Genomic DNA, 57671 nt, shown 5'->3' with positions numbered 1-57671 from the left:
TCGGACTGGAGCCGGTGCGGCAGGTAGAGGAACGCCGGCGCGCCGGGACCACCGCCGAGGTACTTGTACCCGCAGCCGATGGCCAGGTCGACCCCGTTGGCGTCGAGGTCGGTGGGCAGCACCCCGGCGGCGTGGCTGAGGTCCCACACCGAGACCGCCCCGGCGTCGTGGCACCGCCCGGTCAGCGAGCCGATGTCGCGGCGTTCCCCGGTGCGGAAGTCCACCGGTGCGGCGACCGCGGCCGCCACCGAAGCCGGGTGCCCGGCCAGGTGCGCGTCGAACTCCCGGCCCGATTCGACCACCAGCCGCCGGTCCAGCAGCCGGGCCACCGAGGCGGCGATGTAGAGGTCGGTGGGGAACGCGCCGCCCTCGATCAGCAGCACCGGGCGGTCCGGGCGCAGCCGGCACGCGGCGACCAGTGCGTTGAACAGCGTGGTCGAAGTGGTTTCCCCGGCGACCACGACCTGACCCGGTGCGGCGCCGAGCAGCCCGCCGATCTTGTCGCCGACCGTGCGGGGCAGGTCCAGCCAGCCGTGCTGGAACCAGCCCCGCACCTGGCGGCGTGCCCACTGCCCGGCCACCAGGCGCGCCAGCGCCCCGGTGAGCCCTTCCCGCGGCGGGCCGAGTGAGTTGCCGTTGAGGTGGATGAGCCCGCCGGTGGCGAAACCGGGCCGGGCCCGCTGCTCCACGGTCATGCCGCACTCCCTTCGCCGACCCACACCGGCGCGGTGACCCGCACGCTGGCCTGGTCACCGACCGCACCGGTGCAGTGGAAGACGGATTCGGTGCCGCGCCGGGTCACCTGGCGCACGGTCACCGGCGCGGCCCCGCCGGCCATGGCGAGCCCGGTCATGCCGAGCGCGGCGGCGGCGGGCAGGCAGCCGGCGTCCTCCGGCAGCCCGAACCCGGGGGCGAACACCCGCGCCAGCACCTCCCGCCGCCCGGCGTCCCACCGGAACAGCGTCAGATCGGTCAGGCCCAGCGCGCCCAGGCGGTCGAGGTCCGGTGCGGGCAGCGACCGCGGGTCCTCGGTGACGCGGACGAAGTTGAACGCGCGGCCGATGCCACCGGCGTGCGCGGTGCCCCGGTACCGCTGGAAGATCTCCGGGGCGTCCGGGGCCTCCTGGTGCACGGCGGGCCCGTCGAACGGCACCCGGACCGTGCGGCCGTCGGTCCACAGCCACTGGCAACCCGAATCGGCAGTGCGGCCGACCTCGCCGGTGGGCAGTGCGTGCGCGCGGACCAGGCAGGCGGCCACCCCGGCCAGCGAATGCGTGGCGAACGGCGTTTCCCCCGCCGCGTTGAAGATCCGCGAGGAGAACGTCCGCTGCGCCCGGGAAACGCCGTCGACCAGCGCGTGCTCGTCGGCGCCGCCGCGGCACGCGTGCTTGGCCGTTTCCTCGATCGCGCCGTCGTCGCACGGGCCGTCGGGCACCAGCACGCCCAGCGTGCTGCCCCGGCCCGGCGCCGCGCCGAACATGTCCACCGTGGTCACTCGCATGACTTGCCTGCCAGGTGCTTTTCCGCGAATTCGGCAACTACCCGTTCATCGCCCCGGAAGGGCTCGTCGGGACGCGGCCAGTGCACGACGAGGTCGGTGAAACCCGCCTGCGCCAGGTCCGCGGTCGCGTCCTCGTAGGCCGACGGCGACGCGGTGATCCCGCGCACCGCCCCGTCGGCGACAAAAAGCTTGCGCAGGGCACCGGGATCGCGCCCGGCCCGTGCACACGCCGCGTCCATGCGCCGCACCTGCTCGCGCAGCGCGGGCAGCACTTCGGCCAGCGGACGGCCGCTGAAGTCGTTGGGCGGTCCCGAAGTCACCCAGTACTCGGCGAACCGCGCGGCCAGCGCCATGCCCCTGGGCCCGGTCGCCGCCACCGCGAACGGCAGCCGCCGCTCGGCCCGCGGGTGGAAGGTCACGCCGTTCGCGGTGTACCACGGCGAAACCCGGTCCACGTCCCCGGCCACGAGCACGGCGTCGAGCAGTTCGACGAAGTCCTCGAACCGGGCGGCGCGTTCCCGCGGGCTGAGCTGCGCCCCGCCGAGGATGCTCGCGTCGTGCCCGGGAGCACCGGCGCCCAGCCCGCAGATCAGGCGGCCGCGAGCGACGTCGTCGACGGTGACCAGGTCCTTGGCCAGCGCCACCGGGTGGCGGAAGTTCGGCGTGGCCACCAGCACCCCGAGGCCGATGGAACCGGTCGCGGTGGCCGCCGCGGTCAGCGTCGGCACCGAGCCGTACCAGCGGCGTCCGGCGAACCACCGCCACATCAGGTGGTCGTAGGTCCAGGCGTGGTGGTAGCCGAGCTGTTCGGCGGCCCGCCAGCGTTCGGCGGCGGCCTTCCACTCGTGCTCGGGCAGCACCACGATGCCGTGCCTCATGAGCGCACTTCCTCCAGCCGCAGCTCCGAAACCAGGCGGATGGCCCGGTCGAGCACCCCGAGCGCGTCGGTGACCAGCGGCTTCATCGAGTCGTCTGCGTTGTCTGCACCGTCGGCCAGCACCGGGTGGTGGCTGCCTTCGACGTTGGGGTAGTACCCGTGGTGGGTCAGGTCGGTGGCCAGTTCGTCCAGCCGCGATTCCAGCTGCGCCACCAGTTCCACGTGGCTGACCGGCCGCCGGATGGTCAGGAAGAAGTTGTCGTAGAGGTCTTCCTTCTCCCTGGACACCGTCACCCCCGGCGCGCCGGCGGACTGCTGCAGCAGCGAACGCCCGTCGGGCACCAGGTGGTCGGCGATGTGGTCGTGGGTCACCGCGTTGCGGGCCACCGCCTCGCCGAGCACCGCGCACGCCGGGTCGTCCTGCCAGGGCAGCTTGCCCCGGAACAGCTTGCGGACCGGGCGGTAGTCCGGCGCCCAGGTGCCGCTGAACGAGGGGTGCTGCAGCACCATGCGCACCCGGGTGTGGGCGTGGTAGTGCTCCCGCGGCACGGTCGAGGAGTAGAGCAGCATCGCGCTGTAGCCGTCGACGCAGGCCGCCAGCACGTCGATCTCCCGCTCGCCGGGCACCTCGTCGGGGTGCTGCCACACCACGTCGCACATCGCCCGCCACAGCACGAACGAGACCTGGTGGCCGACGATCCAGCGGAACCAGAACAGCCGCTGGGCGTCCACCTCGGACCGGCCGAACAGGTCGTAGCCCGGCAGCTCGCGCCCGGCCTCCCCGCTGTGGTGCGTGGCGTCGGGCCAGGTCTCCAGCGCGTGGCTGGTCGGCGGCATGAACAGCAGCCGGGGCACCAGCACCGGCGGGCAGTGCCCGTTCGCCCGGCTCACGACCGGGCTCCGGCGAAGCAGACGAACTCCAGTTCGAGGCCGTTGGGGTCGAGCACGTACAGGCTCTGCATGCCGTCGTCGTCGACGACGATGTCCGAGGGCGGCACGTCCCTGGTCCACCCCGAGTCCACCCGGTCGCGGGCCCGCAGCCACTGCTCGCGCAGCTGCACCAGCTGCTGCGGGTCGTCCACGGTGATCCCGATGTGCTGGTACTGGTACCCCAGCGGGTCCGGCCCGGACTGGCTGTGCGCGGCCCGGTCGAACACGTGGAACCGCAGGTCGCCCTTGCGCAGCTCGACCAGCTTCCTGATCCCGGGAAGCCGTGCGCAGGTCAGCGGCGAGAAGCTGTCCATGGACCATTCCACCGTGGTACCGAGGAATTCGCGGTACCAGTCGATCGTGGTGTCCACGTCGTCGGTCTGAATGGCGAGGTGGTGCACTCTCGGCGCGATCTCAAGCCCGTTCATCGGATGCCCTTCCGTCGCGAATGCGCTTGGCGTAATCGCTTCCCACGGGGGCGGAAAGCGCTCGGCCTGGCAACTCCCATGCTCGCCGCACCGCCGCACCCACGGCAATCAAATCGACCTCAGGGAACTCTTAAATCGGTGTCAGGCGGTGCCACCGCGATTTGGCGACCCGGGGTGACCAGTGCTTGCGCGAGGCGTCACCGCCACCGGCTCCGGTTCCACCCAGGGCACACCCAGCGCCAACTTCGGCCGTGTTATCGGTTCGTGATTGGGCCGATCGAATTACTCCGGTGACCCCGGGTGAGCTTTACCCGATCTGACAATGACTTCAAAGTTCGTTGAGTGTGCCCGCCGGGGAGCCGGGGTTACGGTCGAGTCAATGGCAGCGACACCACCTTGACGGGAGTTGAGCATTCATGAGCCGCGCGGATTCCCCCGCCACCACGGTCGTGGGGTTCGATCCGATCGACCGCCAGTGGCTGCGGGAACCGGAGGCGACCGGCCCCTCCTTCGCCACCGCCCCCGCGCTGGACGGCGAACTCCTGGTCGACCCCGCCGCCCGGCAGGCCGCGGGCACCGACCTGGGCAACATCGCCGACCGGCCGCCGTGCGCGGTGCTGCGCCCGCGCTCGGCGCACGACGTCGCCAAGATGGTCCGCTTCTGCCGCGCCTACGACATCACGGTCTCCACCAGGGGACAGGCGCACACCACCTACGGCCAGGCGCTCTCGGGCGGACTGGTGATCGAGAACCGCTGCCTGGACCGGATCCACTCGCTCGGGCCGAACGTGGCCGAGGTCGACGCGGGCATCCTGTGGAAGGACCTGGTCACCGCCGCCTACGCCCGGTCGCCGCGGCTCACCCCGCCCGCGGTGACCGGCTACACCTCGCTGACCGTGGGCGGCACGCTGTCCATGGGCGGGCTCGGCGGTCTCGTCGGCGGCCTGCGCACCGGGCTGCAGGTCGACCACGTGCGCGAACTGGAGGTCGTCACCGGCGCCGGCCGGCTCGAACGCTGCTCGCCCAGCCACCACGCCGACCTGTTCGAAGCGGTGCTCGGCGGGCTCGGGCAGTGCGGGGTGATCACCAAGGCGACCATCGAACTGGTCCCGGCCCGCGAACGCGCCCGCACCTACGTGCTCGGCTACACCGACAACGCGGTGTTCTTCCGCGACCTGCGCACGCTGACCGAGCGCACCGGCATCGACCACGTCTACGCCGAACTGCACCCGCCGGGCACCGAGCCCACGCACAAGCTGTATGCGACGGTGCTCTACGACCCGGCCACCCCGCCCGACGACGAGGTCGCCACCCGCGGGCTCGGCGCCGAACCGGCCGTCGACGACACCACCTACCTCGACTACGTCTTCTCCATCGACCGCTTCGTCGACCAGATGCGGGAAACGGTGCAGTGGGACCAGCTGCTCAAACCGTGGTACGACGTGTGGCTGCCCGGCAACGCCATCGAGGACTACGTCGCCGAGCTGCAGCCCTCGCTGAGCCCGCGCGACCTCGGCCCGTACGGCATCAGCCTGATCTACCCGCAGCGCCGCAGCCACCTCACCCGGCCCTACCCGCCGGTGCCCGAACCGGACGGCTCGCCGTGGGTGTACGTGCTCGACCTCAACACCACCTCCGCCACCCCGGCGGCCGACCCGGTCTACGTCGAGGAAATGCTCGACCGCAACGCCCGGCTGTTCACCCGCGCCCGTGACCGCTACGGCGCGAAGCTGTACCCGATCGGCTCGGTGCGGTTCACCGCGCAGGACTGGCGCGCCCACTACGGCGACCGCTGGCCCGCCTTCCGAGACGCGAAGCTGCGCTACGACCCGGCCACCATCCTCGCGCCCGGTCCCGGCATCTTCGGCAACGGGTGAACCCCGTCGTTTCCCGACCACTCCGCGACTTTCCCAGGGGGTAGCGCATGCTTCCGTCCAAACCCGAACTGCAGGGCACCCACGGCGCCGTGGCCAGCACGCACTGGCTGGCCACGGCCACCGGGATGCGGATGCTGGCCGGTGGTGGCAACGCCTTCGACGCCGCCATCGCCGCCGGTTTCGTGCTCCAGGTGGTCGAACCGCACTTCAACGGCCCCGGCGGTGACGTCTCCATCGTGGCGCACCGCGCCGGGCGCGACGACGTGCAGGCCATCTGCGGTCAGGGCCCGATGCCGCGGGCCGCCGGCATCGGCGCGTTCACCGACCTCGGCCTCGACCACATCCCCGGCTCGGGCCTGCTGCCCGCCTGCGTGCCCGGTGCCTTCGGCGGCTGGATGCGGCTGCTCGCCGAATTCGGCACCATGCGCGTGGCCGAGGTGCTCGAACCGGCCATCGGGTACGCCGAGCACGGTTTTCCCCTGCTGCCCGAGACCGCGCGGGCCATCACCGCGCTCGCCCCGCTGTTCCAGCAGGAGTGGCACGGCTCGGCGCGGACGTACCTGACCGGCGGCCCGGCACCCGCCGAGGGCAGCCGCTTCCGCAACCCGGCTCTGGCCCACACCTACCGGCAGCTGAGCAAGACCGCCGAATCCGCCTCCACCGACCGCGAAGCGCAGATCCAGGCCGCGCACGACGCCTTCTACCGCGGCTTCGTCGCCGAGGAGATCGCCGAGTTCCTGGCTTCCGGGCCGATGCTCGACGCCACCGGCAGGCGGCACCGGGCCCTGCTCAGCGGTGACGACCTCGCCGGCTGGGAACCCACCGTGGAGAACGCACCCAGCCACGCCTACGGGCCGTACCGGGCGTTCAAGCCGGGACCGTGGTCGCAGGGACCGGTGTTCCTGCAGCAGCTCGCGCTGCTCGACGGGTTCGACGTGGCCGGGATGGGCCAGGGCAGCGCCGACTACCTGCACACCGTGGCCGAGAGCACCAAGCTCGCCATGGCCGACCGCGAGGCGTGGTACGGCGACCCCGCCTTCAGCGACGTGCCGCTGACCGGCCTGCTCGACCCGGACTACACCCGGGCGCGGCGTGAACTGGTCGGCGCCCGCGCGGTGCCGGAACTGCGGCCCGGCGCACCGGGTGGCCGCACCTCCTTCATCCCCGCACCGGCCACGCCGGGCGATCCGGCGGCGGAACCGGAGTGGCGCTTCCAGCTGCACAGCGGGCTGCCGACGATCCTGCAGCACACCACGGCCAAGGCCGACACCTGCACGGTCACCGCCGCCGACCGGCACGGCAACCTGGTCGCCGCCACCCCCAGCGGCGGCTGGCTGAAGAGCTCCCCGGCCATCGGCGCGCTCGGCTTCCCGCTGGGCACCCGCGGCCAGTCCATGCACCTGGTCGACGGCCACCCCAACTCGCTGGCGCCGGGCAAGCGGCCGCGGACCACGCTCAGCCCGACCGTGGTGCTGCGCGAAGGCCGCCCGGTGGTGGCGTTCGGCACCCCCGGCGGGGACCGCCAGGACCAGTGGACGCTGCAGTTCTTCCTCAACGTCGCCGACTTCGGCCTCGACCTGCAGCGCGCCACCGAGACCACCACCTTCCACACCGACCAGGTGCCCGCCTCGTTCACCCCGCACGCCTGCCGCCCCGGGGTGCTGGTGGCCGAGGAGACCTGCGCGCCGGAGGTGGTCGCCGAACTCGAGCGGCGCGGCCACGAGGTCGAACTCGTGCCGGCGTACTCACTGGGCCGGGTCTGCACGACCGGGTTCACCGAAGGCGAGGGGTTCGTGCGGGCCGCGGCCAGCCCCCGCGGCAGGCACGCCTACGCGGTCTGCGAATAGGAACGAACCGGCGAAGGGAACGAGGATCCATGACACTGACCGACCACGCCACCGAACTCGTCGAGTTGCAGGACACCGAGCAGCGCCGGGAGTGGCAGGCGTTCGTGCTCTCCGAGCTGCCCGAGATGATCAGCGCGATGCACGTGTGCCACGCGGTGCGGGCCATCGCCGGCACCCCGCTGCTCGAACGGCTGCGCGAGGGGCCGCGGCGCACCAGCGAAGCGCTGCTGGCCGGGCTCGACACCTCCATCGGCGAGGGCTTCCTGCGTTACCTGGTCCACCGCGGCATCCTGGAACCGCAGGGCGACGAGTTCTTCCTGACCCAGCGGGGCCAGTTCCTCACCACCGACGTCTCCCTGGCCCGGCTCGGCGTCTACGCCGGGGCCTACGGCGAGGTCACCAGCCGCATCGGTGACCTGCTCAACGGCGACGCCGCCTACGGCGTCGACGTCACCCGCGACGGCGGCGCGCTCGGCGCGCACTGCGCCACCCTGTTCTCCGCCTTCCACACCCCGGTCGTGCTGCGGGCCATGCGCGGGCGCGACGTCTCCTGCGTGCTCGACGTCGGCTGCGGTGGCGGGCAGCTGATCGTGGACGCCTGCCTGCGCGACCCGTCGCTGACCGGCATCGGGCTGGACATCGATCCCGACGCCGTGGACGTGGCCAGGGACCTGGCCGAGCGCGCCGGGGTGGCCGACCGCACCGAGTTCGTCGTCGGCGACGCCTTCGCCCCGCGCACCTGGCCCGACATCTGCGCCGAGGCCGACGGGCTGTGCATCATGAGCGCGCTGCACGAGCACTTCCGCAACGGCGAGCAGGCCGTGGTCGACCTGCTCGACGAGATCTCCGAGATGTACCCGCAGCAGAAGATCCTGCTGGTCGGCGAGCCCGAGATCCGCTTCGACCACCGGGAGAACGACGACGACTTCTTCCTCATCCACGTGCTCACCGGGCAGGGCCTGCCCCGCGACCGCTCGGCCTGGCTCGACGTGTTCGCCCGGTCCACCCTGGACTGCCGCCGGATCTACACCCGGCCGGGCGCCGGGCCCCGCATGTGCTTCTACGACCTGGTGGCCCGCCCGCGCTGAAAACCCCCGACTACCGGAGAGGACCGATCGTGACCACAACAGAGACATCGGCCTCCGTGACCGACCTGGCCCTGTTCTCGGCCGAGGTGCTGCACGACCCGTTCCCGCACTACCGGCGGCTGCGCGACCACGGACCGGTGGTCTACCTGAGCGAGTACGACCTCTACGGCGTGTTCCGCTACGAGCAGGTGCGCCAGGCGCTGCTGGACTGGGAGAGCTTCAGCTCCGCTCGCGGCATCGCGATGAACCCCACCGCCAACGAGATGTCGGTCGATCTGATCCTGGCGATGGACCCGCCGCGCCACCGCGCCCTGCGCAAGGTGCTCGACGCCGCGCTGCGCCCGAAGTACGTGCGCCAGGTGATCGACGACGTGGAGCGCCTGGCCGACGAACTCGTCGAGCGGCTGCTGCGGCGCGGGGAGTTCGACGGGGTCGCCGACTTCGCCCGCAAACTGCCGGTGGACGTGGTCATGGACCTCATCGGCTTCCCCCGCAACGAAAACCGCGAGCACATCCTGGACTGGGCGGTCGGCGGGTTCGACTTCATGGGCCCGGCCGGGGACCGCCAGCGGGCGGCCTACCCGGCCGTGGAAGCGCTCATGCGGTACCTGGCCACCGAGACCACCGCGGACAAGCTGCTGCCCGACAGCTTCGGCCAGATCGTCTGGGCGGCGGCCGACCGCGGGGAGATCACCACCGACGAGGCGCTGATGACGATGAGCGCCTACGCCTGCGCCGGACTGGACACCACGATCTCCGGGGTGTCGAGCACGCTGTGGCTCCTCGCGCGCAACCCCGGCCAGTGGGCGGCGCTGCGCGAAGACCCGGACCTGGTGCCCAGCGCCTTCCTCGAAGGCGTGCGCCTGGAATCGCCGCTGCAGTTCTTCTCCCGGGTCACCACCCGCGACGTCGAACTCGGCGGGATCCGGATTCCCGAGGGCGCGCGGGTGGTGCACTCCTACGGCTCGGCCAACCGCGACGAACGCCACTACCCCGAACCGGACAGCTTCCGGGTGCGCCGCAACCCCGCCGACAGCGTCGGTTTCGGCTACGGCGTGCACAACTGCCCCGGCCGGTCGCTGTCCTCGATCGAGGCGCACGCCCTGTTCGGCGCGCTCGCCCGGCGGGTCACCACGATCGAGCTGACCGGGGAACCCACGCGGACGCCGAACAACATCACCCGGGGCCTGGACACCCTGCCCGTCCGCATCCGCTGACCCGAAGAGGTGATCGACATGCAAGCGGCTCAACTCGTCCGGTACGGCGAACCGCTGGACCTGCGCGAGGTCCCCGACCCGTCCCCGGAACCCGGCGGCGTGGTGCTCGCCGTGCTCGCCTCGGGCATCTGCCGCAGCGACTGGCACGCCTGGATGGGCGACTGGGGCTGGCTGTTCGGGCAGATCCCGCTGCCGCGGACGCTCGGGCACGAGGTCGTCGGCGAGGTGGTCGCCACCGGCCCGCGGGTGCGCGGGATCCGGGTCGGTGAACGGGTCACCGTGCCGTTCCACCTGGCCTGCGGCACCTGCGCGTACTGCCGGTCGGGGCGGGCCAACCTGTGCGACGGCATGCAGGCGCTCGGGATGTCGCGCGACGGCGGGTACGCCGAATTCGTGTCGATCCCGAACGCGGACTTCAACTGCGTGCCGGTGCCCGAGGCGGTGTCCGCCCTGGCCGCCAGCGCGATCGGCTGCCGGTTCATGACCGCCTTCCACGCCGTCGGCGCCCGCGGCGGGGTGCGCCCCGGTGAGTGGGTGGCGGTGCACGGCGCCGGCGGGGTCGGCCTGTCGGCGGTGCAGCTGGCCACCGCGGCCGGGGCCGCCGTGGTGGCCGTCGACATCGACCCGGCGAAGCTGGCGCTGGCGGAGAAGCAGGGTGCGGTGTCCACAGTGGACGCCAGTGCCGAGCCGGACGTGCCCTCCGCGGTGCGGGAGCGCACCGGCGGCGGGGCGCACGTCTCCCTCGACGCCGTCGGCGCCCGCGCCACCGCGGTGAACTCGGTGCTGTCGCTGCGCAAGGGCGGGCGCCACGTGCAGGTCGGGCTGACCAGCGCCGCCGACGCCGGGCAGATCGCGCTGCCGATGGACGTGATCACCACACGCGAGCTGACCGTGGCCGGGTCGCACGGCAATCCGCACAGCAGCTACCCGCGGCTGCTTTCGCTGATCGAGTCCGGTGTGCTGGCACCGCAGGACCTGGTGCAGCGCACGGTGCCGCTGCGGCAGGCCGGGCCGGTGCTGGCCGAGATGAGCGGGTTCGGCACCACCGGTATCACCGTGATCGACCGGTTCCGGGAGGCGGCGTGAACCAGGTGCTGACCCGGCCGCGGCTGCTGCACATCGGCGGCGAGTTCACCCCCGCCGCCGACGGCCGCACCTTCGACACCATCGACCCGTCCACCGGCGAGCGCATCGCCGAAGTCGCCCACGCCGGCCCCGAGGACGTCGACGCGGCCGTGGGTGCCGCGCGCACGGCCTTCGACGGCTGGTGGAGCGCCCTGCCCGCGATCGAACGCGGACGGCTGCTCGGCAGGCTCGCCGACCTCGTCGAGCAGCACGCGCGGGAACTCGCCGAACTCGAATCGCTGGATTCGGGCAAGCCGATCACCAGCACGCTGGCGACGGACCTGCCCGGTGCGGTGGCCCAGTTCCGCTACTTCAGCGGCTGGCCGACGAAGATCGAGGGCCAGACGCTCCCGGTCGCCGTGCCGGACACCCTGTGCTACACGCGGATGGAACCGGTGGGGGTCTGCGCGCAGATCCTGCCGTGGAACTTCCCGATGCTGATGACGGCGTGGAAGCTCGGCACGGCGCTGGCCGCCGGGTGCACCGTGGTGCTCAAACCGGCGGAGCAGACCCCGCTGACCGCGTTGCGCCTGGCCGAACTGGTCGCCGAAGCCGGCTTCCCGCCCGGCGTGGTCAACGTGCTCACCGGCGACGGGAGCACCGGCGCCGCACTGGTCGACCACCCCGGCGTGGACAAGATCGCCTTCACCGGTTCCACCGCGGTGGGCCGCGAAATCGGCGCGAAGGCCGGGGCGCGGCTGCAGCGGGTGACGCTCGAACTGGGCGGCAAGAGCCCGAACATCATCCTCGCCGACGCCGACCTCGACGCCGCGATCCCCGGTTCGTTCCAGGGCGTCTACGGCAACACCGGGCAGGCGTGCAATGCCGCGTCGCGGTTGTTCGTGCACCGCAGCCGCTACGACGAGGTGATCGACGGGCTGGCGGCGCTGGCGGCGAAGGCGCGGGTCGGCCCGGCCCTGGACCCGGCCACCGAACTCGGGCCGCTGGTGTCGGCCGAGCAGTACCGGCGGGTGCGCGAGCACATCACCGGCGCCGTTGCCGACGGCGCGACCCTGCGCGCGGGCGAGGTCCCCGGCACCACCCCGGCGGGCGGCTACTTCCTCCGCCCCACCCTGTTCACCGACGCCGGACCGGACCTGCGGATCTGCCGCGAGGAGGTGTTCGGCCCGGTGCTGGTGGCCACCCCGTTCGACGAGGTCACCGAGGTGGTGCGGCAGGCCAACGACACCGAGTACGGCCTGGCCGCCGGGGTGTGGACCCAGCACCTGGGCAGCGCCCACAGCCTCGCCGCCCGGCTGCGGTCGGGAGTGGTCTACCTCAACTCGTGGGCCTCCGGGGACCCGGCCGCCCCCTTCGGCGGACGCCAGTCCTCCGGCGTGGGCCGGGAAATGGGCCGCCCCGGCATCGACGCCTACCTCGAACCGAAAACCGTGTGGACGGCCCTCACCTGATCTCTTCGACCCCTTGATGCGGTGCGGCGACTTCGCTGCACCGCATCAAGGGTTTGGTGATGGGGGAAGCCAGTGAACCCGAGCAGACCGCGAAGCCGACCACACCGGCCAACTGCAGAACCGGCCCGAACCGCCGAATCATCGCGCCGGGCCGAACCGCCGAGCCGGGCCGTGGAGCCGGAGCAAACCGCAGGACTGGCCCGAACGGCGGAGCCGAACCGCCCAACGCCGAGCCGGGCCGAACTGCCGACTGCCGACCGAACCCGCCGAGCCGTCCCGCACCGAGGGCTGGCTCAGCCGGCGGGCACGCGTTCCCGCGAACGCTGCACCAGATCCGGGATCAGCGTGAGGATCCCGCAGCACGCCATCGCCGCGCCGATCCACAGTGGGGCCGACAGGCCGAGGCCGGCGCTGATGCCGAGCCCGCCGAGCCACGGCCCGATCACCACCCCGACGTTGATCGCCGAGCCGTTGACGGTGTTGACCAGGGCGCCTTCGTTGGACACCGACATCACCCTGGCGGCCATGGCCGGGTTCAGCGGCAGCCCGATCAGGCCCAGCAGCACGGTGGCTGCGATCGTCGGCAGCTGGTGGGACACGACCAGCGCGAAACCGGCCAGCACCACCGTCAGCGCGACCAGCCCGCCGAACAGGATCGGCCGCAGGTGGCGGTCGGCGTACCGGCCGACCACGACGTTGCCCACCACGGTGGCGACACCGTAGACGGCGAAGAGCACCGGCACGGTCGCCGGGCTGAATCCGGTGGCACCGGTGAAGATCGGGGACAGGTAGCTGAAACCGGCCACCACCGAGCCGATGACCAGCGCGTTGGTGGTGTAGGCACCCCACAGCCGGGCGTTGCGGAAGACCCGCAGTTCCGCCCGCAGGTCGAGTTCCTGGGTGCCACCGGAGGCGGGCACCTTGGCCACGACCGCCGCGATGCAGACCACCGCCAGCGCGTCGACCACCCAGAAGCTGGCCCGCCAGCCGAAGTGCTGCTCGATGAAGGTGGCCGCGGGCAGGCCGACCACCTGCGCCACGGTGATGCCGCCCAGCACCACCGCCATCGCCCGCCCCCGCCGTTCGGGGCCGACGAGCCGCACGCACACCGCGGCGCTCACCCCGAAGAAGGCCGAGGCGGCCAGCGCGGTCAGCACCCGCGACACCACGAGCACCCAGTACTGGCAGGCCACCGCGCCGATGGTCTGCCCGATGACGAAGACCACCAGCAGCCAGACCAGCGCGCGTTTCGGCGGTACCCGCATCAGCCCGACGGTCAGCAGCGGACCGCCGATCACCATGCCGACGGCGTAGATGGAGACCAGGTAACCCACGGCGGCGATGGACACGCCGAGGTCGCCCGAGATGCCGGGGATCAGCCCGGCGACCATGATTTCGGTGGTGTTGAGGCAGAAGACGCCTGCGCCCAACACGTATACGGCAAAGGGCACAACTCTCCCCACCGGAGCCGCTTCAGCCGCCGGCGGGCAGCGCGAAGGAACTCCACCGGTTGCCGGACGGGTCGGTGAACTGCCCGATGGTCAGGCCGTTCGCGTCGGCCACCGGCCCCAGCACCGGCTGCCCGCCGCCCTTTTCCACGCGTTCGAGCAGATCCGCCACGTCGGCCACGCGGAGCCCGGGAATGGCGTAGTCGGTGGCACCGGGCATCGACGACAGATCGAACACCCCGCCGATGGGCTCGCTCGCCCCACCGGAGAAAATGCTGTAGTAGACGACGCCTTCGGCGGCCTCGTCGCGTTCACACGTCCAGCCGAAGGCGGCTTCGTAGAATTCACGGGTGGCCGTGAACTCGGTGGTGCCGATTTCGAACCACGCGGTGGCGCCGACCACCGGTTCGACCGCCTCCCGCGGCTCGATCAGGCCGAGCCGGTTGCCCAGCACGTCGGCGACCACCGCCCGCTGAGCACCGGCCGGTGACCGGGACGGCGGCTCGTCCACCTCGGCACCCAGCGGTTCCAGGCGCTGGACCGCCGCCGCCACGTCCGGCTGGGTGACGTGGATGACCAGCCCGTCCCGCGCACCGCGGCGCAGGGCGCCCATGCTCGCGCCCGCTCCGGCGGCGGTGATCGTCTGGTAGGCGTCGCCGGACGGAGTGAATTCCCAGTCGAAGATCCCACGGTAGAATTCCCGGCTGGCGTCCGGATCGACGGCGGTGATTTCGAACCATCCCACGGTCGCGGGATGCGAACGGGTGTTCATCAGAACTCCCTTCCCTGCGGGGGTCCGCCCATACTAAACTGATTTCTGAGTGGAAATCAAGTTGCCGGAGAGAAAGAGGCGGGCCCGATGCCACGGGAAAACGATGTCGATCCGGCGGCCGATCCCCGCGAGACGGTGGAGAACGCGCTTTCCCTGCTGACCTGCGTGCTGGTCGCCCGCCGCACCCGGGCCACCCCCGAACGCGTCACCTGGCAGCAGTACGACGTGCTCGAGGTGCTGCGCCTGCGCGGGCCGATGACCCCGTCCGCGCTGAGCGGGGCGCTGGGTGTCTCGCGCCCGACGATGTCCAAGGCGCTGCGCATCCTCAAGGACCAGCACCTGGTGGCGCAGGCGGCGCTGGGCATCGACCGGCGCGAGCAGACGACCTCGCTCACCCCGGCGGGCCGCGAGTTCCTCCAGCGCGCCGCCCGCAGCCGGCGGGAGAACGCGAAGGCGGTCGAGGCCGCGCTCACCCCGCGCGAGCAGGCGATGTTCGCCAAGCTGTGCGGCAAGGTGACCACCGCGCTGCAGGAGGCACCGCAGCCGTTCCCGCTTCGCGAGGTCTGAGCGCACGACCGATCAGCGCCCGGCTCGTTCCAGATTCGCCCGCAGGTACGCGGCGGTGACCGAATCGGGGTGCGCCCTCAACTGCTCGGGGGTGCCTTCGAACAGCACCTGACCGCCGTGGCGGCCGGCGTCCGGGCCGAGGTCGATCACCCAGTCGGCGTGCTTGACCACCTCCAGGTCGTGTTCGACCACGATGACGGTGTTGCCGTCGTCGACGATGCGGTCGAACAACGCGAGCAGGGTGTCCACGTCGGCCAGGTGCAGCCCGGTCGTCGGCTCGTCGAAGACGAACACGCTGCCGGTGTCACGCAGGCGGTGGGCGAGCTTGAGCCGCTGCCGCTCACCGCCGGACAGGGTGGACAGCGGCTGCCCCAGGGTCAGGTAGGACAGCCCGACCTCGCTCAGCAGTTCCAGCTTGCGCACCACGGTGTCCTCGGTGAAGAACGACAGCGCCTCTTCGACGGTGAGCGCGAGCACCTCGACGATGTTCTTGCCGCCCAGGGGTTTTTCGAGCACTTCGTCGCGGTACCGGCGGCCTTCGCACACCTCGCAGGTGACGGTGACCGGGTCCAGGTACGCCAGGTCGGTCTGGATCACCCCGCGGCCCTGGCAGGCGGGGCAGCCACCGGTGGAGTTGAAGCTGAACAGGCCGGGGTCGGCGTCGTTGGCCTTGGCGAACAGCTTGCGGACGGTGTCCATGATCTCGACGTAGGTGGCCGGGGTGGACCGCGAGGAGATGCCGATGCTGGACTGGTCCACCATCACCGCGTCCGGGTACTGGGCGGCGAAAACCCCGGAGATCAGCGAACTCTTGCCCGAACCGGCCACCCCGGTGATCGCGGTGAGCACCCCGGCCGGGATCTTCACCGTCAGGTTGCGCAGGTTGTTCAGCTTGGCGTTCCTGATGGTCAGCGCGCCGCTGGGCTCGCGCACCTGCGGCTTCAGGCCGGTGTGGTGGCGCAGCCGCTTGCCGGTGAGCGTGTTCGACCGGCACAGCTGCCGGTAGGTGCCCTCGAAGACGATTTCGCCGCCGTGCGTGCCCGCACCGGGGCCCATGTCCACGAGGTGGTCGGCGACCGCCATCACGTCCGGGTTGTGCTCGACCACCAGCACGGTGTTGCCCTTGTCCCGCAGTTCGCCGAGCAGTTCGTTGAGCCGGTGCACGTCGCGCGGGTGCAGGGCCACGCTGGGCTCGTCGAAGATGAAGGTCAGGTCGCTCAGGCTGCTGCCGAGGTGGCGCACCGTCTTGAGCCGCTGGCCCTCGCCCCCGGACAGCGTGGAGGTTTCGCGGTCGAGGCTGAGGTAACCGAGGCCGATCGCCTCCACCCGTTCCAGTGCGGTGATGGCGGCCTGCACCACCGGTTTGGCGACCGGGTCGTCGATGCGCCGCAGTTCGGGGATCAGTTCGCTGATCTCCATCGCCGCGTGGTCGGCGATGTTCTTGCCGTGGATCTTCGACGCCAGCGCGGCCTGGTTCAGCCGCCCGCCGCGGCAGACCGCGCACACCCCGGCCCTGACCACCTGCTCGACCTCGGCGCGCTCCTTGTCCTTGAGCGCGTCGAGGCCGTTCTTCAGGTAGCGGCGGTTGAACCGCACCACCAGTCCCTCGTACTCGTTGGAATGGGTCGATTCCTTGCCCGCGCGTTTGACCTTGAAACCCTCACCGTGCAGCAGGAGATCTTTTTCCTCGGCGGTGAACTCCTCAATCGGTTTGTCCGGGTCGAACAGTCCTGATCGGGCGTAGAGCTGCCACTGGAAACCGCCCACCGCGAACAGCGGTGAAGTGATCGCGCCGTCGTTGAGCGATTTCTTCTCGTCCAGCAGCGCAGCGAGGTCCAGGCGCACGGTGCGCCCGAGGCCCTGGCATTCGCCGCACATGCCCTGCGGATCGTTGAACGAGTACATTGTGGACGGACCAGCCCCCGGTTTCCCGTGCCGGGAGAACAGCACCCGCAGCATCGGGCTGATCTCGGTCATGGTGCCCACGGTGGAGCGCGAATTGCCGCCGATCGGTTTCTGGTCCACCACGACAGCGGTGGAGAGGTGGGCCATCACCTCGGCCCGCGGGCGTTCGTACTTCGAGAGCCGGTTGCGGATGAACCAGGGAAAGGTTTCGTTGAGCTGCCGCTGGGACTCGACCGCGATGGTGCCGAAGACCAGCGAGGACTTCCCCGAGCCGGAGACGCCGGTGAACACGGTCAGCTGCCCCTTCGGAATGCGCAGCGACACGTTCTTCAGGTTGTGCTGCCGCACCCCCTCCAGCACGATGGTGTCATTCGCGCGCCGTGCTCCACGGCTCGACATGACCACTCCCTCAGCCCGGCGAACTGGTTTCCAACTGGAAACCATAACAGTGGTCACCCCGGGCGGCAATCGCGTCCGGTTTCCGGCCTGCGTGAAATCGTGCTTGCCCACATGCCCGCTTGCTAGCATGTGGGCATGGCTCCAGCCGCGAAACGGCAGTTCAGCGTGTACCTGCCACCCGACCTGGTGCGCCGGGTGAAGCACGCCTCGGTCGAGGCCGACGAGTCGCTCTCGGCGTTCGTCGAGCGGGTGCTCGAAAACCACCTGCGGCGGAGCGAGGCCACCGGTGGGGGGACGAGCCGATGCGAGTGATGCCGATCCGCTACAGCTCGGACGTCGAGGCGCTGACCCGCTTCTACACCGCACTCGGCCTGCGGGTCGGATCGGTGTCGCGGCCCGGCGGGTGGATCGAACTGCCCGCCGAAGGGGGCCTGCTGGGCCTCCACCGCAGCGCCGCCGCCGGGGACACCGGCCGCTGCGAACTGGCTTTCGAAGCCGACGAGCCGCTGGAGGAGGTCGCGGCGCGCCTGCGGGCAGCCGGGTTCGACCCCGGGCCGGTGCTGGACGAGGCGTTCGGGCATTCGCTGCGGGTGACCGATCCCGACGGCGTGCCGGTGCAGATCAACCGCTACGACCGAGAGCTCTACACATGAGCGATCGCCCACTGGCGGGCGGAACGGGTTCCCTGTTCCTCGCCGTGGGGATCGTCGCGCTGGAGTTCGCGGCGGCCGTCACCGGTTTTGTCGCTTCCACGCTGCTGCCCGTGGTCGCCGGCGAACTGCAGGCGCAGGACGAACTCGGGCTGCTGATCGCCGGTTCGACGCTGGGCCTGTTCGTCGCCCTGCCCCTGGCCGGGCGGGTGCTCGACCGGGTGGGCCCGCGCGGCACGCTGGCCGCCGGGATGCTCGCCTATCTCACCGGGCTCGCCGTGGCCGCGACCGCCCGGACGGCGTGGGTGTTCGCCGCGGGGCAGTTCGCCGGTGGGCTCGCCGGCGGCCTGCTGGCGGTGTTCGGCATCAGCTCGGCGATCCAGCACCTCGGCGAACGGCTGCGGTTGCGGGTGGTGGCGGCGTCCTCGGCGATGTGGATCCTGCCCGCGCTGGTGGGCCCGGCCGCGACCCTGGGCCTGGCGCACCTGGTGGGCTGGCGCTGGACCCTGTTGCTGCCGGTGCCGTTCGTGGTGTTCGGCAGGCTGCTGGTGGTGCGGGCGGTGCGGGGGGCGCCGCCCGCCCGTGGTGCGCCACGGCCGCTGGGCCGGACGCTGCTGGTGCCGCTGGGCGCGGCCGGGGTGGTGCTGAGCGGCGCGTGGTGGCCGCTGGCGGTTCTCGGGGCGGGGATCACCGTGGCGGGCACGGTGTCGATCCTGCCGGCGGGTACCGCGCGGCTGCGGCCGGGCACCCCGGCCGCGCTCGGGGCGATGCTGCTGTTCGCGATCGGGTACTTCGGCGCGGACAGCCTGATCACCGTGTTGCTGACCAGCGGGTTCGGCCTGGGCCTCGGGCAGGCGGCGCTGGTGCTCAGCGCCGCTCCGCTGGGCTGGGCGGTGACCGGCCTGGTGGCCACCCGGTTCACCCCGGCGCGTGCCCAGCGGCGCTTCCCGGCGGCGGGGTTGACCTTGACGGCCGTGGGTGCGGCGGTGCTGGCGGGCGCACTGGCCACCGGCGGTTCGTTCGCGGTGGTGCTCGTCGCGTGGGCGGCGGGCGGGGTCGGGGTGGGGCTGGCGTACCCCGTGCTGTACCTGCGGGCGACCACGGCGGGGTCGAGCGGGTTCACCGCCGCGGAACTGGCCACCGCGGTCATCACCGCCGAATGCGTCGGCCAGCTGCTGGGCCGCGCGGTCGGCGGGGCCCTGAGTTCGGCGGGCGGGCTGCTCGCCTCCTACGTGTTGTTCGCGCTGGCGTTGCTCGCCGCAGCCGGTGCGGCGGCGCGGACCGGGCCGGCCGCTTAGCCCGGTCCGCGCCGCTCCGGTGTCAGGCCCGGGCCGCCGCGGGCTCGGGGGTGCCGTCTTCGGCCGCGGCCCGTTCCAGCCCGGTCTGGGTCTGCAGCGGGGTTTCCTTGATGGCCAGGATGGCCACCAGCGTGATCAGCGAGAGCGCACCGGCGATCACGAAGATCACCGCGGTGCCGTCGCCGTAGGCGGCGCGGACGATGTCGCCGATCAGCGCGGGCAGTTCGTTCAGGCTGCCGATGCCTACCTCACCGGAGCCCGGCGGCACGGTCACGCCCGCCGCGCCGAGGCCGTCGGTGGTGCGCTGGGAGACCTGGGCGGCCAGCACCGCGCCCAGCACCGACACCCCGACCGTGCCGCCGAGCGAGCGGAAGAAGGCCACGGTGGAGCTGGCCGCGCCCAGGTCGGTGGCCGCGACGGTGTTCTGCACCGCCAGCACCAGGTTCTGCATGGTCATGCCCATGCCGGTGCCCAGCACGAACAGGAACACCCCGAGCACCACCATGTTCGTGGTGTGGTCGATGGTGCCGAGCAGGCCGAACCCGCCCGCCATGGCGATCGCGCCCGCCACCAGGAAGCCCTTCCACCGGCCGTACTTGGTGATCAGCAGCCCGGACAGGGTCGAGGACAGCATCGAGCCGACGATCATCGGCAGGGTCAGCAGCCCGGCCGCGGTGGGTGAGTAACCGCGGGCGATCTGGAAGTACTGGCCGAGGAACACCGCGCCGCCGAACAGCGCCGTGCCGACCGCGATGCTGGCCACGGTGGCCAGCGTGGTGGTGCGGTCGCGGAACAGGCGCAGCGGGATGATCGGCTCGGCCGCGCGGCTTTCCACCAGCACCGCCAGCCCCAGCAGCACCACGCCCAGCGCGATCAGCAGCAGCGAGGTGCCCGAGCCCCAGCCGAAGCTGTCACCCGCCAGCGTCACCCAGATCAGCAGGGTGGACACCCCACCGGCGATCAGCCCGGCACCGAGGTAGTCGACCTTGATCGGCCGCTTGACCACCGGCAGGTTCAGCGTGCGCTGCACCACCACCAGCGCGATCACCGCCAGCGGCACGCAGACGTAGAAGCACCAGCGCCAGCCCAGCCACGAGGTGTCCACGATCAGCCCGCCGAGCAGCGGGCCCGCCACCGTGGCCACCGACATCACGATGGAGATCGGGCCGGTGTAGCGGCCGCGTTCACGCGGGCTGATCATCGCCGCGATGGCGATCACCACCAGCGACTGCAGACCGCCCAGGCCCAGGCCCTGCAGGGCGCGCCAGGCGATCAGGGTGCCCGCCGACTGCGCCAGCCCGGCCAGCACCGAACCGAGGGTGAACACCACGATCGACAGCTGCACCAGCAGCTTCTTGCTGACCAGGTCGGCCAGCTTGCCCCAGATCGGGGTGCTCGCGGTGGAGGCGAGCAGGGTCGCGGTGATCACCCAGGTGTACTGGCTCTGCGAGCCGTGCAGGTCCCGGATGATGGTGGGCAGCGCGTTCGAGACGATGGTGGAGGACAGGAACGCGGTGAACATCGCCAGCAGGAGCCCGGTGAGGGCTTCGACCACCTGGCGGTGGGCCATGCGCCCGCTCTCCTCGGCGGCGGGTGCCGGTGGTGCCGGCGGGTTCACGGGGGACGTGGGCGAAGCCACTGGGTGTTTCTCCTTGCTCAGGGTGCCGCGGTGGTGCGGACGTTGCGGATGTCGGAGTTGAGCCGGCGCAATCCGGCGATGAGGACCTCGGCGTCCTCTTCGGCCCAGTCGGCCAGCGCGGCGGCGACCAGTTCGGCGTAGCGCGTGCGGTGGGCCTCGAGGCAGCGTTCGCCGTCGCCGGTGACGGCCAGCAGCCCGGCCCGCCCGTCACCCGGGTCGGGCCGTCGCCGGAGCAGGCCCGCGCGTTCGAGCTGGGCGACCTGCCTGCTGATCACCGACGGGTCGACGGCGAGCCGCTCGGCCACCCGCCCGAGCCGCTGCTCCCCCTCGCGGTGCAGCAGCGACAGCAGCGCGAGCGCCGGTGGGCCCAGCTGTTCGTGCTGGTGGGCGTGGTGCTGGACGGCGCGGCCGGAACGCGTGAGCGCACGCAGCGCGTCGAGCAGTTCGGCCGCGGTCGCCGAGGAGAGCACGTGAACCTCCGTAGTTGTTTGCCAACTACAACTATAAGATACTTGCTTAGGTTATACAACTTTCCCGCCGAGTAAGTTGGTGCCACTGACCTCGCGGGGGGACCGACCATGGCCCAGGGCACGCGGATCCGGCCGATCGCCGGAGCGCTGCGGGACAACGCCGACCGGCTCGCGGGCAAGCTCGCCTATCGCGACGCCCGCCGGTCGATCAGCCACGCCCAGCTGGCCGCGCGCACCGAGCGGCTGGCCGGGCACCTCGCCGGTTACGGCGCCGGGCCCGGCACCCGCGTCGCACTGCTGCTGGGCAACACCATCGAGGCGGTCGAGGCACTGCTGGCGGTCACCAGGGCGGCCGCGGTCGGCGTGCCGCTCAACCCGCGCGGCTCCGACGCCGAGATCGAGTTCCAGCTGCGCGACTGCGCGCCGGTGCTGGTGATCACCGACCCCGCCCACGAACCCCGGGTCCGCCGGATCACCGACCGGCCGGTGCTGGTCACCGGCCCCGGCTACGAGGACCTGGCCACCACCGCTCCCCCGGCGCCGCCGCCGGACGACCTGCCGCTGGACGACCCGGCGTGGATCCTCTACACCTCGGGCACCACCGGCCACCCGCGTGGCGTGGTCTCCAGCCAGCGGTCGGTGCTGTGGAACGTCGAAGCCTGCTACGAATCGGTGCTCGGGTTCGGCGAGCACGACACCGTGCTGTGGCCGTTGCCGCTGCACCACGCCTTCGCGCACACCTTCTGCGTCATCGGGGTCGCCGTGGTCGGCGCGAGCGCGCGCCTGCTGCCCGGGTTCACCGCCGAGGAAACCCTCGACGCGCTGCGCGAAGGCGGGTACACCGCGCTCGGCGGGGTGCCCGCCACCTACCGCCAATTGGTGGCCGCCACCGACGGCACCGTGCGCGGGCCGCGCATCTGCATCACCGCGGGCGCACCGAGCAGCCTGGAACTGCGTGACGCCTTCGAGCGCGCGTTCGGCACCCCGCTGCTGGACGGGTACGGCTGCACCGAGGCCTGCGGCAAGATCACCATGGCCGCGCCGGGTGATCCGCGGTCGGCGGGCAGCGCGCTGGTGCCCGGGCAACAGGCCCGCATCGTCGACCCGGACACCGGGGCCGGCCTGCCCGGCGGGGACGAGGGCGAGGTGTGGGTGCGTGGCCCGAGCCTGATGCTCGGCTACCACGGCAGACCCCCGCTGGCCCCCGGTGAGTGGTACCGCACCGGTGATCTGGGCCGGTTCACCGAGCACGGGCACCTGGAGATCACCGGCCGGGTCAGCGAACTGATCATCCGCGGCGGCGAGAAGATCCACCCGGCCGAGGTCGAACGGGTGCTGGCCGCGCTGCCCGAGGTCACCGACGTGGCGGTGGCCGGGCGGGCGCACGAGGTGCTCGGCGAGGTGCCGGTGGCCTACGTGGTCGCCGCGCCGTTCGAGCCGGACCGGCTGCGCGCGGCCTGCCGCCGCGAACTGGCCGCGATCAAGGTGCCCGCCGAGTTCCACCGCGTGGACCACGTGCCGCGCACCGGGTCCGGCAAGATCCTGCGCCACCAGCTCACCGCCGTGGCCCCGGACCTGCTCGACCTGGTGCTGCGGGAGACCGCGGCGGCCGCCGGGCTGACCGAGCACGACGTGCTCGCGCCCGACCGGCCGTTCAGCGAACTCGGCATCACCTCGCTCAGCGCGGTCGACCTGCGCACCCGGCTCAGCGAGCGCACCGGCCTGGCCCTGCCGGCCACCCTGGTCTTCGAGTTCCCGACCCCGGCGCAGGTGGCCAGGCACCTGAGCGAAGCCGAACCACCCGAGCGCGCGCCGGTCACCGCCACCGCCGCCGAGCCGATCGCGATCATCGGCATGGCCTGCCGCTACCCCGGCGGGGTGCGCAGCCCGGAGGACCTGTGGCGGCTGCTGGTCGAGGAGGTCGACGCCACCTCGGAGTTCCCGGCCGACCGCGGCTGGGACCTGGCCGGGTTGTTCGACGACGACCCCGACCGGGCCGGGCACTCCTACACCCGCCGGGGCGGTTTCCTGCACGACGCCGCCGAATTCGATCCCGCGCCGTTCGGCATCTCCCCGCGTGAGGCGCTGGCGATGGACCCGCAGCAGCGGCTGCTGCTGGAAACCGCGCTGGAGGCGTTCGAGCGAGCCGGGATCGATCCCGGTTCGCTGCGCGAGAGCGACACCGGGGTGTTCACCGGCCTGATGTACGACGACTACGCCGCCCGCATCCGGCACGTGCCCGGTGAGCTGGAGGCGCAGCTGGGCCTCGGCTCGGCGGGCAGCGTGGCTTCGGGGCGCATCGCCTACACCTTCGGCCTGCGCGGCCCGGCGATCACCGTGGACACCGCGTGCTCCTCGTCGCTGGTGGCCCTGCACTGGGCGGCCGCCGCGCTGCGGGCCGGGGACTGCTCGCTGGCGCTGGCCGGCGGAACCGCGGTGATGTGCACGCCGAACTCGTTCATCGGGTTCAGCCGCAGCCGCGGGCTGGCCCCGGACGGCCGGTGCAAACCGTTCTCCGCCGACGCCGACGGCACCGCCTGGGGTGAGGGCGTCGGCCTGCTGGCGCTGGAACGGCTCTCCGACGCCCGCCGCCACGGGCACCCGGTGCTGGCCGTGCTGCGCGGATCGGCGGTCAACTCCGACGGCGCGTCGAACGGGCTCACCGCGCCCAGCGGCGCCGCGCAGCAGCGGGTGATCCAGCGCGCGCTGGCCTCGGCCGGACTGCACCCGGCCGAGGTGGACGCGGTGGAGGCACACGGCACCGGCACCACGCTCGGCGACCCGATCGAGGCCAGGGCGCTGATCGCGGCCTACACCGCGGGCCGCCCGGCGGACCGGCCGCTGCAGCTCGGCTCGATCAAGGCCAATCTCGGGCACACCCAGGCCGCGGCCGGGGTGGCCGGGGTGATCAAGGTGGTCGAGGCGATGCGCCACGGGCTGCTGCCGAAGACCCTGCACGTGGGCACGCCCACGCCGCACGTGGACTGGTCGGCCGGGGTGGAGCTCACCGACCGCACCCGGCCGTGGCCGGCCACCGGGCGGCCGCGGCGGGCGGCGGTGTCCTCGTTCGGCATCAGCGGCACCAACGCCCACGTCATCCTCGAACAGGTGCCCGCACCCGAGCGGGAAGCGACCGGGGCACCGGCCGGGCTGCCGTGGCTGCTCTCCAGCGCCACCGACGTGCGGGCCCAGGCCGCGAAACTGGCCGGGGTGGTGACGGGCCTGCCCGCCGCCGAGGTCGGCCACGCCCTGGCGCGGCGGCCGGCGTTCAGCCACCGCGCCGCGGTGCTCTCGGCCGCCGCGCTGCCCGCGCTGGCCGCGGGCGAACCCGATTCGCGGGTGATCACCGGGACCGCCGCCACCCGGGGGCAGCTGGCCTACCTGTTCGCCGGGCAGGGCGCGCAGTGCCTCGGCATGGGCGAGGACCTGCGGGAGTTCCCGGTCTTCGCCACCGCCTTCGACCACGTCTGCCGCTTCCTCGACCCGCTGCTGGAACACCCGCTGCGCTCGGTGATCACCGGCACCGACCGGGCCCTGCTGGACCGCACCGACTTCGCCCAGGCGGCGCTGTTCGCCTTCGAGGTGGCGGTGTTCCGGCTGCTGGAGTCGTGGGGGCTGCGGCCGGACCAGCTGGCCGGGCATTCGATCGGGGAACTGGCCGCGGCGCACGTGGCCGGGGTGCTCTCCATCCGCGACGCCGCCGAACTGGTCGCCGCGCGGGGGTCGCTGATGCGGGACCTGCCACCGGGCGGGGCCATGGTGGCGATCGAGGCCGGTGAGCGGGAGGTGCTGGCGAGCATCACCGGGCTGGAGGACCGGCTGGCCGTGGCGGCGGTGAACGCACCGCGGTCGGTGGTGGTCTCCGGCGCCGAAGCCGAGGTGCTCGCACTGGCGGGGGTGTTCGCCGCGCAGGGACGCCGCACGAAACGGCTGGAGGTCAGCCACGCCTTCCACTCCCCCCTGCTCGAACCGATGCTGGGCAAGTTCCGCGCGGTCGCCGAAGGACTGTCCTACCGCGACCCGGTGCTGCCGGTGGTGTCCGGGCTGACCGGGCGGATCGCCGAACCGGGCACGCTGAGCACCGCCGACTACTGGGTGCGCCACGCCCGCCGCGCGGTGCGGTTCGCCGATGCGGTGCGCACGCTCGCCGGTGCCGGGGTCACCCTGTTCGCCGAGATCGGGCCGTCGTCGGTGCTCACCGCGCCCGCGCAGGAGTCCGCCGACGGGGTGTTCGCCCCGGTGTCGCCGTCGGTGCCCGCCGCGGTGGCCCGGTTGTGGGTGCACGGCGCCGAGGTGGACCGGGCGGCGATGTTCGGCGGCACCCCGGTCGCCGAACTGCCCACCTACGCCTTCCAGCGCTCGCGGTTCTGGCTGGACGACACCGGCGAGGACCCCATGCTCTCGGCCGGACGGCCGATCGCCGGCACCGGGAAGACGTTGTTCACCGGGGTGCTCTCGGTGCGCACGCACCCGTGGCTGGCCGACCACCGGATCTCCGGCACGCTGGTGGTGCCCGCCGCGGCGCTGGTGGAGATGGCGCTGCAGGCCGCCGACGCCACCCTGGCCGAGTTCCTGCTGCGCACGCCGATGGTGCTGCCGGAGACCGGGGAACTGGCCGTGCAGGTGCTCATCGACGACACCGGCGGGCTGACCCTGCACGCCCGCCACGGCGACACCGCGCCGTGGGTGCTGCACGCCACCGGCCGGGTGGCGCCCCAGGACGAGCCACCCGCCGGGGACGACTGGCCTGCCTTCGAATCCGACCTGGCCGGGGTGGACATCGCCGCGGCCTACGCCTCGCTGGCCACCCGCGGTTACGACTACGGCCCGGCCTTCCAGGGGGTGCGCTCGATCCACCGCGAGGGTGACACCGTCTACGCCGAGGTGCGGGTGCCCGATCCGGGCCGGTTCGCCCTGCACCCGGCCCTGCTGGACGCGGTGGTGCACGCCAAACTGCTCGCCGACGGCGCGAACGGGCCGATCCTGCTGCCGTTCGCCTGGACCGGGGTGCGCCTCTACGCCACCGGCGCCACCGCCGTGCGGGCCCGGCTCACCCCGGCCGGGCGCGACGCGTTCGCCGTGGCCGTCGACGACCACCACGGCAATCCGGTGGCCCGCATCGATTCGCTGGTGACCCGGCCGCTGCCGCCGGACGCGCTGCCCTCCGCCGAAGCCGACAGCGCGCTGCTGCGCCCGGTGTGGCGGCCGGTCCCGCGGGGCACCGCGCACCGCGAGTTCGACGTGCGGCCGCTGACCGATCCCGCCCCGGACGTGGTGGCGCGCACGCACGCACTGGCCACCCGCACGCTGGGGTGGCTGCACGAATCCCTCGACGCGGACCGGCCGCTGGTGCTGGTGGCCCCCGGCGGTGACCCGGCGACCGCCGCGGCCTGCGGGCTGGTCCGGGTGGCCCAGAGCGAGCACCCCGGCCGGTTCGTGCTGGTCGACGGGGACCCGGCCGACCACGAACTGCTCGCCGCGGCGGTGGCCACCGGCGAACCGGAGGTGTCCACACGCGACGGTCAGCTGCGGGTGCCGCGGCTGAAGGTGGCGCCACCACCGCAGGGCAGGCGCACCTTCGACCCGGACGGCACGGTGCTCATCACCGGTGGCACCGGCGCGCTCGGCGGGCTGCTGGCGCGGCACCTGCTCACCCGGCACGGGGTGCGGCGGGTGGTGCTGACCAGCCGCCGCGGCCCGGCCGCGCCGGGGGCGGCGGCACTGGCGGAACTGGGTGCCGAGGTGGTGGCCTGCGACGTCGGCGACCGGGCGGCGCTGGCGCAGCTGCTGGCGCGGACCGGGCCGCTGGAGGCGGTGGTGCACGCGGCGGGGGTGCTCGACGACGGCGTCCTGACCGCGCTGACCCCCGAGCGGCTGACCGCGGTCCTGCGGTCCAAGGTGGACGGCGCGTGGTGGCTGCACGAACTCACCGATCCGGCGGCGTTCGTGTTGTTCTCCTCGGCCGCGGGCATCCTCGGCAACGCCGGGCAGGGCAACTACGCCGCGGCCAACGCCTTCCTCGACGGCCTGGCCCGCCACCGGCGCGCACTGGGCCTGCCCGCGTTGTCGCTGGCGTGGGGCCAGTGGCACACCGAGCACGGCATGGCCGCGCACGCCGGTGCCCCGTCCATCGTGGCCCCGATCCACGCCGAGCACGGGCTGGCGTTGTTCGACGCCGCGCTTTCGGCTGACGAGCCGGTGCTGGCGCCGATCCTGCTCGACCAGAGCGCGCTGCGCCCCGGTCAGCCGGTGCCGCCGAGGTTGCGGGGGCTGCTGCGGCCGGTGCGCTCGGTGGCCGCCGCCCCGGCCGGCGCCCCCTCGCGGCGGCGGGACCGCAGCCCGCTGGAACTGGTGCTGCAAGCCATCGCCGACGTGCTGGGGCACCGCGACACCAGCGCGATCGAGCCGGACAAGGCGTTCTCCGGCCTGGGTTTCGACTCGCTGACCGCGGTGGAACTGCGCAACCGGCTGGCCGCGCTGCTCGACGTGCAACTGGCCGCGACCGTGGTGTTCGACCACCCGACGCCCGCGTCGCTGGCCGCGCACCTGGCCACCCAGCTGGGCACCCCGCCACCCGCGCCGCCCTCGGGCACGCTGGCCTCGCTGTACCGGCGGGTCTGCGAGGCCGGTCAGGTGGTCGCGGGCATGCACATGCTGATCACCGCGTCGCTGGCGTCACCGAGTTTCGGTGCCGCCGACCGGGACGCGCACCGGGTCACGCCGACCACCCTGGTCCGCGGTGACCGGGCGCCCGCGCTGATCTGCCTGCCCTCGTTCAGCCCCGGCCCGGCCGAATACACGCGGCTGGCGGCGTTGTTCGACGGCGAGCGCGACGTGCACGTGCTGCCGCACCCCGGTTTCGATGCCGGCTCCGCCGTTCCGGCCGACCGGGAGGCACTGGTCGAGGTGCACGCCGACGCGGTGCTGGAGCTGGCCGCGGGCCGGCCGTTCGTGCTGGCCGGGCGGTCGACCGGGGGCAGCGCGGCCCACGCGGTCGCCACCCGGCTGGAGCGGGCCGGTACCCCGCCCGCCGGTGTCGTGCTGATCGACACCTACCACGTCACCACGGAGAACCAGACCGAGGAATGGCTGCTGCGGCTGCCCGCGCACGGCGCGCTCACCCTCGGTGAGGCGTTCGACGCCGTACCGGACGGCGCGGTCGCCGCGATGGGTGCCTACACCCGCGTGTTCCTCGACTGGCACCCGGAACCCACGAAGATCCCGACGCTGCTGCTGCGTGCCGCCGAAGCGGCCGCGGAGCAGGACTGGCCGCTGCCGCACGAGCTGACCCGGGTGCCCGGCGACCACTTCACCGTGCTCGACGAGCACGCCGCCACCACCGTCGAGGCCATCCGCACCTGGGAGGCCGCCGAACGCCGGGACGGTTGACTCACCCGGGTGGCGCTGCCGGCCGCAGCGGAATCCAGTTTCGCGCGCCGAACCTTCGAAGCCGACCGGATCCGCACTGTCCAATCAGGTCACGACGCTGAGCGGAGCCGGTCACGCGGAGGACCGCAAGGCCGGGTCCGGCCGCCCCCGCCGGACCCGGCCGCGCCTGGCGCACGTGGCTGCCCTGCGCAAGATCAGCGGCGCTTGGCGACCAGCAGGCGGGCACGGGGCTGGTGGACCCACTCCCCCTCGGGAGCGCGCCGCAGGAACTCCGCACGCAGGTCCCGCGCGAACTCCTCACCGCGGGCGTTGATCAGCGGGCGCAACGGGCCGGAGCGGATGTAGGCCGTGAACAAGGACTCCGCGTTCGCGTGGGTCATCGGGTGCGTGACGTACTCGTCGCGTTCGATGACGGTCTCCCCCAGCGACGCGGTGAGCTGGTCCTCCCACGACCGGTCCGACGGCTCGACGTGCGGGCGCAGCACTTCCCGCATGACGGCGAACGGCCCCTCGGCCTCGGTGTGGCCCGGCCAGTAGGCCACCGACAGCCGCCCGCCCGGGCGCAGCGCCGCGGACCAGGCGGACAGGGCGGCGGCCGGGTCGGGCAGCTGCTGCAGGCCGAACACCGACACCACGGCCGCGCACCGCCCGCTCCACCGGGATTCCAGCACCGCCGCGTCGCCTTCGAGCACCGACACCCGCGGGTGCCCGGCGGCACGGGCGGCAGCCAGGCGCACCATGCCCGCGGACAGGTCGATCCCGGTGATCTCCCGGCCGGGGAAGCGTTCGAGCAGCGGCTCCAGTTCCGGCAGCGTGCCGCAGCACGGCACCAGCACCGGCCCGTCCGGCAGCGGTCCGAGCGCGTCGACCGCGGTGCGCACCCACGGCGCGAACCGCGGCACGAAGTACGCCTCGTAGCCGTCGGCGGCTTCATCCCAGGCGCGGGCCAGCTCGTTCACGGGTCTCACGATACCGAGCCGCCTTTGTCACGAACCCGCCGGAGCACGGGCGTTTCCCCGCTCCCGCGCGGTAACGTGCGGTCCCATGCGAAGGGGGAAGGGCCACGGGGTGAGCCCGTGGCGCCAGGCACCACGGGCGGCCTGGTCCAGTCCGCTGACCCTGCTGGTCGCCGGGGTCACCGCGCTGCTGTCGTGCTTCCTGGCCGGGGCGGCGGTGCTGCACGCCTCGGCGGCCGGTGGCGCGACGCTGGCGAGTCAGGCCGAAACCACCTGCCCCGACCTGTACGGGCCCTCGTTCACCCAGCGCGACGTGCCCGCGGCCCAGGTGCCGGTGACGCTCGACGCGGTCAGCCGGCACGCCGCCGCCCACGGCTTCGGTGCACCCCGGCTCTCGATGTACACCCGCGACCTGCCCAGCGTCGAGTTCGGCGGCACCGGCTACAAGGTCCGCCTCGGGTACACCGACGGCGGCCTGGACCAGCTGAAGCTGCTCGACGGCACGCGCGCGCCGGGGCTGTGGATGGGCCGGGACCTGTTCACCCCGGCCGGGCTCACCCTCGGCGTGCGCGGGGAACGGGGCAGCCTGCCGCCGATCGTCGGGGTGCACGAGGACCTGCGCAATCCGGCGCCGCGCTGGTGGTGCTCGCAGCAGGCGCTGGCGGTGCAGCAGCGGCTGATCGACCCCGCCGGTGGCGCGATCGTGTTCGCCACCGGCCGCGACAGCTTCTTCGCCGCCGCGGCCGCCGCGGGCGCACCACCGCTGGAATCGGCGCGGATCACCTTCGACACCCCCGCCCCGGTGACCGTCGCCGAAGCCGACGACCAGACCCGGCGGGCGAAGGACCTGGTCGCCGCGGTGCTGGCCGACCTCGGCCCGGGCACCCGGATCGACGCCGGGGCGCCGTTCGCGATCTCCCGCGACATCGGGCACCTGGCCCAGGGCAACGTGCGTGACTCGATCCTGCCGCTGGCCGCGCTCAGCGTGCTGGTCGGGCTCGGCGGCATCGCCACCGTCGGGCTGCAGTGGTACCAGCGCCGGTACCGGCACGTGCGGCTGCACCTCACCCGGGGCGCCGGGCCGCTGGCGCTGGGCGGGCTGGCGGTGGCCGAACTGGGAACGGCGCTGCTGGCCGGTGGCGCGGTGGGCACCGGGCTCGCGCACGCCCTGCTCGGGGTCTACGGCCCGCCGGGTGCGGCGAGCACCCCGGCGAGGTGGTTCTCGGCCGCGGTGGCGGCCGGGGTGCTGCTGCTTTCGGTGCTGGTGCTGGCCGGGGTGGTCGCGGTGCGGGTGCACCGGGAGTTCCAGCTGGGCCGCGGGCACGGCGGGCGCGGCAGGCGGGTGCTGTTCTGGCTGCCGTGGGAACTGGGCACCGCGGCGCTGGCGCTGGCGGGCTGGCTGCGGCTGACCGCGCGGCCACCGCTGAGCGCGGCCGATCCGGTGCCGCCGATCGACCCGCTCGCCCTGACCTACCCGGTTTTTGTGGTGCTGACCGCCGGGCTGCTGGCCGCCCGGCTGGGCTGGCTGCTGCTGGCCGCCTCCCACCGCGCCCGGTTCTGGTCGCGTCCGGTGTTGCAGCTGGCGATCCGGCGGCTGGCCGGCGCCCGCGCCCCGGTGACCGGGGTGCTGGTGATCGGTGTGCTCGCGCTGGGCACGCTGGCCGCGGGCAACGGCATCGCCGAAGCCCAGCGGACGGCACTGGAAACCAAGTCCGGGCTGTTCGTCGGCGCGAACTCCCGCGCCGACACCGAATCACCGATCGGCACCGGCGAGAGGCCGCTGCCCGAGCCGTTGCGCGACACCAGCACCGTGGTCGGCGAACTGACCGGCACCGGCAGCGTGGTGCTGGTGGTCGACCCCGCTGCGTTCGCCCGAACGGCCTGGCTCGGCGACTTCGACCCGGCGCTGCTGGACGAGCTCGGCCCCGCGGGCCCGGCCGGGGTGCCCGCGCTGCGGATCGCGCACCGGCCGGACCAGAAGGCGGCCCTGCCCGGCCTCGGGGTGGCCGCCCCGGTCGCCGACCTCCCCCTGTTCCCGATCATCGGCGGCAAACCCGGCTACGTGATCTCCCGCGCCGCGCTGTCCCCGGCGCAGCTGCGCGCCGTGCCCAAGTGGACGGTGCTGTCGGAGTTGCCGGTGGGTGAACTGACCGGGGCGCTGGCGGCGGCGAGCCTGGCGCACCCGAACGCGGTCAGCCGCCAGGGCGCGCTCGACGCGCTGCCGTTCCACCTGGTGGAGTGGAGCTTCAGTTTCGTGGTGGTGCTCGGCGCGGTGCTCGGGGTGGTCGCGGTGCTGGCCCTGCTGGTGGCGGTGGAGGTCCGGCGGCGGCAGAACGCGCTGGCCGGGGCGCTGGTGCTGCGCATGGGCCTGCGCCCGCGGGCGCTGCTGCGCAGCCACCTGATCGAACACGGCGCACTGGCCGGGACGGCGGTGGTGACCGGGGTGGCCTGCGGGGTCGTGGTCGCGGCGATCTCCGCGCCGCGGTTCGACCCGGCGCGCTGGCTGGCGCCGCGTTCGGTGCCCCCGGACCCGACGTGGTTCGTGCTCGGGGTGCTCGCCACCGCGGTGCTGGTGGTGGCGCTGGCGGGCTGGATCGCGGTGCGCTCGGTGCGCACCGCCCGGACCGCGGAGTTGCTGCGTGCCTGAGGTCCCGATGTTCCAGCTCAGCGGCGTCGGGGTCGACTACCCGACCCCGGCCGGGGTGGTGACCGCCGTGCACGGGGTCGGGCTGACCGTGCCGCACCGGGGGCTGACCGTGCTGGCCGGGCCGTCCGGCTCGGGCAAGTCCACGCTGCTGCGGGTGCTCGGCCTGGTCGACCGCCCGTCCCGGGGGCAGGTGCGCTTCGACGGCACCGACACCACGCGCCTGGGGCACCGGGCGCGCCGGCTGCTGCGCCGCGACCACCTGGGCGTGGTCTTCCAGCACCCGGTGGACAACCTGCTCGAATACCTGTCCGTGGCCGACAACCTGCACGCGGCGGCGCGGTCCGCGCGGCGCCGGTGTGACGCCGGGGCGATCCTGGACCGGCTGGGGCTGGCGCACACCGCGGACTGGCAGCTCAGCGCGTTGTCCGGCGGGCAGCAGCAGCGGCTGGCCTTCGGCTGCGCGCTGGCCAGGGAATCGGCGGTGATCCTGGCCGACGAACCGACCTCGCAGCTGGACGACGCCTCCGCGGACCTGGTGCTGGAAACCATCGCCGGCCTGGTGGCCGACGAGTTCACCGTGGTGGCCGCCTCCCACGACGACCGCCTGGTCGCGCTCGGCTCGCACGTGGTGCGGCTGGCCGGAGGCCGGGTGGCGGCATGAGCGAACCGGCAGAACCGGCACTGCGCGCGGTGGGGCTGCACCGGCGGTTCACCCATCCCAGCGGCGACGTCGAGGTGCTGCGCGGACTGGAGCTGCAGGTGCACGCCGGGGAGCTGACCACCGTCGCCGGGCGGTCGGGGTCGGGCAAGAGCGCGCTGCTGGCGTTGCTGGGCGGGTTCGACTCCCCCGACTCCGGTTCGGTGTACCTGGACGGGGTGCCGATCGGCGACGCGCCGCCGTGGCACACCTGCGCGGTGCTGCCCCAGGCGCTCGGGCTGGCCACCGAGCTGACCGTGGCGGAGAACGTGGCGCTGCCGCTGCGGTTGCGGCCCACCGGGGAGGACATCGCGGCGCGGGTGGCCGGTCTGCTCGGCGCGCTGGGTGTGGCCGCGCTCGCCGAGCGGTACCCGGCGGAGGTCTCGTTCGGCCAGCAGCAGCGGGTGGCGCTGGCGCGGGCGGTCAGCGGCAGGCCGAAGGTGCTGCTGACCGACGAGCCGACGGCCCACCTCGACGGCGCGAGCATCCAGCCGGTGCTGCGGCTGCTGCGGGGGTGCGCGGCCGAGGGCGCCGCGGTGGTGGTCGCCACGCACGACGACCGGGTGCACGAGATAGCCGATCGGCGGGTGCGGTTGCTCGACGGGGTGCTCACCGCGGCGTTGGATTGATTTGTTCGGCGGTGGTTTTCGGCGGGGATGGCTTTGTCAAGGCCGGAAAGATGCCTTGACAAGGCCATCCCCGCCGGGTTTTTGGCTGTGGAGCGGGGTGGGGAGGGTTTGGGCGGGCTGCTGGGTTGGGCGCCGTGGCGCCTGTTTGATGCGTGTTCTTGCGGGTTAGCCGCTGTGGCGTTTTTAGGTTACCAATTTGTCAGTGATGCTGTTTCGTGTAATGTTCGTGCCTTTGCCCGCTGCACCTTCCCGCTTGTCGTCCTCGGTAGGCCGCCTGGTTTGAGGAGGTGTACTGCGCCGACTCCGACTTGGTGTTCGGCGGCCACCGCCTGCCGGATCGCCTCGGCGACTGGAGTCGGGTCTTCCAGCACCACTCCGCGCTGGGTTTCGGCCAGTATCCCCACCCGCACCTGCCCGTCCTCCGCGTAGGCGAATGCCGCGCACCGGCTCGGGTCCAGCAAGTCGTGGCATTCGCCGACGGTCAGCTCGAGGTCCTGCGGGTAGTGGTTCCGGCCGTCGGCGATGATCATGTCGTCGATGCGCCCGAGCACGTAGAGCTGCCCGTCGCGCTGGAAACCGAGGTCACCGGTGCGCAGCCACCCGTCCCCGAACTTGGCGGCGGTCGCTTCCGGGCGCTGCCAGTACCCCGCCGAGATGCTGTCACCGGAGAGCCACAGCTCACCGGGGCGGTCCTGCGGGCACTGGGCGCCGGTGGCCGGGTCCACGACCCGTACCCGCAGGTTCGACGGCACCCGCCCGCAGGCCACGATCCGCCGTCCGCCCGGGGAGACCAGCCGCCCGGACCGCTCCAGTTCCCCCGCGTCCAGGTCGAGGTAGCGGGCGTCGCCGGGTTCCCTGGTGCCGCTGACGTAAACCATGCCTTCAGCCATCCCGTAGGCCGGGGTGATCGCCGACTCGGGGAAGCCCGCCGGCGCGAACGCCGAGGCGAACCGTTCCATGGTGTCCCAGCGCACCGGTTCGGCGCCGTTGACCGCGGCGCGCCAGCTGCTCAGGTCCAGCCCGTCCGGGGCGACCTTCGCCGCGCACAGGTCGTAGGCGAAGTTCGGGGCGCAGGCGAACTCGCCGCGGTGGCGCGACATCGCTTCCAGCCACACCGCGGGCCGCAGCAGGAACTCCATCGGCGGGATGAGCGCGACCTCGCCACCGGTGTAGCAGGCCAGCAACGGCTGGAGCAACCCCATGTCGTGGAACAGCGGCAGCCAGCTGACCACGCGCAGCGGGTGCTCGGGGTCGACGTGCACGATCTGCCAGACCGCGGCCAGGTTCGCGGCCACGTTGGCGTGGGTGATCATCGCGCCCTTGGGTTCCGCGGTGGAGCCCGAGGTGTACTGCAGGAACGCGACCTGCTCACCGCCGAGGCCCGGATCGGTCCACAGCCCGGCCAGGTGTTCGTCCACTTCGGACACCACGATCACCTGCGCGGAGCCCAGTTCCCCGGCGGCCTCGGATTCGGCGATCCCCGCGGTGGTGAGCACGGCGGCCGGGGCGGCGTCCTTGACGATGCCGCGCAGCCGCGCCAGCTGCTTGGCGCCCGCTTCCGGGGGCGGGACCGGCACGCCGATCACCCCGGCGTAGGCGCAGGCGAAGAACCCGACGAGGAAGTCGACGCCGGTGGGGGTCATCACCAGTGCCCGCTCCCCCGGCGCCACCACCTGCTGCAGCAGCGCCGCCACCGCCCGCACCCGGCGGTCGAGCGCGCCGTAGGTGGCGGACTCGACTTCCCGGCCTTCGCGGTCGAGGACGACCACGGCTCGCTGCCCGGCGCGGGCGGGCAGGTTGCGGGCCAGCACGTCGGCCAGGGTGCGGTGGCCGGGGTCGGGGCGCAGGGCGTGCTCAGCCGGCATGGGTGCGGGCCTCCGTCCGCACCCGCAGGCTCAGCGGCCGCATGTCGGTCCAGACCTCGCTGACGTAGGCGAGGCATTCTTCCTTGCTGCCCGCCTTGCCCGCGTCGCGCCAGCCCGCGGGGTTCTCTCGGTGCTCCGGCCAGATCGAGTACTGCTCTTCGTGGTTGACCACGACCCGGTACCGGCGGTCGTTCTCGTCGCTCATCTTCCCAGCCCTTCTATCGGAGGTCGGCACAGCGGACGCCGGGGTCCCCGGCCACGGTCTGCAGCAGGCGCACGAACCCGTCGGCGAGGCCGCGCGCGGTGGTTTCGTCGAACAGGTCGGTGCTGTATTCCAGCGAGCCGCGCACCCCGGCGCCGCCGCCGTCGGGGGTGTGGTGTTCACGCACGCTCAGCACCAGGTCGAACTTGGCGGTGGTGGAGCCGACCGGTTCCTCGCGCATGCGCAGCCCCGGCAGGCCGACGTCGACCTGTTCGGTGTTCTCCGAGACCAGCATGATCTGGAACAGCGGGTGCCTCGACCGCGAGCGGGGCGGGTTGAGCACCCGCACCAGGTGCTCGAACGGCACGTCCTGGTGGGCGTAGGCGGGCAGGTTGGCCTCGCGGACCCGGGTCACCAGGTCGCGGAAGGCGGGGTTGCCGCCGGTGTCGGTGCGCAGCACCACGGTGTTGGCGAAGAACCCGATCAGTTCGTCGAGCGCGGTGTCGGCGCGCCCGGCGACCGGGGTGCCGAGCGGGATGTCGGTGCCCGCGCCGAGATTGGTGAGCAGGGCGGACAGCCCGGCCTGGGCGATCATGAAGAAGCTCGCGCCGGTTTCGCGGGCCAGGCCGAGCAGCCGGTCGTGGTCGGTGGCGGCCAGCTCGAACCCCAGGCTGGCGCCGCGCTGGGTGGGCTGGGCCGGTCGGGGCCGGTCGCAGGGCAGGTTCAGTTCGACGGGCAGCCCGGCCAGCGCGGTTTTCCAGAACGCCAGTTGCCGGGAGACCAGGCTGGCGGGGTCCTTTTCATCGCCGAGCAGTTCGCTCTGCCACACCGCGTAGTCGGCGTACTGCACCGGCAGCGGCGTCCACGCCGGGGTGGTTCCGGCGCAGCGGGCTTCGTAGGCGGCGGCCAGGTCGCGGGCGAGTTGCCCGAAGGACCAGGCGTCCCCGGCGATGTGGTGCAGTGCCACGGTCAGCACGTGCTCGCCGGGTCCGGCGCGGTGCAGCCGCACCCGCAGCGGCAGTTCGGTGCCCAGGTCGAAGGCGTGCTCGGCGGCGGTGTCCGGGGTGCCCTCGGCGAAGTCGACGGTGGCGTCCTCGGCGGGGACGACGTGCTGCACGGCGACGCCGTCGATCTCGGCGACGGTGGTGCGCAGGCTTTCGTGGCGGGAAACCACGTCCCCGAAGGCCGCCCGCAGCGCGGTGGTGTCCAGTTCGCCGTCCAGGCGGAACGACATCGCGATGTTGTACATCGGGCTGGGGCCGCCGAGCCGGTAGAGGAACCACAGCCGCGCCTGGGCGAACGACAGCGGCACCGGCTTGTCCCTCGGCACGGGCACCAGCGGCGGGCGGGTGCCGGTGTGCCCGGCGAAGCGGGCGGCGAGCCCGGCGACGGTGGGGGCGGCGAACAGTTCACGCACGGTCAGGTCGTGGCCGAGTTCGGCGCGGACGCGGGTGAGCAGCCGCATCGCGGTGAGCGAGGTGCCGCCGTGGCTGAAGAAGTCGTCGTGGACGCCGACCCGGTGGCCGAGGACATCGGTCCAGATGGCCAGCAGCCGGGCTTCGGCGGCGGTGCGGGCTTCGGCGGCCGCGGTTTCGGTGGCGGGCAGTTCCAGTGCGGCCAGGGCACGCCGGTCGACCTTGCCGCTGGTGAGCGTGGGCAGGGCGGGCAGGGCCAGCGCGCGGGCCGGGATCATCGAGGTGGGCAGCACCTCGCGCAGGGCACGCACGGTGCCGAGCGGGTCGGTGATGTCCCCGGCGAGGTAGGCGACCAGTTGCTCGTCGCGCACCAGCACGCAGGCGTCGTCGACCGCGGGCCGGGCCCGCAGCGCCGCTTCGATCTCGCCGAGTTCGATGCGCACGCCGCGGAGTTTGACCTGGGTGTCGGCGCGGCCGAGGAATTCCAGTTCCCCGTGCTCGGACCAGCGCACCAGGTCCCCGGTGCGGTACATCCGCCCGCCCGTCACCCGGCCACCACCCCCCAACGAGGCGCTGCGCGCCGCTGTGTCACCACCCGTCACCCGGCCACCACCCCCCAACGAGGCGCTGCGCGCCGCTGTGTCACCACCCGTCACCCGGCCACCACCCCCCAACGAGGCGCTGCGCGCCGCTGTGTCACCACCCGTCACCCGGCCACCACCCCCCAACGAGGCGCTGCCCGCCGCTGTGCCGCCGTCGTCGAACGGGTCGGGCAGGAACGCCGCGGCCGTGGCTTCCGGGCGGCCGAGGTAACCGCGGGCCAGGCCGATCCCGGCGACGTAGAGCTCCCCCGCCTGCCCCGGTGGCACGGGACGCAGGTCGGCGTCGAGCACGTGCACCCGGAAGTTCCACAGTGGACGTCCAATGGGGACGGTCACCGTTTCGACGCCGGGGCGGGCTTTCCAGAAGGTCAGGTCGATCGACGCCTCGGTGGGGCCGTAGAGGTTGTACAGCTGGGCGCCGAGCAGGGCGGCGCACTGTTCGGCCAGTGCGGTGGGCAGCGCTTCCCCCGCGCACATCACGGTTTTCAGGCTGGTGCACCCGGACACGCCGGGTTCGCCGAGGAATTCACGCAGGGTGGTGGGCACGAACTGCACGCAGGTCACGCCGGTGTCGCGGATCAGCGAAACCAGGTGGGCGGGGTCCTTGTGGCCGTCGTGCTCGGCGACGACGAGGGTGGCGCCGGTGAACAGCGGGCAGAAGAGCTCGAGGATGGAGGGGTCGAAGGTCATCGGGGTCTTGAGCAGGACCCGGTCGCCGGGGCCGAACCCGGCTTCGTGCTGCCACCACTGCAGGGTGTTCGACACGGCTTCGTGGGTGACGACCACGCCCTTGGGGTGGCCGGTGGAGCCGGAGGTGTAGAGCACGTAGGCCGCGTTGCCCGGTTCGGCGGGACGGGGTTCGGCGTGCTCGAACTCCACCGAATCCAGCAGCACCAGACTTTCCACCGCGGGCAGCAGGGCGCGGGTCGCTTCGGTGGCGATCACGGTGCGGGCGCCGGAATCGCCGAGGAGCTGGGCGAGGCGGGCGGGTGGCTGGTCCAGGTCGAGCGGCAGGTAGGCCGCACCGGCTTTGAGCACGGCCAGCACGGCGACCACCAGGTCCGCCGAGCGCGGCAGGGCCAGCACGACGATCTGCTCGGGCCCGGCGCCGAGGGCGGCGAGGTGGCGGGCGAGCCGGTTCGCGCGGGCGTCGAGTTCGGCGTAGCTCAGCGACTCCCCGCGGTAGAGCAGGGCGGTGGCGTCCGGGGTGCGGGCGACCTGGGCTTCGAACAGTTCGGGCAGGGTACCGGGGACCAGTTCGTGGCCGGTGGGGTGCGCCGGTGACGGGTCGAGCTGGTCGAGGCGGGCGCCGGGGCGGTCGAGGAAGGCGGTGAGCAGTTCGGTGTAGGTGCGGGCGTGACGGCGCACGGTGGCTTCGTCGAACAGATCGGCGTTGTACTCGAAGGTGACGGTGAGCTGGTCACCGGCGAAGAGCACGTCGACCTCGAGGTCGATCTTGGTGTAGCGGCGGGTGGTGCGCAGCAGGCCGGCGGTCAGCCCGGCGGGCTGGGGCACGACGGGGGCGCGGTCGACGTTGAAGATGGTGCCCACCACCTGGGCGCGGGGGTCGAGCTGGAGGCGGGCGGCGAGTTCGGCGGCGGAGAAACCGGGGTGGGCGTAGGCCTCGACGAGGGTGTGCTGAACTGCGGCGAGGTGCTCGCGCACGGTGCGGGTGGGGTCGGGGCGGCTGCGGATGGGCAGCAGGGTGCTGCAGTTGCCGACGAGCCGGTCGGCGCCGGGGTACTCGCGCTGGGCCCGCGGCACGCCGATGACCAGTTCGTCCTGGCCGCAGAGCTGGTGCAGCAGCTGGGCGTAGGCGGCGAAGAGCACGGTGAACGGGGTGACGCCGAGTTCGCGGCTCAGCGCGGTGACCCGGTCGGCACCGAACCGGGTTTCCACCCGGCCGCCGCGCCGGGAGGCGCCTGAGGCGGTGTGGTCGGCGGGCAGTTCCAGCGCGGGCAGCCCGCCGGGGAACTGCCCGGCCCAGTAGTCGGTGTGGCTGGGCCGGGTCCGCTGGTGGCGGACGAAGTCGCGGTACTGCGGGGCCGGTGGCGGGGTGGCGCCGGAGTAGAGCTGCGCGATCTCCTCGAACAGCACCACGAACGACCAGCCGTCGACGACCGCGTGGTGCGCGGCCAGGTACAGCTGGTGGTGGCCGGGGCCCAGGCGGAGGACGGCGGCTTTGACCAGCGGCCCGGTGGCCAGGTCGAACCCCTCTTCGGCGCGGGCGTCGAACCAGGCCCGCACGGTGTCGTCGGTGTCGGTGTCGTCGGTGTCGGTGTCGTCGGAGATCTCCACCAGCGGCACGTCGAGGGAGAACCGGGGCAGGACCTGCTGGCGGGAGCCGTCCTTGGCGAACACGGTGTGCAGGCTGTCGTGGCGGGCGAGCGCGGTGCCGACGGCTTCACGCAGGGCGGGCACGTCGAGTTCGCCGTGCAGGTCGAGCACGACGCTTTCGTGGTAGGAGCGGGAGTTCTCGGCGCTGACCTGGTCGAAGAACCACATTTCGCGCTGGACTTCGCTCAGCGGGTAACCGTCGTCGTCGGCCGGGGCGGTGGCCAGTGCGGGGCGGGCGCCGGGGAAGAACCCGGCGGTGGTGAGCTGGTTGACCGCGTGGGCGATGACCACCACGATGCGCTCGATGTCGGCGTCGGTGTGCGCGGTGGACAGGAAGCAGTTGCGGCCTTCCCAGATGTAGAGCCCGCCGGCGACGAGCATGGTGTGGAACAGCTCGACCAGTTCCGAGGAGGGGGCTTCGTCGAGGAAACGCAGCCGGAACAGCGACCCGAACCGCGCGACCCGGATCGGGACCCCGGCTTCGGTGAACATCGTGTCCAGGCGGTCGGCCAGCGCGCTCACCTTGGCGGTGAGCTGCTCCTGCAGGGCGGGCCCGCGGCGGCGCATCTCCTCGAGCACGGCGCGCCCGGCGGCCAGTGCCAGCGGGTGCTTGCAGAAGGTGCCGGAGAAGAAGGTGCGCACCGAGTGCGGGTAGGGGGCGTCACCGAAGGGCCAGGCGCCGCCGTCGATGGCGTCGAGGTACTTCGCGTCGCCGGCGACCACGCCGATCGGCAGGCCACCGCCGACGACCTTGCCGTAGGTGGTGAGGTCGGCCTCGATGCCCCACAGGCCCTGGACCCCGCCGGGGTGCACGCGGAAACCGGTGATCACCTCGTCGAGCACCAGCGGCACCCCGGTTTCCCTGGTCAGCGCCCGGACCTGACGCAGGAACCGCACCGGCTGCTGGTCGGGGCGGCGGCTCTGCACCGGTTCGACCAGCACCGCGGCCAGTTCCCCGGCGTGGGCCCGCAGCACCTCCAGCGACGCCGGGTCGCCGTAGGTGAGCACGAGCGCGTTGCGGCTGACGTCCTCGGGCACCCCGGGGGCCAGCGGCACGGATTCACCGGAGGGGTCCTGGCGGGCCAGGATCGGGTCGGCCGAGCCGTGGTAGGCCCCGGCGAACAGGGCGATCTTGTCGCGGCCGGTGATCGCCCTGGCCAGCCGGACGGCGACCATCACCGCTTCGGAACCGGTGTTGCAGAAGACCACGCGCTGCTTGCCGGTCATCTCGGTGATCAGCCGGGCCACCTCGTCGGCGAGGCCGGAGTGCGGGCCGAGCTGCATGCCTCGGGCCAGTTGCGCGGTGATGGCGTCGTTGATGAACGGTTCGCCGTGGCCGAAGAAGTTGACCCCGAAGCCCATGGTGAGGTCGATGTAGTCGTTGCCGTCGAGGTCCCACACGTGCGAGCCGGCCGAGCGGGTGACCACCAGCGGGTAACGGGCTTCACGCAGGGTCAGGTACGGCTGCGGGGCGTGGCGGACGTCGGCGTGGTAGGTGCGTTCGCGGGCGGCCTGCGCCTTGGACGCCCGGGTGCGCGCGCAGAACTCGCTCACCACGGTTTCGGCGAGTGCACGCTGTGCGTCGGTGAGGTGCCCGGCGGTTTTCTGCGCCTTTTTCGGGGCGAAGGCGACGAAGGTGTCCTTGGGCGCGATCGCGACGGGCTTCTTCTGCTTCTGCGGCTGGGGTGCCGGGGTGGGGCCCCGCAGGAGTTCGTAGGCCTGCGCCATCACCTTCTCGTGCACGGCGAGGAAGCGGTCGACGTCGGTCCCGGCCGTTGCCGGGACCACCTCGGCGGCGGGTGCGGGTGTGGTGGGGGTGTGGGCGCGGATGTGGTCGGCGACGCGGTTGAGCGTGTTGAGTTCTTCGAACAGGCGGCTGACCGCGATGGACACACCGAAGGTCTTCTGCACCGACTGCAGCGTCTGGAACAGGGTCATCGAGTCGGCGCCGAGTTCGAGGAAGGACAGGTCCGGGTCGATCGGGCCGTCGGTTTCGAGCAGGGTGGCCAGCACTTCGGCCAGCACCGGCAGCACGGAGTCACCGGCGGCGGTTTTCTCGGGGTTCACGGCGTCCTCGATGTTGTCGGTGGCTGCGTTCTTCTCGGTGGCTGCGGCGTTTCCGGTGGCCGCAATGTTTTTGGTGGCCGTGGCGTTTTCGGTGGCCGCGATGTTCTCGTTGACTGCGGTCTTCTCGGTGACTGCAATGTTTTCGGTGGCTGCGGTGTTTTCGGCGGCTGCGGTCTTTCCGGTGGCTGCGGTGGTTTTGTCGGCCGGCCGGTGTGGCCGGCGCTGGAAGGGGTAGGTGGGCAGGTCGGTGCGGGTGGCGCGGTGGCCGCGGTGGAAGGCGGCCCAGTCGAGGTCGCGGCCGGCGGCGTAGAGGCGGGCGGCGCCATCGGTGAGCACCTCCCAGTCGTCGGCGCCTTCGCGCAGGGAGGGCACCCAGAGGCGGCCGGGCAGGGCGCGGCGCCCGGCGCCGATGAGCACCTGTCCCGGGCCGACTTCGACGAACTGGGTGCAGCCGAGTTCACCGAGGCGCCCGAGGCCGTCGGCGAAGCGGATGGTGCCGGTCAGGTGCCGGGTCCAGTAGTCCGCGTCCGGGCGGCACAGTTGCCCGTCGAGGTCGCTGATCAGCGCGATGCGGGGTTCGCGGTGGGTGATCGAGGCGGCGGTGGCGGCGAAGGCGTCGCGGGCGGCGGTCATCATCGGTGAGTGGAAGGCCCGGTGGCCGCGCACGGCCCTGGTCCTGATCCCGCGCCCGGCCAGCGCTTCGGCCAGTGCGGCGATTTCGCCGGGCTGCCCGGAGACGGTGGTGTTCTCGGTGCCGTTGACCGCGGCGATGGCCAGGCCGGGGGTGAGCGCGGCCCGCACGGTGGTTTCACCGGCGAACACCGCGAGCATGGCGCCGCGTCCGGTGAGTTCGGCGACCAGGCGCCCGCGTTCGGCGACCAGGCGGACGCCGTCTTCGAGGTCGAACACCCCGGCGACGCAGGCGGCGGCGTACTGCCCGGCGCTGTGCCCGAGCAGGAACGCCGGGGCCACGCCCCAGCTCTGCCACAACCGGGCGATGGCGTATTCGAGGCAGAACAGGGCGGGCTGGGTGTAGCGGGTGTCGTCGAGGCCGTCACCGGAGAACAGCACCGCGGGCAGGGATTTGCCGACGTGGGTGTCGAACAGTTCGGCGCATCCGGCGAGCAGTTCGCGGAAGCGGGCGCTGGTCGCGTAGAGCTGGCGGGCCATGCCCGCGTACTGCACGCCCTGGCCGCTGAACAGGAACGCCACCGCACCGGGCCCGGCCGGGCTCTTTTGCCCGATGTGGACGTTCATGGTGGGGGTGCCGGTGGCGATGGCGGTGAGCCGTTCGCGTAGTTCGGCGGGGCTGCTCGCGGCGAAGGCGGCCCGGTGGCGCAGGTGGGCGCGGCCGGTGTTGGTGGTGAAGCACAGGTCGCGAACATCGGCGTCGAGGGCGGCGTGGCGCCCGGCCAGCTCCCGCAGGGCGGTTTCGGTGCGGGCGCTGAGCGTGCACACGTGCCGGGGGCGCAGTTCGTCCCCGCCCCTGGCCGGGACCTTCTCGGCTTCGGTGACGATGACGTGGGCGTTGGTGCCGCCGAAGCCGAAGGAGCTGACGCCCGCGGTCAGCGGCCCGTGGCGGGGGGTCCAGTCGCGGGCGGTGCGGGGGATCTCGAACGACCCCTCGGGGATTTCGGGGTTGCGTGCACGCAGGTGCAGGTGGGGTGGGACGCGCCGGTGACGCAGCATCAGCACGACCTTGATCAGCCCGGCGATGCCCGCGGCGGCTTCGGTGTGCCCGATGTTGGTTTTCACCGAGCCGAGCAGGAACGGTTCGCCGCCGCCGAGCACGGCGGCCAGCGCGCGGGTTTCGATCGGGTCGCCCAGCGGGGTGCCGGTGCCGTGTGCTTCGACGTAGTCGACGTCGGCGGGGGTGAGCCCGGCTTCGGTGAGCGCGTCGCGGACGACTTCCTGCTGCGCGGCGCCGCTGGGGGCGGTCAGGCCGTTGCTGCGGCCGTCGGAGTTGACCGCCGAGCCCCGCAGCACGGCGAGCACCCGGTCCCCGTCGCGGCGGGCCGCGGTGAGGGTTTTGAGCACCACCACCCCGCAGCCTTCGGCGCGGACGTAACCGTCGGCGGCGGCGTCGAAGGTTTTGCAGCGGCCGTCCTCGGCGAGCATGCCCGCCTGGCCGAACACCTCGGTCAGCTCCGGTGCCAGCACCAGGTTCACCCCGCCGGCCAGCGCGGTCTCCGCGTCCCCGGCCCGCAGGCTGCGGCACGCCAGGTGCACCGCGACCAGTGAGGAGGAGCAGGCGGTGTCCACGGCCAGGCTGGGGCCGTTGAGGTCGAGGAAGTAGGACAGCCGGTTCGCCGCGATGCTCAGCGCCTGACCGGTGCCGCTGTGGGGGGTCAGGGTGGTGCTGCGGCGGGCGTGGTCGCTGGTGCTGATGCCGACGAACACCCCGGTGCGGGTGCCCGCCAGCGCGGTCGGGGCGATCCCGGCGTGTTCGAGCGCTTCCCAGGCGACTTCGAGCAGCAGCCGCTGCTGCGGGTCCACAGCGGACGCTTCACGGGCGGAGATGCTGAAGAAGTCCGCGTCGAAACCGTCGACGTCACGCAGCAGACCGTGGGTGCGGCCCAGGTTCGCGCTGCGGCGGCGGGTGTCGGCGATGCCGTCGCCGCCGTTTTCGAGCAGCTCCCAGAACTCGGCGGGGTTTCCGGCGCCGGGGAAACGGCAGCCCAGGCCGATGACCGCGATCGGTTCACCCGGCGCGGCAGCGGGACGGTCCCGGAGCGCGGGTGCGCTTCGCCCGCCGGTCAGGTGCGTGCACAGGGCGCGGATGGTGGGCTGCTCCCAGAACAGCGTGGGTGACAGGTCGCTTCCGCACAGCCGGCCCAGTTCACCGATCAGCACCACCGCATCCCTTGAGGACAGTCCGTAACCGGTCAGCGGCGCGTCGCGGTCGACCGCGTCGGGCGCCACCCCGGTCCGGGTGGCGATCTGCTGGACGAGCCACGACTCCAGGCGGGCATCGGTTGGCTGCACGGGGATTCCCCTTCGCTCACGGATCGGGTCGCGAAAGCCGGCCACGCCGCCCCCAGCGCTCTGCGGATCCGCGGGCTCATGCATAGCCGGGCCGCTGACCAGTGGCCAGGGCCACGTCGCACGCTCTAAGGGGTTTTCTAGAACCCGGCCCGGCCGGGCCGCAAAGCCGGTTCCAAGCGCGACACTCGTCGGCGTTGTCCAGCGGGTTTCAGGCAGTCCTGAAAGGAAGGAGGCGGGTGTGGCGGCGGTGCTCGGCGTTCTCGGCGGCATGGGGCCGCACGCTTCGGCCGCTTTCCTCCGCACGGTCTACGAGACCGCGGGACAGCGGCACGCACCCGCGGCCGAGCAGGACCTGCCGCGCTGCCTGCTCGATTCCGACCCGGCGTTTCCCGACCGCACCGAAGCCATCCGCGACGGCCGCGACCGGGAGTTCACCGAGCGGCTGCGGCACCGGCTGCAGGCGCTGGCCGACCACGGCGCCACCCGGATCGTGCTGGCCTGCGTCACCGCGCACCACTTCGTCCGCTGGCTCGGCCCCGAGCTGCGGGCGAAGCTGATCTCGCTGGTCGACGTGGTGCTCGACGACCTCGAAGTCGGCGGTGACGGGCCGTTGCTGATGCTGGCCACCAGCGGGACCCGCGCGGCGGGGGTGTTCGAGTCCCACCCGCGCTGGCCACCGGTGGCGCACCGGGTGCTGCTGCCCCCGGCCGAGGCCCAGGAAGAGATCCACCGGCTGCTCTACCGGCTCAAACGCGAACCGGCCGGTGCCGGGATCGCCGGGCGGGTCGAGGACCTCGTCGGCGCCCACGGCTGCCGCGGGGTGATCGCCGGCTGCACCGAGGTGCACCTGCTGACCAGGTGGTGGCGGGCGCGGGGCGGCGGGCCGCGGGTGCTCGACCCGCTGCGCTCGATCGCCGAGGACCTGCCGAAACTGCTCGAAGCCTAGGAGACCATGGTGACCAGGGAGTTCTGGACCGAACGGCTGGCCGGTTTCGCCGAGCCGACCCGGCTCGGCGGCGAACGCGGCGACCACGGCGAACGTGACGACCACGGCGGGCACGCCGTGGTGGACGGCCAAACCGTTTCGCTGGCGGCGCTCAAGCAAGCGGGCGCACCGGCGGGGGTGCCACCGGAGCACGTGGTCCTCGCGGCGTGGAGCCTGCTGCTCGCCGCGCACGCCGGCACCGACGACGTGGTGTTCGGGGTGCGCCCGGCCGGGGTGGACCAGGCGACGCCGCTGCGGGTGCGGCTGCGCCACGACCTGCCGCTGACCGCGTTCTTCGCCGCCCTGCGCGCCCAGCTCGAAGCCGGACTCGCCCAGCCTGCCCCGGACGAAGCCGACCTGGCCGCCTGCGCGGGCCTGGCCGAGGGCACCGCCCTGTTCGACAAGGTGGTGCGCTGGGACCACGACACCACCACCCGCCACGCCCTGGAACTACGCCTGGACCCGGACGAGCCGAACCTGCGGCTGCGGCTGCACCACCGGCTCGACCCCGCCCTGGCACAGCGGCTGCTCGACGACCTCGACCGGCTGCTGACCGACATGGTCACCCGCTCCGGCGCCACCGCACTGCACGAATTCACCGTGCTCTCCCCCGCAGAACAGCAGCGCATCACCCGGGACTGGAACGACACCGCCGTGCAGCGGACCCCGGCGTGCATCCACGAACTCGTCGAACACCAAGCCGCCCGCACCCCGGACGCACTCGCCGTGCTCCAGGGCGAGAACCGGCTCACCTACGCCGAACTCGACGCGGCCGCCGGGAAACTGGCGCGCCGCCTGGCCGCGGCCGGGATCGGCCCCGGCGACTTCGTGGCCCTGCGGTTGCGCCGCACCGTGCACACCGTCACCGCCCTGCTCGGGGTGCTCAAGGCCGGGGCCGCCTACGCCCCGATCGAACCGTCCCTGCCCGCCGAACGCGCCCGCACCCTGCTCACCTCGCTGCGCGCCCGCGTGCTCATCACCGACCGCGACCAGGTCGGCGCCGCCCGCGAACTCGGCGACCACGAAGTCCTGTGGGTCGGCGAACCGGACGGCACCGAAGGCTGGGCACTGGCCGACCCCGGCCCCGGCGCCCCCACCCCGCACCGCGCCCAGCCCGGTGACCAGGCCTACGTCATCTTCACCTCGGGCTCCACCGGCACCCCCAAGGGCGTGCTGCTCTCCCACGCCCCGGTGGTCAACCTGATCGAATGGGTCAACACCACCCACGGCGTCGGCCCGGCCGACCGGGTCCTGTTCCTCACCTCACTCGGCTTCGACCTCTCGGTCTACGACGTGTTCGGCGTGCTCGCCGCCGGCGGCAGCATCCGGGTCGCCACCGACGAGGAGATCCGCGACCCCCGGCGCCTGCTGTCCATCCTGGACAGCGAGCCGATCACCTTCTGGGACTCCGCCCCCGCCGCACTGCAGCAACTGGAACCGTTCTTCACCCTGCGCGGCCCCCGCGAAGACCACCCGCTGCGGCTGGTGTTCCTCAGCGGCGACTGGGTCCCGCTCACCCTGCCCGGCTCGGTGCGCACCGCCTTCGGCAACCCCCGGGTGGTCGCGCTCGGCGGCGCCACCGAAGCGGCGATCTGGTCGAACTCCTTCCCGGTCGAGCGGGTCGACCCGGGCTGGGCCAGCATCCCCTACGGCAGGCCGATCGACAACGCCCGCTACCACGTGCTCGACGGCGCCCTGCGCCCAGCCGTCATCGGCGCCCCCGGCGACCTCTACATCGGCGGCGACTGCCTCGCCCTCGGCTACCACGGCGACCCGGCCAGAACCGCGGAAAAATTCCTCCCCGACCCGTTCAGCGACACACCCGGCGCACGGCTCTACCGCACCGGCGACCGCGCCAGGTACTGGCCCGACGGCACCATCGAATTCCTCGGCAGGCAGGACGACCAGGTCAAACTCCGCGGCTACCGGATCGAACTCGGCGAAGTGGAAGCCGCACTGGCCACCGCACCCGGCGTCGCCTCGGCCGTGGCACTGGTCAGCGACCAGCAACTCGTCGGCTACGCGGTGCGCGCCCCCGGCGCCGAACCCGACCCCGCCGCGCTGCGCGACCAGCTCACCCAGCGGCTGCCCGCCTACATGGTGCCCGCCCAGATCCTCGTGCTCGACACCCTGCCGGTCACCCCCAACGGCAAACTCGACCGCCGCGCCCTGCCCGCCCCCACCCCGCCGGTGCCCTACCTCGAACCCGGCACCCCGGTCGAAAAAGCCATCGCCGAACTGTGGACCGACGTGCTCGGCGTCGACCGCGTCGGCGTCGCGGACAACTTCTTCGACCTGGGCGGGCACTCGCTGCTGATCACCCAGCTGCTGGCCAGGGTCAAGGCCGCGCTCGACCTCGACGTGCCGATGACGGCCGTGCTCGACCACCAGACGCTCGGCGAGTTCGCCGCGGTGGTGGAGACCATGCTGCTCGAAGAACTCGACGCATGAGCGCGGACACCCGCCTGCAAGCCCTGCTGGAACAACGCCTCTCCCGCGCGAAAACCCGCACCACCATCCCCCGCGGTGACGGGCCGAGACGGGCCTCCCCGGCGCAGGAACGCATGCTCTTCCTCGAAGAACTGCACCCGGGCGCGGCGACCTACCACGTGGTGTTCACCTTCCGCGTGGACGGCCCGCTCGACCCCGGCCGGCTCGAAACCGCGCTCCGCGGCGCCGAAGCCCGCCACGACATCCTGCGCACCGTCTACCAGCGCCGCGGCGCCGAAGAATTCCAGGTGGTCGCCGCACCCCCGCTGCGGCTGCGCCACGCCGACCGGGAACCCGACCTCGACGCCCAGGTGCTCGCCGAGTTCCACCAGCCGTTCGACCTGCGCCGCGGCCCGGTGTGGCGGGCCCTGCTGATCCGATCCGGCGAAACCAGCCACCACCTCGTGCTCACCCTGCACCACATCGCCTTCGACGGCGCCTCCATCGACATCCTGCTGCGCGAGGTCACCGACACCTACACCGGAGCACCCGAACCCGCCCCACCAGCCATCCAGTACGCCGACTTCGCCGCCTGGCAACGCGAACAGCTCACCAGCGGCGGCTACCGCGCCCAGCTCGACCACTGGGCCACCCAGCTCGCCGACGCCCCCGCCCGGCTCAACCTGCCCGCCGACCACCCCGGCACCGGCACCGGCCGCGCGGCACTGGTGCGCACCCACCTCGACCCCGCCGCCACCACCGAACTGCGTGCCTTCGCCCGCCGCCACGGCGCCACCCCGTTCATGGTGCTGCTCGCCTGCTTCCAAAGCCTGCTGCACCGCTACAGCGGCCAATTCGACATCGTGGTCGGCACCTCGGTGGCCGGGCGCACCACCCCCGAGGTCGAACCGCTGATCGGGTTGTTCGTCAACACCGTGGCCCTGCGGTCCCGGTTCGGGCGCCGCACCACCTTCGCCGCCCTGCTCGCCCAAGTCCGCGCCACCGCCGCCACCGCGTTCTCCCACCAGGACGTGCCCTTCGAAACCGTGGCCGGCCGGTTGCCGCTGGAGCGCGACCTGACCACCACCCCGGTGTTCAGCGTGCTGATCAACTGGACCGCCGCCGACCGCGCCCCCCGCCCGCTCGGCGACGCGGTGCTGACCTACCTGCCCCGCACCGGCGCCGGCCACGCCAAGTTCGACCTCAACCTCGACCTCGGCGAACACGACGGACAGCTGGAACTGGAACTCGAATACGACCGCGACCGCTACGACGAGACCACCGCCACCCGCCTGCTCGGGCACCTGACCACCCTGACCCGCGCCGCGCTCACCGACCCCGGCCAAGCCATCGCCGACCTGCCCCTGATGGACACCGCGGAACACGACCTGGTCACCCGCCGGTGGGCCGGACCCGACGCCGACTACGGCACCCCGGGCAACCTCGCCGACCTGTTCCACGTGGACGGTGACGCGATCGCACTGGTCGACGGCGACCGCGAAATCACCTACCGCGAACTGAACCAGCGGGCCGACGACCTGGCCCACCACCTGATCACCCTCGGCGCACGAGCCGACCAGCCCATCGGCGTGCTGCTGGAACGCTCGGCCGAACTGGTGAGCACCATCCTCGGCATCCTGCGCTCCGGCGCCCCGTACCTGCCACTGGAACCGGACAACCCCGACGCCCGCACCACCGGCGTGCTCGCCGACGCCCAAGCCGCACTGGTGGTCACCGACACCACGCTCGCCACCCGGGTCACCACCTGCCCCACCCTGCTGCTCGGCGACGTCCCCGCAGGCCCCGGCCACCCACCCGCGATCCGCGTCGACCCCGACGACCTGGCCTACCTCTTCTACACCTCCGGCTCCACCGGCCGCCCCAAAGGCGTCGCGATGAGCCACCGCGCCGCCCACAACCAGATCCGCTGGCAACTCCACACCCACGGCCCCGCCCCCGAAGACGCCGTGCTGTTCAAAACCCCGGTCAACTTCGACGTCTCGGTGGTCGAACTGTTCACCGCGCTGCACGCCGGGGCACGCCTGGTCGTCGCCGAACCCGGCGGGCACCGCGACCCCGCCTACCTGCGGCAGCTGATCGCCGCCCGGGGCGTCACCCGCGCGCACTTCGTGCCCACCGTGCTCGCCGCCCTGCTCCACGCCGACGGCGGCTCCCTCGACTCACTGCAACAGGTGCAAAGCGCCGGAGAGGCGCTGCCACCGGAACTGCGCGACACCTTCCTGTCCACACTGGACGCCGAACTGATCAACGCCTACGGCCCCACCGAAACCACCGTGCTGGTCACCGCCGGTAAAACCCACCTCGGCGAAGAAGGCGTGCCGATCGGACGGCCCCTGCCCAACACCCGCTGCTACGTGCTCGACGACAACCACCAACCCCAGCCCATCGGCATCCCGGGAGAACTGTGCGTCGGCGGCGTGCAAATCGCCCGCGGCTACCTCGGCCGCCCCGACCGCACCGCGGAAAGCTTCATCCCCGACCCGTTCGGCCGAACAAGCACAGCGGCGCCGAGCGCCTCGTTCGGGGGTGGTGGCCGGGCGACGGGCGGGCGGCTGTACCGCACCGGCGACCTGGTCCGCTGGCGAGCCGACGGACGCCTGGAATTCCTCGGCCGCATCGACCACCAGGTCAAACTCCGCGGCCACCGCATCGAACTCGGCGAAATCGAAACCGTGCTCGCCGAACACCACACCGTCGACCAAGCCGTGGTCACCGTGCACGGCGACCAGCTCGCCGCCTACCTGACCGCGCGGACCGCCCCCGACCCCGCCACCCTGCGCGACTGGCTCACCACCAAACTACCCGCCTACATGGTGCCCGCCTCCTACACCCACCTCGACCGCTTCCCGCAAACCTCCAGCGGCAAAGTCGACCGCAACAAACTCCCTGCCCCCGCCGAAACCACCCACACCACCCGCCCCTACACCGCCCCCGCCACCCCCGCCGAACAACACCTCGCCGACATCTGGGCCGACGTGCTCGACCTCGACCGCGTCGGCCGCCACGACGACTTCTTCGCCCTCGGCGGCCACTCCCTGCTCGCCGTCCAAGTGACCAGCCGCGCCCGCGAAACCCTCGGCATACCCGTCCCCCTGCGCCTGCTGTTCGAAGCCCCCACCATCGCCCGCCTCGCCGCCCGCCTCACCGCAGCCACCGGCCCCGCCCTGCCCCCGGTCGAAACCGCCACCGACCGCACACAGCTCTCCGCCGCCGAAACCCGCCTCTGGTTCGTCGACCAACTCGACCCCGGCGACCCCGCCTACAACCTCCCAGCCATCTGCCGCCTCCACGGCCCCCTCGACCCCGACGCCCTCACCCGCGCCCTGCACACCGTCGCCACCACCCACGAAGCCCTGCGCACCACCTTCCCCGCCACCGACGGCCGCCCCACCCGCGCCCTGACCACAACACCGATGCCGATCCGCACCACCACCGCGTCAGAAACCGAACTCACCACCCTCCTCGCCACCGAAGCCGCCACCCGCTTCGACCTCGCCACCGGCCCCCTCGCCCGCGCCACCCTCATCACCCTCAGCGACACCGAACACGTGCTCGCCCTGACCTGCCACCACTCCATCGTCGACGGCTGGTCCATCGGCGTCCTGCTCGACGACCTCCGCACCGCCTACACCGGCCACCCCCTGCCCACCCGGCCCCACCACGCCGCCGACTACGCCGCCTGGCAACACCGCCTCGACCACAGCACCGCCCTGGAGTACTGGCGCCGGCAACTCACCAACCTGCCCCCGGCCCTCGCCCTGCCCACCGACAGCGCTGCCGCCTCAGCCGACGCCGCTTCGAGCAGCACCCGCCGCAGCGAGCCAACCGGTGCTCCCGCGGGCCGAAGCGAGCCGACGCACCCGGCCGGTACCGCTCCCCGCACCAGCGACCACAGCGGATCAGCCGGTGCCGCCCACCGGTTCACCCTGCCGGACGAGATCACCGCCCCGCTCACCGCACTCACCGCGGAAGAGGGGTGCACCCCGTTCATGGGGCTGCTCGCCGCCTACGCGGTGGTGCTCAGCCGCTACACCGGGCAGGACGACCTGGTGCTCACCATGCCGATCGCCGACCGGGCACGGCCCGAACTCGAAAACATCGTCGGGTTGTTGCTCAACACCGCGGTGCTGCGGCTCGACACCACCGGCACCCGCACCTACCGCGAACTCCTGCACACCGTCCGCGACACCACCCTCGCCGCCTACGAACACCGCACCCTGCCCTTCGACCGCCTCGTCGGCGAACTCGGCCTCGACGGCGCCGCCCTCACCCGCTACAGCGTCACCCTCGACCCCTCCCCCGGCACCACCGCCTTCACCGGCGACGTGGTCGCCGAACCCGAACCCTTCGTCCCGGCCCACTCCAAAGCCGACCTCAACCTGCTCTTCGAGGAGAACGGCACGGCGGGCTGGCTGGTCTACCGCACCGCCCTGTTCACCCCCGGCCGCATCGAACGCCTCGCCGGGCACCTGCGCACCCTGCTCACCGGCGCCCTCGCCGACCCCGACACCCCACTGGCCGACCTCACCCTGCTCACCGCCGCCGAACGCACCGCCCTCACCACACCACCCACCAGCCGCCCCCTGCCCGGACTGCTCACCGCCACCCCGCAGCCCACCACCAGCGACCACACCCCGCCCAAACTGTTCACCCCCACCCCGCAACCCACCTCCGCCCACTACCGCACCTCGCCCGAACCGTTCACCCCCACCCGGCAATCCGCCACCACCCACCGCACCCACTCCGCACCCCTCACCACCCCGCAACCCACCACGGACCAACCCCGCACCCTGCCCGAACTCTTCACCGCCCAAGCCACCCGCACCCCCGACGCACCCGCCGTACCCGGCCTGACCTACCGCCAACTCGACCAGCGCGCCAACCAGTTCGCCCACCACCTGCTCACCCGCACCACCCCCGGCCACCTCATCGCCCTCCACCTCGACCGCGGACCCGACCAGGCCGTGGCCGTCCTCGGCACCTGGCGCGCCGGCTGCGCCTACCTCGCCCTCGACCCGCACCACCCACCCACCCGCCACCGCGAACTCCTCGAAGACAGCGGCGCCACCCTCGTCATCGACCAGGTCCACACCACCGGCCAGCCCACCACCCCACCCCCGGTCACCGCCGACCCCGACGACCTGGCCTACCTCGTCTACACCTCCGGCTCCACCGGCCGCCCCAAAGGCGTGCGCACCCCCCACCACGCCGCCGCCGCCTACCTCGCCGACTACCTCGCCACCCACTACGGCCTCGGCCCCGCCGACACCGTGCTCCAACTCGCCGCCCTGCCCTTCGACGCCGCCACCCGCGACCTGTTCGGCCCGCTGACCACCGGCGCCCGCGTCGTCCTGCTCGACCACGAACACGCCGCCGACCCCGAAGCCATCCTCGACACCATCGACCGCGAACAGGTCACCTGCCTGCTCAGCGTCGTGCCCACCCTGCTCCGCGCCATCCTCACCGCCGCACACGAAAACCGGAAACCCCGCGGCCCCCACCTGCGCCTCGTGCTCACCGCCGGCGAAGCACTCGACCTCACCGACTGCGCCCGCACCCGCGCCACCTTCGACGGCAGGCCACTGGTGGTCAACCAGTACGGCCCCACCGAAGCCACCATGACCACCACCGCCCACCCCGTCACCGACGGCACCCACGGCCCCGCCCCACTCGGCCACCCCGTCGCCGGCGCCCGCCTCTACCTCGTCGACCACTACGGCCACCTCACCCCCACCGGCGTACCCGGCGAAGTGTGGATCGGCGGCACCCGACTCGCCCAGGGCTACCACCACCAACCCGGCCTCACCGCCGAACGCTTCGTCCCCGACCCCTTCACCACCGAACCCGGCGCCCGCGCCTACCGCACCGGCGACCTCGCCCGCCGCGAACCCGACGGCACCCTGCACTTCCTCGGCCGCCTCGACGACCAGGTCAAGATCCGCGGCAACCGCGTCGAACCCACCGGCATCGAAAACGCGCTGCGCGCCCTCCCCGGCGTCAACGAAGCCGCCGTGCTCGCCACCGGCACACCACCGCACCTGACCGCCTACGTCACCCCCGCCACCCTCAACGGCCCCGCCCTGCGCGACGAACTCCGCACCCGGCTACCCGAACACCAGATCCCCACCCGCATCCACCCCCTACCCGCCCTGCCCCGCACCCCCAACAACAAAATCGACCGCAAAGCCCTCACCGCACTCCAAACCCCCGCCGAACCCACCCCCGCCACCACCCGGTCGGCCACCGAAACCGTGCTCACCGCCCTGTTCGACGAACTGCTCGGCACCCAGCACACCGGCCGCGACGACAACTTCTTCAGCCACGGCGGCCACTCCCTGCTCGCCGCCCAGCTCACCGCCCGCCTCCGCCGCACCTTCGGCCTCACCGTGCCCCTGCGCACCGTGCTCGACCACCCCACCGTCGCCGCACTCGCCACCTGGATCGACACCCACGCGAGCAACCCCCACCCACCACAAGCGGCCGAAACCCCCACCGCACTCACCCCCGCCCAGCGCGCCATCCTCGACCACACCCGCCAACACCCCGACACCCCCGCCTACCACATCGGCTTCGCCGCCCTCCTCCACGGACCACTCGACGAAACCGCCCTCACCCGCGCCGTCGACGCCACCGTCGCCCGCCACGAAATCCTCCGCACCCGCTTCACCGACCCACCCCACACCGAACCCAACGTCCTCATCCGCTTCCTCCGCCACACCACCCGCGACCAAGCCGAAGCCACCGCACTCGCCGAAACCGAACTGCGCACCCCCTTCGACCTCACCACCGAACCCCCCATACGCGCCGCCCTCATCCGCTACGCCCCCGACCACCACCTGTTCGCCCTCACCGCCCACCACATCGCCGCCGACGGCTGGACCCTCTCCGTCCTGCAACGCGACCTCACCGAGTACTACAACGCCCAACGCCAGAACCGCACCCCGCAACTACCCCCCGTCACCGGCTTCCGCCCCACCCACCAGTCCGATCTGGACTTCTGGACCCGGCTCCTGCACGACGTCCCCACCCGGCTGCACCTCCCCACCGACCACCCCCGACCCGACCACCCCACCCTCGACGGCGCCACCCGCTACTTCGACCTCGACCCCACCACCAGCCAAGCCGTCCAAGACCTCGCCCACCGCACCGGAACCACCGAATTCCTCGTCCTGCTCACCGCCACCCAACGCTGGCTCCACCGCCAAACCGGCCAAGACCGCTTCACCACCGCCATCCCCGTCAGCAACCGCCCCGACCCCACCACCGAACACACCGCCGGCCCCTACGCCAACACCCTCCCCATCCCCGCCGACCTCCGCGGCCACCCCACCTTCCACCAGCACCTCACCCGCGTCCGCCACACCGTCCTCGAAGCCTGGGAACACCAGAGCACCCCCTACGAACACCTCCACACCCCCTGCCAGGTCATGTTCGGCATGCAGAACCTGCCCACCCCCACCGAAACCCTCACCGGCCTGACCACCACCCCGATCAACCTCGACCGCGGCACCTGCCGCTACGAACTCCACCTCCGCTGCCACCGCACCCCCACCGGCCTCTCCGGCTGGCTCGAACACAACACCACCCTGTTCACCCCCGACGGCATCGAACGCCGACTCGAAGACTTCCGCACCACCCTCCACCACGCGGTGACCAACCCCGAAGGACGCTGACGTGCGCGTGTTCAACCTGATCTGGGCAGGCCAGGGCCTCTCCCTGATCGGCTCCGCGATGACCACCTTCGGCATCGGCGTCTGGGTCTTCCTCGACACCGGCTCCCCCACCCACTTCGCCACCCTCGTCCTCGCCGCCTCCCTCCCCGCCCTGCTCGTGCTCCCCCTCGCCGGCGCACTCGTCGACCGCTGGGACCGCCGCCGCGTCATGCTGCTCTCCGACACCGGCGCCGCCCTCGCCCCCGCCGGCGTCGTCCTCCTCCACACCACCGGCACCCTCCAGCTCTGGCACGTCTACCTCCTCATCGGCACCGGCGCCATCTTCAAAGCCTTCCAATGGCCCGCCTTCTCCGCCCTCGTCCCCCAACTCGTCGGCAAGGAAAACCTCGGCAAAGCCAACGGCCGCGTCTCCCTCATCGAAGCCGCGGGCCAGGTCTTCGGCGCCCTCCTCGGCGGCGGCCTCTACGCCCTCGTCGGCCTCCGCGGCCTGCTCCTCATCGACCTGCTCACCCTCGCCGCCGCCCTCGGCACCCTCCTCCACTCCTTCCGCTGGCTCCCCACCGAACCCCCACGACCGAAAACCGGCAGCGCCACCACCACCCACCGCGACGAACTCCTCGAAGGCTGGCGCTTCATCAAGCAACGCCCCGGCCTCCTCGGCCTCCTCCTCTTCTTCGCCGCCAACAACCTGGTCATGGAAATGGCCATCGTGCTCGTCCCACCCCTCGTGCTCAGCACCCACACCCCCGCCGACCTCGGCCTGGTCAACGCCATCGGCTGGACCGGCATGACCGCCGTCAGCCTGCTCATCAGCACCACCCGCGGCCCCCGCCGCCTCATCCGCGCCATCCTCACCGTCGCCACCTGCCACGCCCTGCTCGTGCTCGCCATGGGCATCGAGCAATCGGTCTGGACGCTCGCCGCCGGCATGTTCGGCATCCTCGGCGGCTACGCCGTCACCAACGCCGCCAGCGCCACCCTCTGGCAACGCAAAACCCCCCACGACAAACAAGGCCGCGTCTTCGCCATCCGCCGCATGGTCGCCTGGTCCGCCGAACCACTCGCCTACGCACTGGCAGGCCCCTTCGCCCAACTCGCCGGCACCCCCATCGCCCAGCACCTCGGCCTCGGCCGAGGCGGCGGCATCGCCGTGGTCTTCCTGCTCGCCGGACCCGCCCTCCTCCTCGTGGTCACCCTCACCTGGCTCCGCCCCCGCGTCCGCCACGCCGAAAGTGAGCTTCCCGACGCCCTCGCTTCACCAACAGCCCGAACCTGATCTCCTAGACTGTGCCCCGATGCGACAGAACCGGTGGTGGGTCAG

33 protein-coding genes (2 of these 33 running past the window's edge) are annotated in these 57671 nt (G+C 72.7%); 19 read left to right on the top strand and 14 right to left on the bottom strand.

All coding sequences use genetic code 11. The features are described 5' to 3' along the window. The 5 genes in view from AC07EG_RS22585 to AC07EG_RS22565 are tightly spaced (each overlapping or abutting the next) and all read right to left on the bottom strand, a layout consistent with a single transcriptional unit that may run on beyond the window. Positions 1-695 carry the 5' portion of an aminotransferase class V-fold PLP-dependent enzyme gene (locus AC07EG_RS22585; RefSeq protein ID WP_478255126.1) on the bottom strand. It extends 469 nt beyond the left edge of the window, so the window shows 695 of its 1164 coding nt (coding positions 1-695); it begins with the start codon at positions 693-695; its stop codon lies beyond the left edge, outside the window. Further along, positions 692-1501, bottom strand: a complete 810-nt coding sequence (locus AC07EG_RS22580; RefSeq protein ID WP_478255125.1) for a phenazine biosynthesis protein PhzF — start codon at positions 1499-1501, stop codon at positions 692-694. Before AC07EG_RS22580 ends, AC07EG_RS22585 begins: the two co-directional genes overlap by 4 nt. Next, on the bottom strand, positions 1492-2379 hold the full coding sequence (locus AC07EG_RS22575) for an LLM class flavin-dependent oxidoreductase (RefSeq protein ID WP_478255124.1): 888 nt from the start codon (positions 2377-2379) through the stop codon (positions 1492-1494). The genes AC07EG_RS22580 and AC07EG_RS22575 overlap by 10 nt, the downstream gene beginning before the upstream one ends. Continuing rightward, positions 2376-3269, bottom strand: coding sequence for an L-tyrosine 3-hydroxylase (locus tag AC07EG_RS22570; RefSeq protein ID WP_478255123.1), 894 nt, complete (start codon positions 3267-3269; stop codon positions 2376-2378). The genes AC07EG_RS22575 and AC07EG_RS22570 overlap by 4 nt, the downstream gene beginning before the upstream one ends. Further along, positions 3266-3736, bottom strand: coding sequence for a VOC family protein (locus tag AC07EG_RS22565; RefSeq protein WP_478255122.1), 471 nt, complete (start codon positions 3734-3736; stop codon positions 3266-3268). The genes AC07EG_RS22570 and AC07EG_RS22565 overlap by 4 nt, the downstream gene beginning before the upstream one ends. Positions 3737-4152: 416 nt before the next feature. Between AC07EG_RS22565 and AC07EG_RS22560 the strand changes: the two genes are divergently transcribed. From AC07EG_RS22560 to AC07EG_RS22535, 6 genes are read left to right on the top strand one after another with little or no spacing between them, the layout of a single operon-like run. Next, positions 4153-5613: an FAD-binding protein gene (locus tag AC07EG_RS22560; protein ID WP_478255121.1), complete on the top strand. Its 1461-nt coding sequence runs from the start codon at positions 4153-4155 to the stop codon at positions 5611-5613. Between the two features lie 47 nt (positions 5614-5660). Then, positions 5661-7460 (top strand): gamma-glutamyltransferase family protein, encoded by a 1800-nt coding sequence (locus AC07EG_RS22555; RefSeq protein ID WP_478255120.1) that lies wholly within the window; start codon positions 5661-5663, stop codon positions 7458-7460. Between the two features lie 29 nt (positions 7461-7489). Then, complete coding sequence (locus AC07EG_RS22550; RefSeq protein ID WP_478255119.1) at positions 7490-8548, top strand: methyltransferase domain-containing protein; 1059 nt, start codon at positions 7490-7492, stop codon at positions 8546-8548. Between the two features lie 29 nt (positions 8549-8577). Further along, positions 8578-9765, top strand: a complete 1188-nt coding sequence (locus AC07EG_RS22545; RefSeq protein ID WP_478255118.1) for a cytochrome P450 — start codon at positions 8578-8580, stop codon at positions 9763-9765. 18 nt (positions 9766-9783) lie between these two features. After that, entirely contained in the window at positions 9784-10851 is a 1068-nt protein-coding gene (locus AC07EG_RS22540) for a zinc-dependent alcohol dehydrogenase family protein (protein ID WP_478255117.1), read from the top strand. Further along, complete coding sequence (locus tag AC07EG_RS22535) at positions 10848-12302, top strand: aldehyde dehydrogenase family protein (protein WP_478255116.1); 1455 nt, start codon at positions 10848-10850, stop codon at positions 12300-12302. Before AC07EG_RS22540 ends, AC07EG_RS22535 begins: the two co-directional genes overlap by 4 nt. A 293-nt stretch (positions 12303-12595) precedes the next feature. Here AC07EG_RS22535 and AC07EG_RS22530 read toward each other — a convergent pair whose 3' ends face one another. Beyond that, positions 12596-13732 carry an MFS transporter gene (locus AC07EG_RS22530; protein WP_478255115.1) on the bottom strand — a complete coding sequence of 379 codons (1137 nt, stop codon included), beginning with the start codon at positions 13730-13732 and terminating at the stop codon, positions 12596-12598. Positions 13733-13775: 43 nt separating this feature from the next. Further along, positions 13776-14495, bottom strand: a complete 720-nt coding sequence (locus AC07EG_RS22525) for a VOC family protein (RefSeq protein ID WP_478255114.1) — start codon at positions 14493-14495, stop codon at positions 13776-13778. A gap of 114 nt (positions 14496-14609) precedes the next feature. Between AC07EG_RS22525 and AC07EG_RS22520 the strand changes: the two genes are divergently transcribed. Continuing rightward, positions 14610-15089, top strand: a complete 480-nt coding sequence (locus tag AC07EG_RS22520; RefSeq protein WP_478255113.1) for a MarR family winged helix-turn-helix transcriptional regulator — start codon at positions 14610-14612, stop codon at positions 15087-15089. 12 nt (positions 15090-15101) lie between these two features. Here AC07EG_RS22520 and AC07EG_RS22515 read toward each other — a convergent pair whose 3' ends face one another. Next, positions 15102-17393, bottom strand: coding sequence for an ATP-binding cassette domain-containing protein (locus tag AC07EG_RS22515; RefSeq protein ID WP_478255112.1), 2292 nt, complete (start codon positions 17391-17393; stop codon positions 15102-15104). 135 nt (positions 17394-17528) lie between these two features. On the opposite strand from AC07EG_RS22515, the gene AC07EG_RS22510 reads away from it, so the two are divergent. From AC07EG_RS22510 to AC07EG_RS22500, 3 genes are read left to right on the top strand one after another with little or no spacing between them, the layout of a single operon-like run. Then, positions 17529-17705, top strand: a complete 177-nt coding sequence (locus AC07EG_RS22510) for a CopG family transcriptional regulator (protein WP_478255111.1) — start codon at positions 17529-17531, stop codon at positions 17703-17705. Continuing rightward, positions 17696-18046: a VOC family protein gene (locus AC07EG_RS22505; protein WP_478255110.1), complete on the top strand. Its 351-nt coding sequence runs from the start codon at positions 17696-17698 to the stop codon at positions 18044-18046. Before AC07EG_RS22510 ends, AC07EG_RS22505 begins: the two co-directional genes overlap by 10 nt. Continuing rightward, positions 18043-19341 (top strand): MFS transporter, encoded by a 1299-nt coding sequence (locus AC07EG_RS22500; protein WP_478255109.1) that lies wholly within the window; start codon positions 18043-18045, stop codon positions 19339-19341. The genes AC07EG_RS22505 and AC07EG_RS22500 overlap by 4 nt, the downstream gene beginning before the upstream one ends. Before the next feature lie 22 nt (positions 19342-19363). Here AC07EG_RS22500 and AC07EG_RS22495 read toward each other — a convergent pair whose 3' ends face one another. Then, positions 19364-20911, bottom strand: a complete 1548-nt coding sequence (locus AC07EG_RS22495; protein ID WP_478255108.1) for an MFS transporter — start codon at positions 20909-20911, stop codon at positions 19364-19366. A gap of 86 nt (positions 20912-20997) precedes the next feature. Further along, on the bottom strand, positions 20998-21450 hold the full coding sequence (locus tag AC07EG_RS22490; RefSeq protein ID WP_478255107.1) for a MarR family winged helix-turn-helix transcriptional regulator: 453 nt from the start codon (positions 21448-21450) through the stop codon (positions 20998-21000). A 108-nt stretch (positions 21451-21558) separates the two neighbouring features. On the opposite strand from AC07EG_RS22490, the gene AC07EG_RS22485 reads away from it, so the two are divergent. Then, entirely contained in the window at positions 21559-28839 is a 7281-nt protein-coding gene (locus tag AC07EG_RS22485) for an SDR family NAD(P)-dependent oxidoreductase (protein WP_478255106.1), read from the top strand. A gap of 194 nt (positions 28840-29033) precedes the next feature. On the opposite strand, the gene AC07EG_RS22480 is transcribed toward AC07EG_RS22485, so the two are convergent. Next, entirely contained in the window at positions 29034-29798 is a 765-nt protein-coding gene (locus tag AC07EG_RS22480; RefSeq protein WP_478255105.1) for a class I SAM-dependent methyltransferase, read from the bottom strand. 85 nt (positions 29799-29883) lie between these two features. Between AC07EG_RS22480 and AC07EG_RS22475 the strand changes: the two genes are divergently transcribed. From AC07EG_RS22475 to AC07EG_RS22465, 3 genes are read left to right on the top strand one after another with little or no spacing between them, the layout of a single operon-like run. Beyond that, the gene (locus tag AC07EG_RS22475; protein WP_478255104.1) at positions 29884-32442 is read left to right on the top strand and encodes an FtsX-like permease family protein; all 2559 of its coding nucleotides are present in this window, start codon (positions 29884-29886) and stop codon (positions 32440-32442) included. Further along, positions 32435-33103: an ABC transporter ATP-binding protein gene (locus AC07EG_RS22470; protein ID WP_478255103.1), complete on the top strand. Its 669-nt coding sequence runs from the start codon at positions 32435-32437 to the stop codon at positions 33101-33103. The genes AC07EG_RS22475 and AC07EG_RS22470 overlap by 8 nt, the downstream gene beginning before the upstream one ends. Continuing rightward, positions 33100-33768 carry an ABC transporter ATP-binding protein gene (locus AC07EG_RS22465; protein ID WP_478255102.1) on the top strand — a complete coding sequence of 223 codons (669 nt, stop codon included), beginning with the start codon at positions 33100-33102 and terminating at the stop codon, positions 33766-33768. The genes AC07EG_RS22470 and AC07EG_RS22465 overlap by 4 nt, the downstream gene beginning before the upstream one ends. 188 nt (positions 33769-33956) lie before the next feature. Here the strand turns inward: AC07EG_RS22465 and AC07EG_RS22460 are convergent, their stop codons facing one another. From AC07EG_RS22460 to AC07EG_RS22450, 3 genes are read right to left on the bottom strand one after another with little or no spacing between them, the layout of a single operon-like run. Next, positions 33957-35633: a fatty acyl-AMP ligase gene (locus AC07EG_RS22460; RefSeq protein WP_478255101.1), complete on the bottom strand. Its 1677-nt coding sequence runs from the start codon at positions 35631-35633 to the stop codon at positions 33957-33959. Then, positions 35623-35838 carry an MbtH family protein gene (locus tag AC07EG_RS22455; RefSeq protein ID WP_478255100.1) on the bottom strand — a complete coding sequence of 72 codons (216 nt, stop codon included), beginning with the start codon at positions 35836-35838 and terminating at the stop codon, positions 35623-35625. The genes AC07EG_RS22460 and AC07EG_RS22455 overlap by 11 nt, the downstream gene beginning before the upstream one ends. Before the next feature lie 13 nt (positions 35839-35851). Beyond that, positions 35852-45241, bottom strand: coding sequence for an amino acid adenylation domain-containing protein (locus AC07EG_RS22450; RefSeq protein WP_478255099.1), 9390 nt, complete (start codon positions 45239-45241; stop codon positions 35852-35854). Positions 45242-45479: 238 nt separating this feature from the next. On the opposite strand from AC07EG_RS22450, the gene AC07EG_RS22445 reads away from it, so the two are divergent. The 5 genes in view from AC07EG_RS22445 to AC07EG_RS22425 are tightly spaced (at most 19 nt apart) and all read left to right on the top strand, a layout consistent with a single transcriptional unit that may run on beyond the window. Further along, positions 45480-46187 carry an aspartate/glutamate racemase family protein gene (locus AC07EG_RS22445; protein WP_478255098.1) on the top strand — a complete coding sequence of 236 codons (708 nt, stop codon included), beginning with the start codon at positions 45480-45482 and terminating at the stop codon, positions 46185-46187. Between the two features lie 9 nt (positions 46188-46196). After that, positions 46197-48677, top strand: coding sequence for a non-ribosomal peptide synthetase (locus AC07EG_RS22440; RefSeq protein WP_478255097.1), 2481 nt, complete (start codon positions 46197-46199; stop codon positions 48675-48677). Further along, positions 48674-56350, top strand: a complete 7677-nt coding sequence (locus tag AC07EG_RS22435; RefSeq protein WP_478255096.1) for an amino acid adenylation domain-containing protein — start codon at positions 48674-48676, stop codon at positions 56348-56350. Before AC07EG_RS22440 ends, AC07EG_RS22435 begins: the two co-directional genes overlap by 4 nt. A gap of 1 nt (position 56351) precedes the next feature. Continuing rightward, positions 56352-57626 (top strand): MFS transporter, encoded by a 1275-nt coding sequence (locus AC07EG_RS22430; RefSeq protein ID WP_478255095.1) that lies wholly within the window; start codon positions 56352-56354, stop codon positions 57624-57626. A gap of 19 nt (positions 57627-57645) precedes the next feature. Continuing rightward, positions 57646-57671, top strand: the beginning of a protein-coding gene (locus AC07EG_RS22425) for a GDSL-type esterase/lipase family protein (protein WP_478255094.1). 1045 nt of this gene lie beyond the right edge of the window; 26 of the gene's 1071 nt are visible here — the first part of the coding sequence; its start codon is at positions 57646-57648; its stop codon lies off the right edge, out of view.

It is taken from the genome of Amycolatopsis sp. NPDC045836 (assembly GCF_056431745.1).
Note: the sequence above shows the minus strand (reverse complement) of the source record. Positions and strands in the feature narration are given on the sequence as shown.

Bases quoted from the DNA above. Each gene is read 5' to 3' on its own strand.
- AC07EG_RS22580 (WP_478255125.1), bottom strand. From the start codon at position 1,501: ATGCGAGTGACCACGGTGGACATGTTCGGCGCGGCGCCGGGCCGGGGC.
- AC07EG_RS22575 (WP_478255124.1), bottom strand. From the start codon at position 2,379: ATGAGGCACGGCATCGTGGTGCTGCCCGAGCACGAGTGGAAGGCCGCC.
- AC07EG_RS22565 (WP_478255122.1), bottom strand. From the start codon at position 3,736: ATGAACGGGCTTGAGATCGCGCCGAGAGTGCACCACCTCGCCATTCAG.
- AC07EG_RS22560 (WP_478255121.1), top strand. From the start codon at position 4,153: ATGAGCCGCGCGGATTCCCCCGCCACCACGGTCGTGGGGTTCGATCCG.
- AC07EG_RS22555 (WP_478255120.1), top strand. From the start codon at position 5,661: ATGCTTCCGTCCAAACCCGAACTGCAGGGCACCCACGGCGCCGTGGCC.
- AC07EG_RS22550 (WP_478255119.1), top strand. From the start codon at position 7,490: ATGACACTGACCGACCACGCCACCGAACTCGTCGAGTTGCAGGACACC.
- AC07EG_RS22540 (WP_478255117.1), top strand. From the start codon at position 9,784: ATGCAAGCGGCTCAACTCGTCCGGTACGGCGAACCGCTGGACCTGCGC.
- AC07EG_RS22520 (WP_478255113.1), top strand. From the start codon at position 14,610: ATGCCACGGGAAAACGATGTCGATCCGGCGGCCGATCCCCGCGAGACG.
- AC07EG_RS22515 (WP_478255112.1), bottom strand. From the start codon at position 17,393: ATGTCGAGCCGTGGAGCACGGCGCGCGAATGACACCATCGTGCTGGAG.
- AC07EG_RS22510 (WP_478255111.1), top strand. From the start codon at position 17,529: ATGGCTCCAGCCGCGAAACGGCAGTTCAGCGTGTACCTGCCACCCGAC.
- AC07EG_RS22505 (WP_478255110.1), top strand. From the start codon at position 17,696: ATGCGAGTGATGCCGATCCGCTACAGCTCGGACGTCGAGGCGCTGACC.
- AC07EG_RS22500 (WP_478255109.1), top strand. From the start codon at position 18,043: ATGAGCGATCGCCCACTGGCGGGCGGAACGGGTTCCCTGTTCCTCGCC.
- AC07EG_RS22495 (WP_478255108.1), bottom strand. From the start codon at position 20,911: ATGGCCCACCGCCAGGTGGTCGAAGCCCTCACCGGGCTCCTGCTGGCG.
- AC07EG_RS22485 (WP_478255106.1), top strand. From the start codon at position 21,559: ATGGCCCAGGGCACGCGGATCCGGCCGATCGCCGGAGCGCTGCGGGAC.
- AC07EG_RS22475 (WP_478255104.1), top strand. From the start codon at position 29,884: ATGCGAAGGGGGAAGGGCCACGGGGTGAGCCCGTGGCGCCAGGCACCA.
- AC07EG_RS22465 (WP_478255102.1), top strand. From the start codon at position 33,100: ATGAGCGAACCGGCAGAACCGGCACTGCGCGCGGTGGGGCTGCACCGG.
- AC07EG_RS22460 (WP_478255101.1), bottom strand. From the start codon at position 35,633: ATGCCGGCTGAGCACGCCCTGCGCCCCGACCCCGGCCACCGCACCCTG.
- AC07EG_RS22455 (WP_478255100.1), bottom strand. From the start codon at position 35,838: ATGAGCGACGAGAACGACCGCCGGTACCGGGTCGTGGTCAACCACGAA.
- AC07EG_RS22435 (WP_478255096.1), top strand. From the start codon at position 48,674: ATGAGCGCGGACACCCGCCTGCAAGCCCTGCTGGAACAACGCCTCTCC.